We start from the raw sequence: 57326 nt of genomic DNA, 5'->3' as shown, positions 1-57326 counted from the left end.
TATTCCATTTCTTCTTTCACCTCAAAGTTGATTATACCACATCGGTATAAAAAGACGAAATCAAAGCCTCTTTCATAACAATACTGCTATCAATCTAATTGCTAATTCCCCCTCACCCTGTTCACATACCTTTTTTACTCGTTTAAACCTTGTTCAACCACGAGAGTCCAAATTTGTCGATCATTAAATAAGTTATGCCAGACTGACTGATAACTTCGGATATTTTTGTTGCCAGTTTTTCTGAAGTATTCGCTGTTTAAATACAGCAAGATGTTTAGCATCTTGCTTCAAATATGGTGCCGGTCGACATTTGAATAGGACTAAGTCACTGAGCCCATGTGGCGCAATCAGTTGTAATTCATTATCAGCGTCTAGGTATGCACCAACACAAGTCGCGGTTTCCACAAAATGGCCAATCGCATCAGCGACGGATTTAAACGGTGACTGATCAGCAAAATTATATTGGGCCATGTAAACTTCATTTTTCACTTGCCATTGGTACTGCGGATATTGTTGCTGTAATTGAGATTGTATCTCTACATCATGTTGAACCGGTTGCTGTGGATCAAAGTAAACCACGTCGATGTCACTTAAAAATGTTACAGGTTGCTGACTAAGTACGGACCAAACCGTATTACGAATACAGCCTGCAGCTATGGTAGCTTGTGGCAGATTCAGCTGTTGAACAATGGTTAAAAGTTGAGCTAAATCTGGATTTGTTAAAATAATTTGACGAACCAAGTCTTCATCAGACATTTAAATGACACCTCTTTCGCAAAAAAACGGTACCCATGGGAAAACCGAATCTAATTCTTCACTAATCATTATAAATAGTTAGTGAAAGAATCGCAATTTCAGGTTGGCCGGCAGATGAATTAATAATTTTTACATAGCCCGCCTTATCAGTTCCCAAAGTGGCCCACAGCTATTCAAGCTAATTAAACCAAAAAGTAATCCAGATAAATGGCAAATGACCATTATCTGGATTACTTGATTTAACAAAATTCATTTTAAAAATACGTGGAATATGGTTAGGTTAATTACATCCAGCTTGGTTTATCACCGTCAGTATTGGGTTTGTTTAGACCAACACTAGCACGTTCCGCTAAGTCTGGATGCTTGATTAATTTAAAAGCGTAATCGGCAACACTAGCCCGTGATACTTCCGTCCCCTTGAACGGTTCATCAACACCGGTTGTTTCGTAATCAACTTCGGGTTGATCCGTCAACCAGGCTGGCCGTAATTCAGTGTAAACAATGTCTGAATCGGCCAATAGTTTAGCTGATTCACGGAACCCAGGTAAGAACGCCGCAATGGCTTGTTCATTCCATTCCCCAAACTTGCCGGGGACTTCATGGTGCGCACCCAATGCACTAATAAAAATCAAACGGGTTTGTTTTGTTTCATGCATCGCAGTCAGGATACTTTGCGTTTGTTGCCCTAAATCAGCACCACCAACGTTTGAATAAACAATATCAACGTCTTTCATGGCTAATCGTAACGCTTCAGTATCTAGGACGTTACCGTCAACCAACGCCACACGTGGATTGCCTTCGTATTTGGATAATCGATCAGCTTTCCGTAAAAATAAAACCAGTTCGTCCGTCGTTTCGTCTAACAACCGGTCAATCAGAATACGTGCAGTTCCACCATTGGCACCAATAATCATAACTTTTTTCATTTTAAAAAAACTTCCTCTCTAATCTGAGAATAGTCTCAAAATGAGCTATTTCGAGACAACTTTGATGACATGGATAAGCTTAACTTCTCAAGTATAAAATGTCTAATACCTATCTAAAATATAAATGTATACGGATTTTGCATAGACTTCTGTTAACACTTCCGGGCCTACCCTTCCGTCTCACTTATTACTGCTTTATTTTACGAATGACTTTCGCTGGTGTGCCAACTGCAACCATATTTGCGGGAACATCTTTGGTTACGATGGCACCAGCACCAATGATGGCATTATCCCCAATCGTGACGCCAGGCAATACGGTTACGTTAGCACCCAACCAAGCACCCTTACCAATATGCACGGCGGCACATTTTAAATTACGACGCGATTCCGGATTTTCCATGTGATTTACCGAAATTAACGTCACGTTTGGTCCAATTAAAGCCTGGTCCCCAATATAAATACCGCCAAGATCAACAAACATCGCATTGCGATTAATAAAGACATCTTTACCTAAATAAATATGTGCGCCAAAGTCCGTATTGAATGGTGGCATGATCGTGTTAGTCGCTGAGACATTTTGACGAGTGATTTGGCTCATCAGTTTAACGACTGTCGTATCAGTATGATATTGCCCATTCAATTCAGCTAAAATTTTTGAGTTTTCATTCGCAATCTTCGGGACAACTTTATATTCTGGCGCTTGAAAGTCAATTAACTCACCAGCCAGTGCCTTTTTTAGAACAGTTTCCACCCTATATTCCCTCCAATTTGTTGTTTTAGAAATGATTCTTTGTCAGCCAAGACTTTACTAACTGTTTTGTGTGACTTAACTGGTCATCGGTAATTGCCAGTCCTGACCGAAAACTTGCTTGTTTAGCATGTTGTTTCAATTCTGGCAGGCTTGATCCTAAGCCACTACTACCGCTAGTCGTAAATGGTAAAATAATTTTACCTTTGAAGCTTGGATAATGACTAAGAAAAGTATTGATGGCCATCGGATTTTTATCTAACCATATTGGATAGCCTAAGAAAATGTAGTGATACCCTTTTAAGTTAGGAAGTTTTCCAGCTAACTGTGGTCGTGCATTCTGCTTCTGTTCAGAACGTGCAACCTTTAGCATTTTTTGATAACTGGTCGGATACTTTTCCTTAGTTTGTAGATGATAAATGTCAGCACCAACTTGTTTTTGAATGGTCTTAGCAACCGCCTCAGTATTCCCGGTGTGGGTCATATAAATAACAATCGACTTGCCATTAGATTGCTTTTTGTTATTTTGGGCGGTTGCCACCGTTTGATTGGTTGTAGTGCCTGAATTTTTATCGGTGTTGATAGGCACAATCAACAAAACGCCGACAATAATAACAGCGCCTAGCCCAACGAGAATCAAACTTAATTTTCGCATCTTAAAATTTCCCCTTCTCACACGTAAATACCGATTGATTTAAAACGTTGAAATTATCATAATGCGAGAACACATTAATGTAAAATACCTATATCGAATGTCTTGCTATAGTAAATACGTATAGTGTTTAAAAACAAGCTGATCGTTAGGCATGTTTACAAGTCACGCAAGATGGTCTATTTCTAAAGACTTCAATTTGAACTCGTGACAATCAGTTAGAAAGCGGATACAATTACAACAGTGCCAGCTGCTGAACTGGTTAAAAATTACGAATAGAGGCTTACTTATGACCCCGATTGAAAGTTACATCCATACCGCACCCGCAGCGGTCCAACTACAATTAACCGATCTTCGTGCGACTATCTTGGCCGTTTTGCCGGATGCCGAAGAACAAATGAAATATCAGATGCCGACCTTTTACTGGCATGAAAATGTGATTCACTTTGCCTGGTATAAACATCATATTGGGTTATACCCGACTCCGAGTGGTGTGACGGCTTTTCAATCCGAATTAACACCCTATAAAACTAGTAAGGGCGCTATTCAATTACCCTTGGACCAACCACTACCGCTAGACCTAGTGCGCCGAATCACTGAATTTCGAAAACAGGAAGTTATTGAAAAATTTCACTTAGAAGAATCGTAAAGCAGTCGCGTGTTACTGGGACAATCCTGGTGACACGTTTTTTTGGTTCTACTGAGACATTTAGTTAATATTAATTTTGGGTTAGGTTTTATGTATGATTTTTTATTCAAGATAAGTATTGGTAATTTTATGGTGAACTATCTATACTAGTTGTGTTAGGTTAATGATCAAATCTTTTAATATAGAAGAGAGTGGCTAATTAATGAAAAGTACGGTATTTATGAAACCTGGTCAAGTTGCACTAGAAGACATTGCGAAGCCAACGATTCAAGCTGCTGACGACGTTATTATTCACGTCGTTCGCACCTGTGTTTGTGGTTCTGATTTATGGTCCTACCGGGGCCTTGAACCTAAGGCTGAACATTCCGAAAATGCTGGGCATGAAGCCATCGGTGTCATTGAATCAGTTGGTTCAGCGATTACGACCGTGGTTCCCGGCGACTTTGTGATTGCGCCCTTTACTCATGGATGCGGTCACTGTGCAGCCTGCTTAGCCGGATTTGACGGTGATTGCCAAAATCATCAAGATAACTTTAGTAATGGCGTCCAAGCAGAATACATTCGTTTCCAACACGGTGAATGGGCACTGGTTAAAGTCCCTGGCAAACCTAGTGATTACAGCGATGCTATGTTGAACTCCCTTCTGAGTTTAGCCGACGTCATGGCGACTGGTTACCACGCTGCTCGTGTAGCAAACGTTAAAACTGGCGATACCGTTGTTGTGGTTGGCGACGGTGCCGTTGGCCTATGTGGTGTGATTGCTGCTAAAATGCGTGGGGCTAAACGGATCATTGCGATGAGTCGCCATGAAGATCGTCAAAAATTAGCCTTAGAATTTGGTGCAACCGACATTGTCGCCGAACGTGGTGATGATGGTATTCACCGTGTTAAAGAACTGACCAATAATGCGGGTGCGGATGCCGTACTGGAATGTGTTGGTACCGAGTTATCAAACGAAACAGCAATGAACGTTACCCGTCCCGGTGCCATTGTGGGTCGTGTTGGTTTACCACATGAGCCTAAAATGGATATGACGGCTTCGTTTTATAACAACACCATTATTGCGGGCGGTCCCGCTTCAGTGACCACTTATGATAAACAAGTGTTGTTAAAAGCCGTATTAGACGGTGAAATCCACCCTGGCAAAGTCTTCACTAAACAATTCCGTTTGTCAGAGATTAATGACGCCTACCAGGCGATGACGAACCGGGAAGCAATCAAATCATTGATTGTTGTCGAATAATTATTTTTAGATAAGTCTTGAGCCCTTAGCGTAAATATTACGTTAAGGGCTCATTTTTTAATGATCAGTTGTTGAATATCAACTGAGCTCAGTGTTAATCTAGTTAAAATGACGTTTACGTCACACGGTAAGATCAAAGGAAGGTGTACACGGATGTCACTTGGGACCACTTTACAACGCAGCCGTAAACAACAACGGTTGACTCAAAAACAAGTCGCAGATGGCATCTGCGCACAGTCCATGTTGTCGGCGATTGAAAATGACCGCTACGTTCCCAATGCTAAGCTGTTATTAGCTTTATGTAATCGGTTAAAGATTTCACTAGCGACAATTAGTTTAGCGCATGATTTTGATATTAATGAAGACGCTGTGATCAATACACGCATGCAACAATTATGTAATCAACATCGGTACCAGGAATTGCAACGTTTACTATTGGCCTCAACGACCCTTGACCACGTTGTCACTCCTAGCCAAACCCAGGCTTATTATTATTACTTGGCGGTGACTCAAATTCAAATTGGGCCTGAGTTTGACGCTGCCCAACAAAGCTTAAAACTCGCACTCAGTATGACTGCGGAGACTGGGGCAACCACGCTGGCCTGCCTAGCCACAACAACGTTAGCGCTTGTTAATGCGAAGTGCGGACGACAGCAAACGGCTGTGAAGCTGATGGACCAGGGATTAAGCGATTTAAAATCATTATCTTATGATGAAAACCATAATGTAATTTGGTATTTGAACGCCCTGATGAGATACTTATTAAACGAACCAGAATTAGCCAGACAGCATTTATTAGCAACTATCACCGCAATTACAGCTCATCAGTCTCACTACATGCTTGCAAATTGTTACCGGCTGCTTGCAGAAATTGCCGTTCAGCAAGTACAAACGGAAGTAGCATCAGACGCACGGCAAAAGCAGCGTTTTTTGACCGATCTATTTCAGGAACCGGTTCCGAAAAAATTTTGAATATCAGTATACTGATTTTCCTAATCACAACTTTTCTATTAAAGTAAGGCCACCAAGTAAAGGGAGGCCTTTTTATGTTTACTCATTTTTTAAAGTTAGTTCAATCCCCCACCCTGTCAGTAGATGCTTCAGCGGGATGTCAGAGGGCGCGGAAATGAAAGCAATCGTCCAGACGACTTATAACGGCATTGATGCGCTCCAACTGGTGACGAGGCCGGACCCAACTTTGCTCCCACTAGCTGTGAAAGTTACGACTCACTATACCCCGGTGATGCCGTATGACCTGTTAACGGAAACTGGTGCGTTAAAAATGCAACGGCCCGTGCACTTACCCATGGTGATTGGCTATGGTTTCGGTGGTGTTGTGACTGAAGTTGGCCAGTTACGCAAAAAAGCCTTATTAGGTCAACGAGTGATTGGCTTCAGTCTTAAAGGAAGTCATCAAACAGCATTAGCTTCGGCGCTCCCTTTATTTTCAGTTCCCCGAAACGTCTCTTTGGCAGCGGCCACGACTTTGATTGGTGGTGCCGACGCCGCAATGATGGCTATTAGAACGAGCCGGGCTACTAAAGACGACGTGGTTTTAGTCACTGGCGCCAGTGGTAGTGTGGGCACCTACTTGTTACAACTTTTACACCATATGGGCGTTAGGGTGATTGCAATGAGCCATTCTAGTGAACAGCCGTTATTAACAAGGTTAGGTGCTGATTGGACGTTGGCTTATGACAAACCGTTACAACAACAATTAACCGAGCTCCCCCCTGCCACTAAAATCATTGATTTGGCTGGCTCAAGCCAACTATTGGACCAAATTTCACGGGAATTAGGCCCTGTTGAAATTTGGTCACTAGCTAATCCAGATTACGTGCCACAATCTGGGCAATCGTTTACCTTTGCCAGTGGCCGCATTCGATTACAAGACTACCGCTGGCTTTTAGATCAACTTGCTCAGAGAACGTTACAAGCGGTTATTCAGAGAACTTACCCATTTACTGCAGTCAAATCAGCACAGCACGAACTACAGGATAAACATTCACACGGTCGGATTTTACTAACTTATCGCTAGAAAGTGGGGATAATATTGGAAAGTATAAACGTAACACAACTATTGCAAACTTGGCTTGCTCTGTGGTTGACGCTTGGAATCGTACGAATCGTTCTGATTGCCATTCTTATTGGGATTGGCTACTGGTTAGTCAGGCGGCATCGATTCATTAAATGAGCAACCTTATAGTTAGTATTTTGACAATCTTAAGGGAAACTAGTATAACAAAAGTCAGGCTGTTTATTCTTAAACGGTTCAATATCATTCATCGATGAGATGAGAAAGTGTGACGAAATGGCACAAGCCTTGATTATCATTGATATGCAACGTGCTCTTGCTGATCTTGATCAGCGTGAACACGTGATTACGACAATCAATCAACGGATCGACCAGTATCGTGAAGTAAACCACCCCATCATTTTCATTCAACATACTGAACCGGGGATGGCGGTCGCAAGTTCAAATTGGCAACTATTCCCTGAATTGCACGTTCAAGATACGGATACTTTCTATAATAAAACTCGTCCCGATGCATTTTATCAAACGGGATTGGAATCTTTTCTTAAAATGAACCATCTGAATTCAATCGAAATTTGTGGCGCACAAGTTGAATTTTGTGTTGATACTACGATCCGGGTCGCTTATCACTTAGGCTTTAAAATAACTTTGCTCATTGAAGGAATTACGACTATCAACAGTGACTTTCTGACGGCGACCCAGATAAAACGGCACCATCAGCAAATTTGGAAACACCGGTTTGCAGAATTCGTTGACGTAAACACACCGCTGATAACTGAGGACTCCAATGACAACTGATCAAGCCCAGCGTTTTCAACACTACCTAGCTTTGATTGAACAACCTTACAGTGAAGCCGTCGCCCAACTGAACGCCCGCCACGGTCTCGTCAAAGATGACTATTTCGTACGAGCCTCCTACGAACAATTTTTAGTGGGAAAGGTTTTACGTTTACAGCGCGGAAATTACAGCCGAACCAGGGATGGTTTATGTACCCACCACGTCGCTGAAAATCAGTTTAGTAACATGTCCGATGCAGTGACTATCAAGCAAAACCAGTATCCGTTTACTTATCAGCGTAGCAAGTACCTTGTTTACGCGGACGAAGTTGAACATCTGATTTTACACGCACTAATTACGGCGGAGACCGGCGGCCAGTTTGGGTATCACGGCTACCGTGAGTATTTATCAAAAGACGTCTGGGCGTGGTACGTTGACCGCAAGATTCCCCAGAAAAACTGGCGGCATCGTTGTTATGGCGCTTCATTGCTTTCGAAATCAGAGGCGTTGACGATATTTGAACACTTGAATGCTGGTCCATTAGCAATGATTAATGAGCGTCATAAAAAAGGCTGTGATTAAAAAAATCACAACCTTTTTTATGACGGACAAATATACAATTTAGGGGCAACATTAAAGCGGCGCTATAGGCAAAGATTCAGACTAGGATCTTACAGAAACATCTGAATCAAAATTAATTGGTGTATAGCAATCCTTAGCAGCCGGGATCATCTCATTCGGAAATAATAAACTAATTGGATCATCGTCCTTAATTTTAGTGAAAAAAAGAAGGGCTAATGACCAGCCCTCCAAGCTAAATCTCTCATTTAATGGTAGAGAATCACCTATCTTAAGCCTCTCACTTACGGTAGAGAATCACCAAGTTAATGTTAGTTTTATGAGGAAGTATTTCTCTTCCTACAGTCAATATACTCGAATTCTTGTGAATTGTAAACAGATTAGACTAAATGTATGACACATATATTTTAGCTAGAATTAAACGTCTCATTTAGATGGTATTAACACCTGATTCTATCATCGTAATTGAAAACGCATGAATTAAGTCTAGCAAGTCAGAACACCTTATGCGACCTGTTTAGCATGCCACGATTTATAAATGAGTTGTAGGCTCACAGCAATCCCGCAGATGATGATGAAGATGATTGGCAAGTAAATAATCACGTGGTAGCGTCCTTGAACCTCCAGAAAAAGCGAGCTGATCGTGAAACCATCTAATAGCAGTGCACTGTAAAAATAATAGTTATTTAAATAATTCGATTTAAATAGCAACCATAATCCAAGCAGGACACTCACAACTGCAACTACGAGCATTGTCTGAAGATAACTGTACGACGTGACGGTCATAAATGCGCGTCCCTGATACCACGCTTTATTTTTTTGCCGGTTAACCTTTGCGGAACTTAAATCGTAAAGCACCCAATTATAGCCGTAGTCCTCACTCATTAAACCTTGCATCTTTTGATTAATGAATGGCAACGCACGGCCCTGCAATTCGGTTAAATTATCCTGAATATCGGTCGCCATGGTTTTAGCAATCCGCGGATAGGACGTTTCCAGATTTGGATCAACCTTGAGTTCTTTAGCCACCTGTTTAGCGATGTGCGGGTTATACGTGCCCTTAGTCTTGGCGCTGGTCCCAGTTGCGAGACTATACCCCACCGCAACGTTATTGGGCGCCACTTGAAAGCCGTATAACCAGCTGTAGATTCCCGTTGAACTAATCAAGAAGATCAGCGTGGCAGCAAAATAAATTAATAACTGTTTACTTTGTCGCCTAAGGGGATCAACGGACTGAAGCATGAGGCCGACCGAGAAAATCCCGAGTGCAATCAGCCAAACAGCCATGATGGGACGCACCATGTTGGCGGCAACGGTTGCCACCCAGGCAAATATCAGGTTAATCCACTGGTCGTTGGGCGTCGCCGTTGGAAGTGGCGCAAACGCCTTGGTTAAGGCAAGCATCGTAATCAAAACGCAGGTCACAAAGAACGGTTCGGCGCCGTTTAATAAGGTACTGTAAATCCAATAAGCCGGGATACAATAGAAAATCAAACTGGCAACGATTCCGAGTCGCCGGGAAAGCCAGCGTGACACTAGCCAGTAAATGAGCAACATATCAATAAAAGTACAACTGATATTAATGAGCTGACTAACAAAAAAGTTATTGCCCGCTAAGGCCACACTGAAACTAAAAAAGTTAGCGATGTTTAGGGCGTGCGGAAAAATAACGTAGTTGCCGAGGTCTCCGCGTTCCAACATGTGGTGCCAAGTTAACCCCTGCGCATTAAATGAAGCTAGTGCGTGATAGTTCCAGAAATCTGAAGTTGGTTTAATTGGTAACCACGCCACTAACGGAAACTTCAACAGGGTCAATCCAACAAAGCTGCCGATGAGCCAACTCGTATTCTTTTTAGTCAGCCAGAAGCTTCCGCCAATAACGAGTGCGAGTAATGCTATCACCATGAGTGAGCTGCCGATGATTACGCCGGTAGTTAGTTTGAGTGATGAGTCCCATTCCACAAACCAACTTGCCGCTAACATCCACACTAGGAGGAAGCCCGCAACCACCAAGGTAAATGCCTGTGTTGCTTTGACGATCCCCTTTTTTAGCATTTGAATCCCCCCACTAGTATGAATCATCCAACTTCGCATAAACCGGACGTGCTTTTGCGAGTCCGTGTTTCGTTTTTGTCCAATTGGTATTACCCCGAATTTGACGGTAAATTGCGAAATACGGCGTTAAACTGACAATCAATAAATAACCTTGAAAACTGAGACTCTGTAAAAGTGCGGGTCCCACCTTAATTTTTTGATGGATACTCGCGTAATTACGCAGATAAATATTGGCTGATAAAACGCATACAATTAGCGTTATTGCAATAATTGCGATGATGGCTAAGTGGTGCCAGCCAAATTGTAAATCAGCTAAAGTCCGGTTTATTAGGACAATTAATGCAACAATGCCGGCTATGGGTGTGATACAACCGGTAAAGGGCATCATGATCCACACCGCTGTGTCCACCTTCTGAAACCGATTGACGTGGTGTGACCGCCAAAGTGCCGGCAAGTAGTGCATACATTGAAGCGATCCCTGACACCAGCGAACCCGTTGCTTGAAGAACGGCAAGACTTTTTCCACGCCTTCCTGTTGAACCACTAAGGTGTGGTCAAACCCGGTTTTACCCCCAATGAGCCAAGTCCGAATCGTAAACTCCAAATCTTCCAGTAGACTATTGCCCCACGGATTCTTGCGGGCAAGGTCAAGCCGGACAAACTGACCATTACCAGAAGCAATTCCTTGTCCCAGACGATTTCGAAGTTGCTGAGTCGCGTTATTGACACCCATAAACTCAAAATTTTGCATTTGGGTTAGCCAGGTTCCCCGGTTATAAATGCCAACGCCCGTCTGCAGCATTGTTAAGTCCGAATCATGTTCGAAGCGCGCAATGGCGTGTGCCAAATCTGGTTGAGTCATAAAAGCATCGGCGTCAAAGACACCAATAATCGTTTTCGTTGGGTCAAAATTCACGGCCAACGTATGGTAAATGTAGTCTACGGCGGTGTTTAACACGGCCCCCTTACCTAATTCATCGTTGCCAGCCCGGTGCAAGACTTGTAAATACGGTGACTTCGAGCTAGTCAATGCGAGTAAGCTGTGATCACCAGAATTATCATCAACCGCAACAATTTGTGCCTGAATGGATTTTGGTAACTGCGACAACTCGGCCGATAATCGGTCGATGGTGCGCGTAATGACGTGCTCCTCATTTAAAACTGGGATCACCAAGAATAGCTTGTAAGGTTGTTGCCCCTTAGTATACTTTTCCGTCGGTTCCCGATAGTGATTGACCAAAATAATATTCATTAAAAAATACAGATAAAAGACCCCAGAAATTCCAACTGCTACTTTCACGAAAATGTTCATGGACAAGCCCCCAAGTAAAGTACCATCAGTTTCGCTTCTGATACTGAACAATTATACAGTGTGCACAATTTAATTCCTATTATCCTAGCGGTGAAAGCATAGTGAACTTATCAAGATACTAGTCTTAACTAATGTTTACGCCAATTTTACACAAACATGATGGTTTAATTTGTTCACCAACGGTTAAAATAAGGATAAATTGATGTGGAAAGAAGATGGGGAAGATTAAAAAAGTCACCCTGCTATTATTAGGACTTCTAGTTTTGCAACCATTAATCGTATTTCTTTTGCAAGGGGTATTAGTGACCACGGTACCCGTCCACTTTGGGTGGACCCCTGACATGTGGAATGTTCATTCAAACAGTAATCTCAAAATTGCCATGGTTGAAAGTGCCGTTACGCCCGCGCTCATTTTGGCATTTCGTGCCCTACCTGGTGATTTATTTATTCCCGCAACGCGTCAATGGATTTTTTCACCGAAAACAACTTGGCTATGGTGGTTATTTGGTATGAACTGGTTCGTTTTGTTGTCACTATTCAGTTTTGCGCCTTGGATCAGTTGGAGTTGGCAGATCTGGACACTCTTCTGTGGCCTTCAATTATTAGCGTACATCGTTGATCAAGTTCGTCTAAACCATCGCACCACGAAACCGAGACGCCACTAAAAAAGACGCAATTCAATAAAATTGATTGGAATTTTATCGAATTGCGTCTTTTTTTTAAAAATTAGCTAGTCGTCTAGCGACTTGATCATCAGTAAATCTGTCTGGGGATCATCACCCATGACAAAGGTGTGTGAACTGAACTGTTGAAAACCCCACTTGGCGTAAAATGCCTTAGCGGGTTCGTTATGTTCCCAAACGCCCAACCAAATTTTAGTCTTATGGGCTTGCTTCGCTAAGTCAATCGCCTGCTTAATAAAGGCACTTCCCAAACCTTGGTGCTTGAAAGCCGGTCGAATATAGATTCGTTCAACTTCTAAGGCATCAGGCCCCATCTTTTCTGACTGAGCATCTTCCACGTTAAGTTTGAGGTACCCCATGGGTTGATGATCGTGTTCGACGAAGTAAAATCGTGAATTCGGATTAGCGAGTTCTCTTGTTAATTTCGGTAGATTATAAGCTGATTCGAGAAAAGCACGCATGTTAGCGGCTGTATTTTGAGCTTCAAAAGTATCCGTATAAGTTTCAATGCTGATTTGCTGTAATGTTTGTACATCATCAGTAGTTAATTGACGTGTCGTTGTTTCCATTCTCAAGCCCCTTAAGTTAATTCTGTGTTTGTCAAAAATCGTTCTTTCTAGTTAGAACATAACTTTTATTATAAATAATTAGTGGTTAAAATGCACGTTTTCTCCGTAAGGAGCTTTGCTTTATGAGGACGGGTGAGATAAGCTGGTGGCTAGGTTTTGATATTGAGAGGGATTAGTTAAAGTAAGAGTTTACAACTATAACTTCTTAAACTCATCCAATAAACTTTCGCCTATTTTCCATTTTTTAAGCTTACCACTTTCTGCACGCGATACCAGCTGACTTTTACTAATTGCGACCCCCACGGCATCCCTCATCCCATAAACATTAGCAATTGCTTGCCCAATGATGCTACAATAAATTATCTTAATTTAACCGGAGGATTCTATCATCGACTATCAACAAGTAGTGACGACCGACTGGGATAATGCTGCTTACATCAAAGCAACCGGCGACACTGATTTTGAGCACGTCCCTTCCCGCGTCATGGCAAACTGGTACAAAGTCCGTTCATTTGGTGCCGAAGCTTTCGTTTGGCAAAAGAAGCAACGCAACTTATTGCTACTCCCCACTGATGAGCGTGAAGCTTTAATTCAACAGCTAAAACAGGATTACTTCCAACCCATTTATACGGACTTTATGACTAACGGCTGGTCCGACGATTCAACGACATCCCATTAACCTAATCATTAACAGCTCACACACTGATCCAATTAAGACGTGTGAGCTGTTTTTTTAGCTTCCATGTACCCGATTACGAAACGGTAAAAGCTCACTTTGTCAGCATTTACCCCTACAAATTGCTATACTGGTAATGTGTAAATTTGTGGAATGGTGTGTGAGATTATTGAGTAGATTACGGAACTTTGGTTTGGATTTTTCGGTCGCGACCCTCAACTTTTTAGCGAATATTGGGATCGTCTTACCGTACGTGTTAATTTTATTTAAATACCAGCAGACTCACAGCGTTAACTATTTAGTTGCGATTATTGTCTTTTACGTTGCGCGCGCTGCTAGCGTGTTTGGCACCAAGCATTTAGGCTTAAAGGCGAGCAACTACCTGCTGATTTGTTTATGGCTTGGCATATTCGGCAGCTTGCTCTTCAGTATTACCAGTAACCTGATTGCCGTTATTATCGGCGCCCTGTGTCTAGGCTACACTTCTGCCAATATCTGGCCCTACTATTTAACGATTAAGCTCCATTTGAGTCAGAGTACCGATTTCAAGCTTAAGCAGATGTACTGGCTAATTTTCCTTGGCTTGGGTCTTTTATTTGGCCTCGACTTCTGGCTCGATTTACAGTACCGCTTAGCGTTCGTGCTCCTTGCCTTACTCTTCGTGATTGCCATCCCCGCTGGTCATCTATTAAACCAGTTCTCCTTGGCGTTTTACGACGAACACGCTGCGGGTCAGGCCCATCCAGTTAAAATTTGGCGGGTGGTCGTTTTTATCGCTTTCTTTGCAGTTATCGCTTTATTAACATTACTACGAAAGATTAGCCTAACCATTGCTCTACCGTACGTTTTAGGCATCATCGTGATTGCCATTATCTTACTAAACATCGAACTGGCAGCGGACTGGAAATTCATGCCAGCAAACAAGGTCCGGATTCTTAACCGGGGCTTCTTACTCAGTTTTGTCCTATTATTTAATAGTTTCTTCGGTTACTTTATGTTTGGCGCTAAGGGCATGTACTTAGTCTTTGCCCTATACCTGCTTGGTTTTGAAGGTGGACGCCCACTGTACCTGGCCATTGCGCCCAATAAGCAACGTGCGACACAACTTGCCAACGGCGGGTTAATCCTAGGCCACTTACTAGCTTTGACGACGATTCCCGCCATATACGCCATGGGCTTACTACTAATTGCCATGGCCATTGGTTTTGAAAACCCGGCGATTAATGACAGCGTGTACGCCGCCGAAAAAAATGATCCCGACTTAGCCATCATTCATAAGTACCGTTTCTCAACTTACGGCGGCCTGCTTTGCCAGCTCTGCTTCTTTGGGCTATTAGTCACAGTTAGTGCCGTTAACCACCTTAAACTGATGGCCTTCTTTAACCCTAGTAACCCCGGGCTCAAATCAAGCTATCAGATGGGAATGACTTGGCCACTAGTCGGAATCTCACTGATCATTACCCTCATCAACTTGTATGGTCAACACCAACAAGCGTCTAAGGACATCGCCGCTTAACGGGCCTTTCGAAAGGAGTGCATCGTTCATGATTATCGTTGCTGCTGCAGCCATTTTATTACCGTTGATTTTACTCGGCGGATTTAACCTACCCGCGACTAAGGGCATGAGTATCAGTGCCATTGTTGTCATTATTACTGGTTACTTCTTTTGGCACATGTCGCCAGCCGTACTGAGCGCGTCAGTGCTACAAGCTTTGCACAAGTCCCTACCAATCTTATGGATTCTATTTGGGGCTTTATTGATGCTCAATTGCCTACGTGCAACGGGCGCTATCGACCGCATCAATCAAGGCTTTCAGGCCCTATCCGCCGACATGCGGCTCCAGACTATTTTAGTGGCTTTCCTTTTCGGCGGCTTAATCGAAGGGGTCTCTGGATTCGGTACCCCCGCCATGGTCACCGCACCATTGCTGATTGCTTTGGGCTTTTCACCATTAGCGGCCGTTATCTTAGCCCTCGTTGCGGATTCGACTCCCGCGGCGTTTGGTGCCGTTGGGACGCCACTGACCGTTGGACTCAGTAACGTAACTGAAAAAACCAGTACGTTGAATCTGATTGGCTTACGGGTGACGCAACTCGATCTGTTTGTCGGTGCCCTCATGCCCGCCATCTTAATTCTAATTTTGATCTTGTGGTTTGGTCCCAAAAAGAACCGTTTCAAACAGTGGGTGGAAGTCCTACCCTGGGCGATTGTGATTGGTCTGATTTACAGTAGTATTGCGCTACTTAGTGCCTGGTTAATCGGCTACGAATTTGTTTCCATCATCGCACCGTTAGGAACGCTAGTAATTGCCATCATTAGTATTCGACAACGGTGGTTACTTCCAAAACGAGTTCAAACCCAGCCGTGGCACGTTGCTAACTATCAGCCGGCAGCGACCGGTACCCCTAAAAAGATGTCGCTGCTCAAAGCTTGGTTTCCTTACTTACTGGTCGTGGTACTGCTACTCGCAAGTCGCGTCTTCAGCGGCCTCCAAAAGTTAATGACGGATTACGCCAACTTCTCATGGCGCCACATTCTTGGCTTTGCCAGTATCAACTCAGATTGGGAATTTCTCTATTCTCCCGGAACGGTCCTCGTCTTAGCAGCAATTATCGGGCTACTCGTTCAGGCTAAATCATTCAAACCACTGCTCCCAACGGCTAAAACGGTCGTTGGGTCAATGGGCGGAACCGCACTAGCCCTGGCCGTCACCCTAGTCATGGTCCAAGTCTTTACCAACTCTGGCTTGAACCAGGCCGACCTACCAAGCATGCCGATGTACATTGCAAAGTTCGTCGCCACTTACCTCGCGGGGATTTGGATCGTCATGGCACCGTTCTTGGGCCAGTTAGGGGCGTTTGTCACTGGTAGTACGACCGTTTCAACTTTAACTTTCGCTCAGATTCAGGGAGATATCGCAACGAATGCCCACCTGAATCCTAACTTAGTCCTAGCCGCACAACTCATCGGGGCGGCGGCTGGTAACATGATTTGTGTCCACAACATCGTGGCCGTCAGTTCCGTCGTCGGCCTAAGCGGTGAGGAAGGGACGATTCTGCGTAAGACGATCTTACCTGGACTCGCCTACGCAGCACTAATCGGGGTTGCGGGATTAGTCTTAAGTCAATTATTGTAACTAAAGTAACCATTCGGAAACGTTAACTGTTTCTGAATGGTTATTTTTCATTATGGTCAAAATGTGTGCCAATTTTTCCTGCAAAATTACGCCGAGTGACTTAAAATAGGATTAAGTAATTCAACGTAAAGGAGGCGTTTTGCCGTGCAAGTTCGTTTAGTCCCTAGCCTTCAGTTAGGTGACCGCATCGTGGGTCCAACAAGTGACCCCGTCGCTAACCAGGCGCTTTATCATCGCTATGCTAAACGGCTTCAAGCTCGCCTTGGTATTGGGTTTCAAGTTTACGTCGATGACAGCGTCGGTTATGACTTACTCACAGCGCCCGAATACGACACACAAACCTGTTGGGTCGTCGCGACGCTCGTCTATCAGGCCCTCACGAACGACCTACTGACCCACCACCGAATCATGGCACTCAGTGATGAGGCGGTCCTAATGAAAAATACTCAGGCCATAGAAAAGCAGCTTAAGCCAACGCCACAAACGAAATAATTCATCATAATGACAAAAGATAACCAGCAAGTCACATCAGACCTGCTGGTTATCTTTTGTATTGATTGACATTGATTAACTGACCTTAATTTGCCCCATCATCCCATTTTCCTCATGTTCCAAGTTATGACAGTGATACATGTAGATTCCCCGGTCTTTAAAGTTAAACGCAATCTTAACCGTACTATCCGGATCCAAGGCGACGGTATCCTTTAACCCCCGTAAATTAGCTGGCGGAGCCTGCCCGTTAATGCTCAAAATTCTAAATTGGACCCCGTGCAAATGGAACGGGTGGATCATCCCACCCATCATCGTGCCGGTATTTTTGATGGTCCAAATTTGCGGACGATCCTGCTGCGCCGTTAAATCAATTCGATCTTTTGAATACTGCTGATGATTGATGCTAACCATGGTTCCCATCCCGTTAAAGGCTAATGTTTGCCGTTGCACATTGGTCGTATTGACAGTTGGGACTGAGACTAGGTTGGCAGGTAACTTTCCGTCACTGACTTCCTTTTTAGCCGTTCGTAGCGCTAAGACGGATTGCTGCCCATTTTTGACCGTCACCGTTTGACCATCTTTAAACTTCGCCGTATCAATAATGACTTCCCCACGTTCACCGGGTGATAATTTAAGCATCTTGACCGCAACCGGTTTGCTTAACAGACCACCATCCGTGGCGATTTGTTGCATGGCCTGGCCATTAGTCAACTTTAATTGATAGTTACGGGCATTCGAACCATTGACAAACCGCAAGCGAACCAATTTAGTCGTGACCTTGATGTACGGGTTCAGGGTGCCGTTGATCAGCAACGTATTGCCCTTGGTCCCGTCACTGTTGTAATCCGCATCGTAATCAAACTGATTAGTCTTAGTAAAGCTCCGATCCTGAATCACGACCGGAAAGTCGTTGACACCGTATTTATCCGGCAAGTGCAGCTGATCACTTTGCTTATCGCGGACGTAGATCAAACCAGCCAGCCCTTGGTAAACTTGTTTAGCCGTACTGCCCATTGCGTGTGGATGATACCATAACGTTGCCGCTGGCTGTTGGATCTTAAAAGCGATGGTCTTACTTTGACCCGGATCAACAATTTGGTGCGGACCACCATCTTCTTTACCAGGAACGATCGCGCCGTGCCAGTGAAACGTCGTCGGACGCGTTAACTGGTTGCGGGTTTTAATCTGGAGCGTTTGGCCCCGGCGAACTTGCAACACGGGACCTAAATAGTTGCCGTTGTACCCCAGCGTTTTGGTTTCCGTTCCCGGTTTAAAAGCCATTTTCCCCGTCTGCGCCGTCAAGGTGTAACTAACTTTAGTTTTAGTTGCCTGCGTTGGCTTAAGCCGTTCTGGTAAAGCTAACGGGTGCACCGCGGTCGTCGTTTTTGACGTCGCAACGTCGGAAGTCGTCCTAGACATCATCATGCCATTACCACCGTGACGACCGCCCATCATCCCACCCATTGGTAACCACGAACGCTGGCCATAAACGTAGCCTAACCCTAACAATCCAACGCCTAACAGTCCCAGCCAACCCCACGTTTTTGCTTGCATTGATCCGGTCCCCCGCTATCTCATCATTTTGATTACAATTGTAAACGATAGACTTATAAATTACAAGCAGAATCTATTTTCATCAAAAAGATGATACTGGTGAAATCACCTATCGGGCCACAAAAAAACGCCCATGACAAAAGCCACAGCCGTTCTCTTTATTTTAATTATTTTTAACGCCTTGTTGGTGACGGCGCATCCCGGACTCAATAACGAGTAACACGACGAACCATAATACGGAACCAATCACGGCCCACCGGTTAACGGCGTCAAAACATAAGACCACCGTTACGGCTAAGAAAAAGACCAGCGTTGCCACGTTAGATAACGGAAACAACGGTAATTTGAATGGATTTTGGCTACTGTCCTGAGTTTTCTTATAGACGTAGTGACAAACTAGTAACGAACACCAGACAATGATGAAGTTAGTTGTCGCAACGTTTGAGATCAGCGTAAAGACCGTACTAGGAATCACGTAGTTTAAGACGACGATGACTAACAAGATCAACGATGAAAAGCCAAGTGCACGGGCAGGCACGTTGTAGCGGTTGACCTTTCCCATCCACTTCGGTGCGTTACGTCCGTGCGCTAACGTAAATAGCGTCCGACTCGTACTAAAAATTGCGCTGTTACATGCGGATAAAGCCGCCGTCAAGACGACAAAGTTAATGATGCTGGCCGCTGCTTTGATGCCAATGTCGCTAAAGACTTGTACGAACGGTGATTGGCTCGTCGTAATTTGGTCCCACGGATAGATCGACATGATGACGAACAAAGCCCCTACGTAGAAAAATGAAATCCGAATGGGCAAACTATTGATGGCACGTGGTAATTCTTTTTCCGGGTTCTCAGCTTCCCCAGCGGTAATCCCAACCATTTCAATTCCGGTAAAGGCAAAAATCACTAGTGAAAACGACGTGAGAAAGCCACTGAACCCCTTCGGAAAGAACCCGCCGTGTGAAACCAAGTTCGTAATCGACACGGTTTGGCCCCCGACGTGTGCGGATGACCCAATTAGAATCGCACCGGTAACAATCAACGCAATGATTGCCACAACTTTAATCATGGAGAACCAGTATTCTAATTCCCCAAAGGCACTCACGGATAGCAGGTTAAAGACCAGTAGAATCAAGATGATGACTAACGGTGTCACCCACTGTGGAATCCAAGGGAACCAGTATCGAATATAGATTCCACTAGCCGTTAAATCGGCCATGGCCAAGCTAATCCAACATAACCAGTAAGTCCAACCGATGGCAAATTCAAACTTCTTACCTAAATAGAGATTAATAAATTCCAAGAAAGAATGCAGTTTTGTATTGGAGAGAAGTAATTCTCCCAAGGCACGCATCATCAGGTAACAAAAGAACCCACCGATCGCGTACGCCAATAAAATTGATGGCCCGGCCTGTCTAATGGCCGCACCTGAACCGAGAAATAAGCCCGTACCAATTGCACCACCTAAAGCAATCATCTGCACGTGGCGTCGTTTTAACTTGCGAGCGAGCTGTTGATTTTCCATATAGCCTCAACTTTCCTTAGTTATGAACTTACACCTAATCATGTTCATAAATTTTCATGTTTTTTCATATTAGTACATTTTAGGCTAAATCAGTTTTATGAGCAAGCATCAACCCGTACAAGAAAACGCAATCAAGAGTTTTGATTGCGTTTTCTTAGTGGATTTGGTATCGTAAGATACTTTAATAAAACTTGTTTTTCCAATTAAAAAGGAGCTTTAAATGATGCAACGTCAATCAAACGATACTTTCTGGCGCCGCTTTTTCAAGGGCGTCATCATTGCCCTCGGATTTATTTTACCAGGCGTCTCTGGTGGCGTCCTTGCCGCTATCTTAGGGATTTACGAACGGTTACTCGGATTCATGGCCCATTTCCGCCAAAATTTCAAACGGGACTTCTGGTACTTTGTCCCGGTCGGCCTAGGCGGGATCGTTGGGATTGCGTTGCTATCAGCACCGCTCGAGTACCTGCTTGCACACGCCCAAGTTATCGTATTATGGGGCTTTGCTGGCGCCATTGTTGGGACCTTACCCGCACTAATGAAGACGGCGGGTAGCCACGGCCCCCGGGACACTGTCGACTACTTATGGTTTGGTGGGACCTTTATCATCAGTAGTGGACTCCTCTACTTCATGAGCGAACTCTTTGGGACCCTTCCAGCCAACTTCGGTGGATTCATCGTTGCCGGCGCGTTGATTGCATTAGGCGTCCTCGTTCCCGGACTAAGTCCCTCAAACTTACTGTTAATTTTGGGTCTATTTACGCCAATGCTCACCGGTTTTAAAAAGCTGGATATTTTAGGCGTCTACTTACCGATTGCACTCGGTGGCGTTCTCGCGATGGCGCTTTTCTCTAAGCTGATGGATCACCTGTTGATTCGGTTCCATTCCCGGGTCTACCACTTCATCTTAGGTATCGTGACCGCTAGTACCCTACTGATTTTAATTCCAAATCCCTACGCGGCGGAAAGTATCTCCTATGCCAACGCGACCCTCAGCACTTACCTGTTCAGTGCCCTCGCCCTTATTTTGGGAACGGCATTAGGCTACTGGATGAGTACGTTAGAAACAAAATACAAATAGCCTACATTTGATTACGCCGTCGTTTAGGCTGCAAACGCCGTAATTCATTAACTTGTGATTGAATTTCGCCCAGCATCTGGGTTTGCATCTTCTGAATTTCCAGCATGTTTGGTTCATCTTGTTGGATTAAATGGTCGACCTTCGAGTGTAAGACCCGGATCTCTTCTTCAGACTTCGCGTTGACCCGAAAATCATTGCGCGCTTCCAGGCGGTCGTATTCAGCTGCCCGGTTTTGGCTCATCATGATTAGTGGAGCTTGAATCGCCGCGACCATACTCAAAAAGAGGTTCAATAAGATAAAGGGGTACGGGTCAAAATGATGCCCAAAAATGGGCACAACGTTGATTAGCATCCAAACAATCATCACCGCGATAAATGATCCGATGAAAGCCCAGCTCCCACCAAAACGGGCGACCCCGTCCGCCACTCGTTGGCCAAGCGTCAGTGAATTTTCTAACTCATCGTGCACGTCGACGACTTGGTAACTGTTCTTAGCTAAAATTTTGGATAAGTGCTGATTGACCTTATCATTTTCCAGGTAGTCGTTCGTGATCATCTTATCCATTTTAGCTAAGCGGTAATGGACCAAGTGCTCACTGCAAATAAAACTGTGCGCGTGGGCACGCGGATAATCAGTAGTAATCGCTGCTTGCAATTGTGGTTCTAATTCGGATAGCTGCATTCCATCGACGAGGTCATAACGCTGCTGGTCAACGATGCAGATGGCTGTTTTCGACATGGCTTTCACGCTCCTTTGCCGTAAGTATACAACGAGTCGGCAATTACGGGCCGTAGAAAGCCATCGCATTGCTAAGCAAATCATCTGAGATAAAACACAAAGAGCCGTTCAGAAAATTTCTGAACGGCTCTTTTCAATCATACGGACAATTCATCCATTAACATCATCGTTTGGTACTGACCATCGTCTAACACGGCAATGGTCTCCGGAAAGCTCCGGTGGTAGGTCTCTGGTAAATCAAATTCAAAAATCGAATCGTGGCGATCATCAAAGACGGCCGTGACGTGTCCAGAACGACTGACCAACGCAAACTGTAATACTTGCGGTAAGTCAACCACTCCTTGCAGATCAGCGTCAATAATGTGCCAAATTTCATCGATGACGGTCCCGGGGAGCTTGGAAGCTAACCCCAAGGTCGCATAACGTTCTGCTGCGGCGTCAAACATCGCAATCACCTCATTGTTAAATCACTTAGTTATCGCGGACCACGACGGCAACTTCTTTTTCAATGCGAATAAACAAGCCCTGTGAATCTTTTCGAAAATCCGCTTCAAACGTGTCTAAAATTGGTTTGATTTGACCAACAACGTCGCCCGTGGTGCCGTAAATATCGACATTTTGATGATTTGCATCCCATTTGACCGTCCAATAACTGCCTTCAAGGGCCTCATCAACAAAATACTGAGTTCCAGCAAGTACCGCGTCGTTAATGACGCTGCTCTCATCCGCCGTCATCCCGGTATCTAATTCCCACTTTAGCTTTTGATTAACTTCTAACATATCGCCTGGAATTAAATTCTGCACGCTACATTCCTCCACTCATTCGGTTTAATTATTAAGTATAACTATCTCTCACTTAATATGATAACATAATGCCCGTTTAAATCAGCTTTGACTACTTCAAATCCGGCCGTTCCGTCATGAATTTTTGACGAACTTCCGCCGCAATCTCACGCATCCGTTCAGGTGTATCTGCCTGTGACAAGCGGTAGCCAATGTAGTAAGGTGAAACGTTAAATAGTGGGATCACCTTGCAGACGACCCGGTCACCTACCGGGTAAAAGAATAAATTGTAGCTGTCGCAACGCCCCTTGAAGTAATCATCTAAACAGTAACGAACCACCGTTTGCACAGCGTCGGCCATCCGTGCTGAATCTTCCCACGTCGTTGCCACGTTAAATTCGACAAAGCCCATGACGGGTTGGTCTGAAACCGTGACCCGTAAGTCCCCGTTACTGACCACTGGGTAACCAGACAAGTTAGCTGGGACGATATTGCCATAACCATCAACGTCGTCCAGCCCAACGATTTGCATGTGCGGGTGCCGCAAGCTCCCACCCGAATGGGGGCCAAAGTTTTTATACAGCAAGACGGATTCATACCGGCCACTAGTCAGGGCTTCCTGACAGTGCTGTAAGGCAAATGCAAAAATCTTTCGGTTTTGATCCGTGGGATACGTCGCAATGTCCCCGTTATGGTCCGCCGTTTCAATTACGATCGTCTGCCACGTCGCCTGAAGCGTTGGAAACTTATTGCCTAACCAAATTCGGTCGTCTTCTTGTGCAAAAATATCGGTCAACGTGCTTGGATCACAAAACGGACAAGCATTACTCGTATGGCGAATATTTTCCGGTTTATCTTTAGCAATGTTAGTATCAAAAATTAGGGGATGTGCTTGCATATCTAATCAGTTCCTTTCAATTTGAACATAAAAATAGAGTTTGGGGAAACACCCCAAACTCTGCGTAAAACGGGCTAATTCATTGGTTCCGGTGTATCTTCACCCGGACCAAATTGAACATTGGCCATCGTAATCCAAACGACGAATTCCGTCGAGGCTAGCCGCCAATATTGTGGATTAGACGCTGCCGGTCGTGATTGTTCAAAAAGAGCAATGGCTAACGCATTAGCAGCATTATCCGCGGCAACTTGGACACTGGCGCCAAAAGTTTGGGCCGCCGGAACGTCCGGAAAACGAACATCCCAATACGTCCCCTCATCTCGAAAGATTGCGGGATATTTAACTTCCACATTGCGATCCACTTCCATCACTCCGATTCACTGGTTTAACATCATTATACCGAAAATCAGTACTAACGGTCTAAAAATTTTCAGCAGTTAGTCACCCATCGTCGTCGTGTACGACCCGTTTTTATCAGTCGTTACTTTATAGTTCCCTTTGTTGGATTGACCATAGTTCTGGGCATCCTTCAAATTGCTAAACTTCTGGGCACTGCTGTTATTGGCCGCACTCGAAGAACTAGCCGCACTAGAACTGTGACTGGTTGCGCTAGAAGAACTGGCACTGGACTCAGTGTGATGACTGCTGCTAGCAGCGGCGTGAGATGTCGTCGTTGAATGACTCGTAGCTGGCGTACTAGCGGCCGGATGAGTCGTCGAACTTTGAGTCGTTTCCGTCGAGCTAGATGCCGGAGTACTATTATCCGTACTAGGTGTGTCCGTCGTATCACCATCACTGTCCGTCGTTGTTTCACTAGATGAATGTTTGGCCTTTTTCTTCTTTGATGAACTTAAAGACTTAGCTGATGAACTTTTACGCGCTTTGCTGTTGCTAGATGACGACGTCGTTTCTACGAGGTCTTGGCTGGTTGACGCCTTGACGAAGTAAATGATCGACCCACCTAGAGCAACCACGATTAAAGCCAATAACCATAACGAAACGTGACGTTTCTTTTTCGGCGACTTAGGCATTTGCGGTTTCTTCGGGTCTTTTGGACCAGATCCCCGTCCCCGCTTATTGTTAGTCGCGTCCTGCCGCGCTTTTAAACGTGACATCCGCGTCGGTTCTTGTTCAGGCATTAACTATCGCACTTCCTTTCTTGCTTTCGCCAGTTTACCATATTTTACCACGCTTGTCCCGGTCCATCCGGGAGAATAAGCCAATAATTTACGATAAAAGGCCCGCTGGGCAAATGCCGGCGGGTCCGGAGTCTATTAGGCGTTTTGGACCAAATTATCGTAATAATTAGCAAGCGTCCCGTACATGTAAGGCATGAGCCACAATTGACCGATCCCCATGGTAATTGCACTCAGGATTCCCCAACCAAGAAAACTCAGCTGGATAACGAATAACTGCCACTTATGGCCGACCATCAATTGACGACTCCGCGTAATGGCATCTAGAAGCCGGGGCTTAGGCTGACCATCCGGTGTCGCTGCGAGCATATCCTTGTACACGTAGTAGGTCTGCGAATACGAATAAATCTTAATTATTCCGGGCACAATTAATAATAATGACCACAGTAAGATAAAAACACCCTGGAGAATGGATAGCCCAATAATTGGCCAGGCATACTTCTTAGTAAAGCCGCTAGTCGAGTCACTCACGGGGTGAATCTCACGTTCGGGATTGCGAACCCAATCGAGCATCGTGTAACTGGTCCCAACTTTAAAAATATTAACAATCAGTGAAAAAATTGCTTGAACCAAAACAATGACGAGTAATACCGTGGTTAACATGACAATATCAAAAGCTGTCAAATGCAACGCTTGGTTGATTGCGCCGTCGGTCATCGTATTCTTACCTTGCCACTTTTGTGCTTGGTCTGAATAATTCGTTAATATCGTAAAAATCGACAATAAACTGACCACGATGCAGAGTAAAATCGCATCTTTCCACCGGCCCTTGAATAATTGTTTGACCTCATGCTTTAATTCAGCTCTCGTTTTCATTAAAAGCGCCTCAATTTCTATTATTTAAAGCTCACTGCTTATTTTCCCTGAATCAGCCACGTTAGTCAAATCCTTAATCGCAAAATAAAGCGGTCGTTTTCCCAGTTGACACACCGGAAAAACAACCGCTTTTAATTATAATAATGGCTTATTCATAACCACGACCGTCGCACCGTCTTCTTCAAACGGTCCCGCCGTGACGTGGTAACCGCAACGTTCATAAAAGGACTGAGCACTTAATTCGCCATCAATTTTTCCTTGAGTAGCGCCGTGTTCGACTGCCCACCGTTCAGCAGCCGTCAGTAACACTTTTCCTAAGCCCTGCCCCCGGTAAGCTTTACGGGTACAGACCCGGCCAAATCGCATCACGTGTTTCGCTTCTGGTTCTAATCGCAACGTGACTACTGGTAAGTCCGGCTGTAAATATAAAACGGCGTAGAGCCGTTCATCGGTATCCTTGTCGTCAAATTCAACGTCAGCGGGAATCCCGCGTTCCTCAACAAAAACGGCTTGACGCAGTGCGTAGGCCGCTGCCCGGTTAGGTGATTCGTTAGAAAAAATAATTTTCATTATTTATACGCCTTGTCAATGTCTTTCAGCCAAGCTAAGGCTAACGACTTATCCCCTAGATGGGCACCAATGACCGGGCCAAAGTAGGTCAAGTCAATTGGCATGTCGGGATATTGTTTCTGCAACTTGGCTTTCCAAGCTTGCGCTGCTTCAAGGTTATTCCCTTGCACAATGATTGCACGCAGCGGGTAATCCACCTTAGCCTGAGCTTCCGCAAACAGGTGCTCCACGCGCGCTAAGGCCTTTTTAGTTGAACGCACTTTTTCAAAGGCCACGATTTCGTGCTTTTCATCAAAAGTTAGTAACGGTTTGATTCGTAAGACGCTCCCGATAAATGCGGAGGCGTTGGACAACCGACCACCCCGGACCAAGTTTTGTAGATCATCCACGATAAAGTATTCGCCCATGGACGCCCGCAAATCATCCAGCCGTGCCAAAATTTCCTCGACACTATTGCCAGCCTTTGCCATTCGGGCAGCCTCTAAGGCTAAGTATCCCATTAAACGCACCGTAATTTGTGAATCATAGGGTACTAATTTAATGCGGTCGACCATATCCCGCATATTCATCAAACTATTATAAAAACCGGAAATGGTGCTAGCCAGATGAATACTGATCACAGCATCGTAACCTTCGTCTCCGAGCCGGTTATAAAATTCTATCATTTCCCCAACGGGTGGCTGGGACGTACTTGGAAATGACTTAAATGATTTCATATTGGCATAAAAATCCGCCGTCGTAATATCGACGCCTTCTTGATACACTTTCCCATCTATAATCACCGGGATCGGCACAACGTGAATATCGTTATCGGCGACCTCTTGCGGTGTCAAATAGCTGGTGCTGTCAGTAACAACAGCAATCTTCATGACATACACCTACTTCTCATCTTTAAAGTAATATTCATCATCATAGCATAAAATTAATTGAGACACTACCTTCCAAACTTTTTGGCCATTGGTTTAGGCTTCTAAGGTGCGGTCAACGGATTTATTTAATCGATTCAATAAGATTCGTAATAAGTTTTGTTCATCTTGGGGCCACTTATCAAAGACGGCGGCTTCATAGGCTTCATAGGCGGCGTTAATGGCTTCGACCGCAGTGGTTCCCGCTGGCGTGACCGAATAGATCAATTGCCGCCGGTCGCGACCAACAGCTTCCTTACTCAACCGTTCCTTTTTAACTAAGCTCGCGAGTTGGCGACTTAACGTCGACGTGTCTAATTGCATCACGGTCGCTAACTTTTCCTGCGTATTATAACCAACTTGCAGTTGTAATAAGAGTTGCCACTCTGCGACCGTCACGCCCTGTGCTTTCGTGATTTGTTTTAACATCGCGGTTTGCTGCTTCGCAGTTGCAGCTAGCGCGGCTAAACTTGATTTCATAATGAATGCCCTCCTAAAAAAACTAATTCCTATGTATTATACAATATCTATTAAACCAGTGCGACTGGTTTTCCGTAAAAATATTGTTAAACTAGTTTTTGCATATAGCATGGATTTTAAGTTGACCTTGCTAATTTCCGCCAGATAACGGGCAGGGAACTTGTTTTAACCCCGCCGAAAACGGTATACTATTAGGCGGTTGACTGCGATTAACGCAGTTATGAACGAAACTTTAGATGAAAGCGAGTGATCACATGTCTTTTGATGGATTATTTACCCACGCCATGGTCACCGAATTACGCCAAAACTTATTAAACGGTCGGATTGCTAAAATTAACCAGCCGTATCAAAACGAGTTGATTTTAACCGTTCGGGCTAACCGGAAAAACTGGCCACTGCTCCTATCCGCGGATCCAACGTACCCCCGGATTCAAGTGACTGAAATTCCGTACATTAACCCAGCGGTTCCAACGAACTTTGCCATGATGATGCGGAAGTATTTGCAGGGCGCCATCATCACCGATATTCAACAACCGGCTAATGACCGGGTCGTCCAACTGACGATTACAACTCGGAATGAATTAGGGGATGCCGAACAACTCTCCTTAATTATTGAAATTATGGCGCGTCACAGTAACGTCATTTTAATTGACCAAAAAACGAGTCGGATTCTCGACGTGGTTAAACATGTCGGCGCCGACCAAAACCGTTACCGGCTACTATTGCCGGGTGCGACGTATATCGAACCACCGAAACAGGATAAGCTCGATCCGTTTAAACCGAATACGGACTACTTAGACCTCGTCAAACAGTATCCGAACGAAGACGTTCTGGCTAAACAGTTACAACAGCACTACCAAGGCTTAGGCCGTGACAGTGCGCAACAATTGGCCGCTGACCTACACCAACCGGGTGATTTGGGCCAACACTACCAAGCCTTCTTGGACCAGTTTGATCATCCCCAAGCGACCTTGCTAACTTTACCAAATCGCAAAACGATGTTTGCCGCTGGGCGGTTTGACCACTTTGGCGACCAACACCGTGAATTTGATTCGTTGAGTCACCTACTCGACTTCTATTACGCTGACGCCGCGCAACGTGAACGGGTCCAACAACAAGCCGGCAACTTGATTCGGGTCGTTCGTAACGACTTGAAGAAGAACCGTAATAAGATGAAGAAGTTGCAACAAACTTTGGCCAACACCAAACAAGCTGACGAGTTGCGGCTCAAAGGTGAAATCTTGACGACTTATTTACACGAAGTCAAACGCGGGATGACTGAGATTTCCTTACCTGATTATTATCACGATAACCAGCCCTTAAAGATTCAGTTGTCCAATCAGCTTTCACCTTCGCGTAACGCGCAAAAATATTTCTCACGTTATCAGAAGCAAAAAAACGCGGTCATTTACGTGGGTGAACAGATTAAGTTGACCCAGGCGGAAATCGACTACTTGGATAACATCCAAACGCAGATCGAATTGGCTACCCCCGCAGACATTGCTGAAATCCGCGAAGAGTTGACCCAGCAAGGTTACCTCAAACAGCGCAAGACTAAGAAAAAACAACGCAGTTCCCGTAAACCAAGTCAGCCACAAGAATTTGTTGCTAGCGACGGCACTGAAATTTCAGTCGGTAAGAATAACCGTCAAAATGATCAGTTAACGTTAAAGACGGCGCACAAGACGGATTACTGGTTGCATACGCAGAAGATTCCAGGGTCACACGTCATCATCCACTCTGATGATCCTAGTGAACAAACCTTGAATGAGGCTGCTAACCTAGCCGCGTACTTCTCCAAGGCGCGCGATTCAGCGACCGTGCCCGTAGATTACGTGCAGGTTCGTCGGATTCGCAAACCCAACGGCGCTAAACCGGGCTTCGTGATCTACGAGGGCCAAAAGACCCTGTACGTCTCACCTAGTGCGGACTTAGTTGAACAATTAACCCCGAAAAAATAAAACGTGACTTTCAAAAGCGCCGGTTCAGCGACCACCATCCCTAATGAGGGTGTGATTGTTGAACCGGCTCTTTTTTATAACTAGCTGCTAAAAAAGACAAGCTCGTCAAAATGAGCTTGTCTTTTTTGATATTCAAACCTAAATGTCAATTAAATGACATTTCAACTTACTTTACGAATACTTGACGGTACTCCCCAGTTTCATTGGAATAAAACCGTAGTGCGTATACCGGTCAATAACCTGGGCATCCACCTTTTTTAGGCGTGGTGCAACATAGTTAAACAGCTCCTGATAGGCCACCGGCAACCCGGTAATCCGGTTTTTAATCGTCAACGACAAATCAGCCTGCAATAGTTCCTGGCGTAACCCAACCATGATCTTAACAGCATCGGCCCCATTAGTCAGCTCCTGGGAAGCCTGTGCTAATTTGATTCTAACATCATGATACTTAGGCGCCGTCACTTGTTCGTAAGCCCCAATAATCAAGTTGTTCAGTTCTGATTCTGCCATTTTATCACCCCGTTACACGACTCAACGTCACATTATAACGTTAGCCGTGTTAATTAAGTTTATTCTAACTATCTTAATTGTACACCCGAACTGAAATGACAGTTGAATCATTTTGACATATCCTCGCAGTCTAACGTTCCTTACTAAAAAAAGCCTTCCCAAGCAACTAGGTCCGTTGTCTGAGAAGGCTCAGTTCAATTATTCAATACAAAGGCTATCTTAGCTGGCCCATCAGTTCCCATAACCGTCGACTCCACTTCGGACGATAAATCCAAACAGTTAAGACGACTAAGCCTAAAATCCATCCCAATACCAGACTAGGCCAACTGGTATTGCTCAGAATAAAGCCCCGAAAAATCCGACTTAAGATAACCCCTAGAGGAACACTCATAATCAGTAGCAAGATTAACCGCAAACTGCGATGAACGACTAACTGGGACCGCTGCTCCGCGGAATAACCTGAAACTAGCCACTGCGCAAGCCCCCAAGTGATTCCGATGATCAGGACTGCTAGAACACAGCCCAACCCCCAGTGCCGTGACAAATAATTAGCGGCAATCGCTGTCGTTGCGTTTTGCCAAACACTCTGTGGCATCCACCAATATAAATATAGGGAAAGCGTCAACGCCCCTGCCACAATCACATTATTAATGACCACGGTTGCCAAACTAGCAATTGCAAAGACACAAAGTGCAACCACGGCATCCCCCGTTAAATCTTGCAACCAAGCTTGCCACTTAAAATAAGTAAAGTAGGCGGCGGGAATCTGTGACCTCAAAATAGCGAGATTGACTAAACTCCCCATAACAACACCACCAACCACCGTAAGCCCATATTGTAACCACTGTTGACGATAAATTTCAGAGCGACGATACCCCAACGTTTGTAAAAACTCATTCAAGTAGCGGCGCCGTGCATACCAAATCATCACGGTTCCGGCCAAAATTCCAATCACAAAGTAATATTGATTAATCTGCGTGCCAAAGTTGCCACGAATCGTTTTGGTCTTTTTAGTGGGTTGCTGCCGATAAACTTGCAGTTGTCGTTCCTGATAATCTTTTAAAAAGGCCTGTTTTGACGAATAGCGCTTACCGACTGAGTCAACATAATCATGATGTTTACGACGATACTGCACCTGACTATCAATCAACCGGGGATCACTTTGCGTGTGCCAAGCTTGACTACCGTACAAGCTCTGAACCGCAGCACTACCCACTAGCCCAATCAAAATCAGTAACAATATTGACCAGTGCTGACGCCAAACTAACCGGCGTAACGGTTTATGCGCCATGTTGCACCCCCTTTGATCGCTGCTTCTGAATAGTTAAGCCCAATAATAGGACCACCAGTAAAATTGCCATCCCTAAAATCTCAAACCATGGCAATACCCCCGGTATAAACGGCTGTAAAAAGATATCGCCTAATATGGCCCCACCAGCAATCGTGACAACACCAATCAAGCCAACCTTTCTAAACAATGTTTCACCACCAAACGGTGTCAGTTCAGCACTCCAAGTCCGTTGTAACTGCCAAATTGCACCACAAGCTAGTATCGAGAGCCCTAACACCAAACTGCTTGCCACGTAATAATGCGCATAAAACCAAAAACCTACCGGAAGCACATTGTCACCGAAAAGCAGCATGGCGTAACCGGATTCACTGCCGACGCCCTCTAAAAACCGCCATGATAGCCCACTTAAAATGGTCGCTAACCAAAACCGATTATTCAACAAGCCAACGAACCAACCGAGCACTAGCATTCCAAAGCTAATCGCCACAATGGCAGCGTTGCTCCCAAAGAGGCCGGCCAGATTACGATAAGCTTGATACTTTTCTGGTATCACGGCAATAACCCATCCCCAGTAGATTAACTGTGCCACTGCAACCGTGAGGGTCAACGCCAAGGCCTGACCTAGCTGAACGAGAAACAATTGATTGCGCGTCGCGCCTAGCCCCAACATGAACTCAGCGTAGTGTGTCCGACGTCCCCAAAAGGCGAACACTAGCCCCGCAATCATCATAAATAGGTAATACCAATTATTTCCAGTTACACCGATTCGAGTTTCATAACCATGAACTTTAAACTGATTCTTACTAAAAAACTGGTACTGTTCAGTATTATATTCGGCTAAGCTGACCTGATGACCGTGAAGTTGATAGTTTTCGGGATGTTTACGGTAGTCGGAAGCTTGATAGGCTTTCATCTGGGACGTTTGTTGCAGGCCCTGTTGATGGCCCTGGGTCGTTTTAACTGCGGCACCCATGCCAATCACGATAAGCACCGCCATTAACCCGATGACCCACCGCCAACTTTGTGACCACCACAAGCGATGTACTTGTCTACAAGTCATTTACTCACCACCTAAAAGGTTCCGGGCATCCCCCAGCTTCACCCGGAAAACATCGGTAATTGTCAACGGACAGTCCGTCATCATAACTGGATCAGCAGCCTTTAATTCAGCATCCAGCTCATCCGTATAGTCATCAAAGTAAACTTCCAATACCCGACCGTAAACGTTGATCAGTTGACCATGATCTTTGATCACCGCTGGAACCGTTTTGGTTTTAAAAACCAGTTGCAGTTTTCGAGCGCGCTGTCTTAAAGCCTCTAAATCGTAATTAGCAACCAAGTGTTGATCCTTTAAGAACAAGGCTTGTTCACATAACCCGTCCAGTTCGTCCAAATTGTGTGATGAAATCAAAAAACTAATCTGTCGGTCAGCGGCGGCGCTTACGATTAGGGCGACAATCCGTTCACGCACGAGAATGTCTAAACCATCAAAAGGTTCATCCAAGATGACGTAGGGTGCATCACTCGCTAATGCTATCAAAATTTGACTTAACATTCGCTGGCCCTTGGATAATTGTCGGTAATGACTTTTCAAGGTTAACCGTTCAGTTTTCAAAAGTTGCTCAAACCGGGATATGTCAAAGTTTGCATAACCAATGGCGTACTGCGTTGCGATTTGACCAAGCGTCTGATTGCCAAAGAAATTATTTTGCGTATCAATATAAAAAAGCTTTTGACGTGCGGCCGGATGTTGACTAACATCTTGACCGTCAATCGTCATTGTCCCCGCATCAGAGCGATAATGATCCGCCATGGTGCGAAACAACGTCGTTTTCCCCGCGCCGTTTCGTCCAACCAGCCCAATAATCCGGGTTGCAGGCCATTCAAAACTAATTTCAGTCAAGATGGGCTGCTGATTAATCATTTTACTTAATCCACTAACTTTAATGCTCATCTGTTTTTCCTCCTTGATAAGCTTTCGCAACCCATTCTTGTACCTGTTGTTCCGTGATACCTAAAAATTGTGCTTCCGTTAAGATAGTCTCAAATTTAGTTTGAACTTCCGCTACCGCAATTGGGTTAAGCGTTGTTTTCGTCGGCGTATTCACAAAGGTCCCCCGTCCTTTAATGGTATAAACTGCGTGTTGACTCTCCAATAATTGATACGTTTTACTGACTGTGTTCGGGTTCAGGTGCATGGTTGTCGCCATCGACCGAATTGACGGTAATTTATCACCTGGTTGCAAAGTCCCCTGAACGATCTGCTGCTTAATCTGCATCAACAATTGTTCATAGTAAGGCGCTCCGGACGTCGCAAAAGCCATTTTGACACCTCATTTCAGTGTGTATTAAGTGTTCTATTTCAACTAGTACACTATCATTAATTTTAAAGAATTGCAACCAAAATTAAAAGATCAACTAGCAACCCAACTTCACTGGGCCACCGTTGATCCTTTTTTCGGTAATTTGAATTTATTGCGTTATAAATCATTTCAATAGACTGGATGTGTCAACACGTCCCAAGTTGCGTAAGTGGTATCGGTCGAATCGAATTGTTCACCATTCAATAAATACTGTTTTGCTTTTAAAACTAAGGGCGACACATTTGCCAAGGTAAGCTGTGCTAAGGGTAGCTGAACAGCCCCGTGTGAATCCTGACCGTCAAAGTCCGGAACAGTTGGCGCCAACGTCCCCGTTGTTTGGCTCACTCGATAAAAAATCGCAATATGTTGATTAAAATGCCACTGTTCAAAATCCCATGGGTAACGAAAACTCGTCGCGCCCAATTGACTCACTTGAACTGATTGTAGCCCGGTCTCTTCCCGAATTTCTCTGCCAATCGCTACCGTTAGCGGCTCACCGTCTTCTAAACTACCGCCTGGCAAATCGTAGCGATTCGTATAGGGACCACCAAATCTTTTCGTAACGACCAATCCTTGCTGCAAACTGCCGATGATCCCGTACACACCAAACGCACGATGATAGGACACTTCTACCATTTTTAACACCTCCACGAATTTGATTTAACCTTCAGATTTTGAAAATCAGCCTTCAAAATCATGTAACTTTAAAAGTTTCAAAAGCACATTTAGTCTTATTCCCGTATTCTAAGTTAGAGTACCGGCACATATTATAAGACCAAGATTTCTTTAATTAAACCGTATTGATTAATGATGCACAGCCTTTCTAATCGCTAAGCATATGTTTACACAATCTATAAACACTAGCATCGCCCATGCGTTTATCGAAATAGTAAACATCATTTAAATAATTCTGTTTACAAATATGATAAACAGAATTATACTATTATCTACTGGAGGTCATCTAATGGAACTCAACAACTTAACCTTAACCGACCTAAAACAGGGCTGGCACCCTACTCTGGACGGCTTACAATGCAATTACTGTCAGGCTCACTGGCCAACCGGAACACCGGAAAAAGAACTTGTTGATCATTTAACACTTGTTCACGGTGGCAACTTAGCCCAACTGATCCACGCAGATAGTCGTTACAACACACTCACTACTAAACAGCAGGACTTACTGACTGCATTTTCAACCGGTATTAAGGATCAAGATTTAGCTAAACAATTACAAGTCGCCGCCGCGACGATTCGCCACCAGAAATTTACCTTCCGTGAAAAGGCTAAACAGGCTCGACTCTACTTGGCCATTTACGACGCCGTTTTTGACCAAGCTGCTAGTCAGGAAAGTCCCCTAATTGACGTTCCCTCACAAACGGGGCCCGTTGACGACCGCTTTATGATTACCGAAGACGAAGCCGCGACGACCCTGCAACACTACTTTGACTTTGAACACCAACCCTTGAAACTTAAACGTTGGCCTAAAAAGCAGAAAGTCATCTTAACGGTTCTGACCCGGATCATTGATGAAATCCCAGCTAATCAACATTTTTCGGAACCTGCAATCAACCAATTACTTAAACCAATTTACTTTGACTTTGTCACCGTCCGCCGCTACCTTGTCGATTACGGTTTTTTAACACGAACCGCAGACGGGCATGAATACTGGCGTACAACTGGAAAGGACTAATCATGGAAACAGAACGCAAAAAACAATTACAAGAAGCCTATAAAATGGCACCGACCTTTTACGGGGTGATTCAGATTGAAAACAACCTTACACACAAACGTTTTATCGACGTTGTCCCTAACCTGCATAACCGTTGGCAGTTTTACCAACTAAACCTGAACAAAAATTTTTACCGCAACACGCCACTACAGGCCGACTGGAACGAACAGGGCGCTGATAATTTTACTTACAGCATCCTTTGGAAAGCCGACACTGCCGACGTTACCAATATGCGTGCTACGTTAAAGGACCTTAAAGACAAGTGGCTACACAAATTACACCCCTTTGACGACGATGGCTATAACCAGCGTCCCAAGGATTGGAAGGAAAACTGAACATGAATAACCATTACACGGTGATTGACCAACAAAATTGGCCCCGCCAACAATACTTTTATTATTTTACCAAGATGAATCCGACCGGCTTTTCACTGACCGTCGATTTGGATGTCACCGCTACTTTAGCCTGGACCCGCACTAATCACGTCAAATTCAACGCGGTTTACCTATACTTGGTCAGCCGGCTACTGACTAAACATCCTGAAATGCGTATCGGTTATATCGACGAACAACTCGTGACATATGATGTTTTACACCCATCGTATACGGTCATCCACGCTGACCACTCAATTTCTAATTTGTGGACCGCTTATGATGAAGACTTTACGGTCTTTTATCAGCACTATCTAGCCGACCTTAATAAATACGGCCAACAACCGGGGCCCATGCCCAAAGCACCCCAATCAGCTAATCTGGTTAACATTGGAAGCTTACCGTGGGTTAACTTTTCAAGTTATACGCCATTGCCATTTAAGCCCTTAACCACCTTTTTCCCCATTTTTCAGGCGGGACAATTCAAAAGTGAACATGAACACACCACCATGCCACTGAGCTTGACGATCAATCACGCTACCGCGGATGGCTACCACGTCAGTACCTTTTTTAACGAACTGCAAACGCTACTGAACACCCCACAAACTTATTTAAACTAAAAAATGCGTTGAATCTTTTTTGATTCAACGCATTTTTTAGTTTAGCTAAGCTGATCATCCGGTGCCTTAATCTGAATTAGAATTGCTTTACGGATGGTATTAACCGCTTCCGCCACACCATCTAAGCTACTTTCTCCGTGATCAATAACCCATTCAATCAGGGTCATTTGAACGTTGCTTCCCATGCTGGCAATCAGTTCCATGGGTACCGGCTGTGCCACGGGTTGACTCTTGATAAAGGTCTCCCATTGCCGATAAAGTAACTGGTAAAAGTTCGCCTTGAGATCTGCATCTGGCTCGTGCACGGTAAACAGAATTTGAAGTGTCTGTCGATTTTCCGCCATATCCGCTAGTAAGCTGTGCAGCAAGTCATCAATTTGACCCGCAATGATTTGCTGAAAACGCACACTGACGCGCTGCGCAAACATTGCAGTGTAGTGTGCGACCATCTGCTCCAACAAATCATACTTATCTAGGTAATGTGCGTAAAAAGTCGAACGACTCGTCAACGACGCCTGACAAATATCCGCGACGGTTAGCTGCCGAAACCCCTTCGTTGTTAACAGTGATAAAAACGCATTTTGCAGATCGCGTTCAGTTTTGATTTTGCGAACATCCTTTGCCATCCCACTAGACTCCCTCGTTAATATAATTCCATCTTACCACGCAATTTTCAAAAAAACGTTGGTTTTCGAACACTCAACTACTCAAATGTCCGAAAACGTACACCCACCAACATTTTGACGGTGTTCAATTAGTTCTAAAAGCCTTATTCTATAACCGTTGAAAGGAAAACATTAACCTTTCAAAATATAAGTTGATTAGAGGTAATCAAAAAATATTCTGGTACTAATCGATTATTAAATGTGTCTAAATCGCTGGTAAATCAGCATTTTAAAATTTTGAATACCTTTATGTTCCACTCCGTACTTTATAACTGTGGGACATTTTGTGGGAACTTTTAAAAAATTAAGCGGGTAACGTTATTCAAATTTCATAATCTTTCCGCATCGGTCCCATGCCAGGTTCACTTGCTGGTTTGGGACTTTTGTAACCAAAAAAAATCCCCACACCGGTCGCAATGACTAGTACGGGGATTAACCTTATTTCACATATTCGAGTGTATTTCCTACTGGACCAGTAGCCATGTAGCCATACCCGGTTGATCGTGGTTGTCGAACCCACCGATAGCCACCTTTAATGATAGCTCGGTCCGTTTTAACGGTTTGACCAGCAGACAGTACGCCAATCACGCCGGCCGATGTAGATGCGCCTGTACGTAGCTTAACCGCCGTTTTGAGTGTATACGTTTTATGTTCCTTGACCCAACTAGGCGCGGTAATTTTCGGCTTTACTTTAGGCTTAATCACTGCTGCCGACTTGGGTGCCTTAACATACTTATCCCAATCCGCCTTACTGCCGTAAAACACATCAAAGTCAAGATTTCCGGACCAACCACCTAAACGGCCTGAGCTAGTGTACTGAAAAATAGTGGCAGATTTCCAGTGTCTCAGGGATCCGTACAGATTGCGTGGCTTATAGTCATTGACCGCGTTGTAATTATTATACTGAGCCACCCACAGGCCATAGCCGGATTTGACAACTGATTTCCAATCTAGCCGGTTCTCATCAGCAAGCCCCATGTAAATCACAGGACGAACGCCAGTCTTAGCGTAAACATAATCTAACCACGTTTCGGCCCAACCAACACCTTGAGCAATGGCAGGGCCTTCAAAATCAAGCACAAGCATGGCCTTACCAACGTAGCTGCTAACTTTCTTCAAGAAATAGTCAGCCTGCTTCTTAGCATCGCCGACACTGGCAAAATGGTAAATGCCTAGCTTCTTGCCCGCTGCTAACGTTTGCTTAACATGACCACTAAAAACAGGATTCATGTAATTCGTACCCTCAGTCGCTTTGACGATAACGAAGTCACCCGTAACATCCCCCGCGTTCATTCCGGCCTGGTAACTCGCGATATCGATACCATTCAAACTCATTACTTCACACCTCCATTCATACTAAACGTGTTCAGAATTGACTTAACGAGTTCATTACCGCCAACACTAACCGCACCCGCAACTAAGCCGTCAACCATTCCAACGACCCATGAAGTATCAGCCATCGCTAAGGCAATAAAAATACCAATTACCGCACCGATTAATTCGGCCGCAATTGGCAAGTACTGATTATTAAATTTGGTTCCCTTTAGTGCCCAGATAATTAGAAATACCACAACACCAATGGCCGCAATTGTACCGCCATTTACTAATTGAATAAAGCTTGTCATTTTATTCCATCCCGCTTCCTATAGTAATCAATAATTTCTTGCTTCTCTGCATTCTCTTTTTTAAGTGCCCTGTTCTCCTTTTTCAACTCAGAAATCGAACCGCCGTTAGTGGCCGCGCTATCCTCTTTGCGTGCTGGAAAGATTTGTGGAATCAACGCAACAACGATCGCCGTAGCAGAACTGATCAGGGCCACGATAACGACATCGCTCACGGCTTTCAACCCCCAACAATCTGTTCATGTACCATTGTAACTAGAATGGCTAACGCGTACATACTCTCAAAACTAACGTATCGGGCAGTCGCAAAATCATGCGCCGCAAAGGCTATCATGAAGAACGCCCAGACAAATGTTAGTGTCCCAGCCATCAAGGCTTTGTAGTATGGTAGTTGAATGTCCCATAGCGAGTAAACAAGCCCCAACGTTCCTACACACGCCAAAATAAAAATTGCGGGTGGATCATCCAGCACATCCAATAACGTCGGTTTAGGGGGTTCAAAAATGAACGTATTCTGCTTGATGATAAAGTAGAACCCTAACGCGTACGTCTCCATCGATTTCCAAAACCAGAAACGATTCTTTGTAAAATTCTCATACATGGTTGCACCTCCACATTACTCTGTTTTGGTAGCATCACTCACCGTTTCACTATCTAATTGGTCTTCAACGTCATAGACCTTCGTCGTAAAGTCGGCCAAATCTTGCCGAACTTCTTTTTTATTAGAATCATACAAATCCTGATTGATGACGCTACTATTAATATTGCTTGAGCCACTAGTGCTATTAACGCTAGCACTGAAGTTTGAGACTTGGGTACCATTAATAAAAGATTGACCTGATAATGTGATTGATTTACTCGTTTTTAACATAATTACTTCCCTGCCTTTTCATCAAACTTGACTTCGAGTGCATCGCATAACGCTGCATAGATTGTGGCTTCATCTCCTGACAATTCAAGCTTACAATCCTTTAAAATATCTTGAACATCACGCTTGTGATCCGTATAAGTAGACTTATTGACTTCGGCTTGTTCCCCCATTAGTTTTCGGTATGCGTCGTTATATTCTGAAATGTTATCTGGTTTAAGCTTGTAATTGCCATTTTCAACAACGAATTCACCGTCATCGTCTTTGATGGCATATTCGTTCAATAAATCCTTTTGAGCATCAATCAGACCTTTAACTGCATCCTTTAGTGCCCGGATAAAACGTGTCCGCGCCATTGATTGGTAACCTGCTAGCGGCATACGCTGCATCAATGATACGGCACCGTTTAAGTATTGATTTTCTAAAGTGAATTTCATTATGAAGCCTCCAGTTTTTGTTTTAATTTATCGATTTCTTCTTGCTGCTGTTTGATAAGCGGTAGTAAAGCTACTGCGATACGATCGTACTGAATCCCTTCCAGTCCGCCCTGCTGGTTTCTAACAACTAAATGTTCCAATCCGGCCGCTGCTAAATCCTCGGCAATCATCCCATAATTAAGTTTTGGAACTGGTTGGCTAGGGTCATCGTTGTAACGAGCAATACTTGCTTTATCCATCCATGTAGCTGTTGGAACTTCCAGCAACTTTTCACCATAGTCAGTTGAGTAATTACGACTGATATTAACCTTGTATTTCGATGCTGAGGTTGAGCGAACAAGCGCTCCATCATCAGCCACGACCAAGTTTGGAGATGAACTAGTTGTTCGAACACTGGCTGATTTTATGTGGACGTAATCTGCATTCATATAAATCCGACTGCCAAATCCATGGATACCATCGTTACTACCAATAAAGATATAAGAAGAGTCATTCACACCATATTTATCCCACGTAGTGACTTGACCACCAGAGATAAAAACGCCTCTCTCTGCCCCACCAATTTTAGTAGGTTGCCATCCGCCTAGTCCTTGCCCGGTCGATATTCCGCTGAATTTTTCCATCCCTAATGGTGAAGAAAAAATACTGCCATCGTTAGCTGAATTCGCTAAAACTGCATAATCACGACCAACAAATGATGCACCAGCAAACGACGCACCAGAAACACTATTGCTTATTCTTAAATATGGACTTGATTCAGTATCAAATAATTTAGGCTCAACGAATTGCATCTCTCCGTTTTTCATCATTATTCTGGTATCTCCGTTGGCTACTGACATATAGCCAGCGTCCACATTAATATCGATATTGTTACTAAGCGAATGAATCCGACCTTTTTGGAAACTAACTTCACCGGTATTCAAGTTAATTTGCAAGTTACTCCCCGTCAGCGTACCTGTCGTAATGTGCGAGGCATTCAAATTAGTAACATTTACGTTTTGACCGTTCAGCGTACCAGTCGTAATCTTGTCGGCACTAAGCGAAGTAATGGCGGCGGCCGGGATAAACGCCTGTCCGCTAAAGACAACTGATGACGCATCCATAAAGATTTTATTTGACTGAATAAGTGTATGACCAGCGTCCACATTTATCTGACTCATTAAGCTACCCTTTGTGACACGCAAATTAATGGCATCCTGCATTTGAGTAATTTGTGATGAGCTAACATTATCTTGTTGGTACAGCCCAACTGTAGCCGATTGAACTAGCATCGGTTGCACCCATGCACTATGAGAAGTTCCTTGCGACCCAAACTGCATACAAACTGTTTTTGCGCTGGAAGGTGGTATAACACCTTCGATTTTGTAGAGCTGTAACTTCCCACCACCGAGAACGGCGTTTTGCTCTTTATATCCTACGCGGGTGCCGTTAGCGTCGAAAAATGAAATGTTGAAAAATCCTTTTACAGCATGATTGATATTCATACTAATTGAGGCGGAATAGGGAATTGATAAATCATCGCCAACAGGAACCCGTTTGGAACTCATAATTTTATATAGCGAGTTAGAACTATCTGTAAAATTAATTGCGACCCCGAAAGAACCGTTAATCGAAGCCCAAGCCTGATTGGTGTTATAAAAGGTGTCGTGTGACCATCCTTCCATACTGTTCTCAAATTCGCTGTTGTAAATAAGATTTTTTTGCCCCAATCCACCAATTAGGCTTGTATATTGATTTGCCAATAAAGATTGCTTTGCTACCACTCCATTAACTGGGTCTGAAACAGTAACCTCCACACCTTTCACGGTCTGTTCAATACTTGATAATGCTGTAGTTGTGGCATTATCTGATGGATTAATGCAGAAATCCGTTGCTACACTACCCACTTCTAATTTAGGGCAGGCATAAACAATCCCTCCCGGTCCGCCAATTCCAAATTGAATGGCAATCTTGTGATTTAAAGCATACTTTTCAGCATCGACTTTCAAAATTAATCGAGTCCAGCCACTTGTTTTATCTATCACCTGTGACACCCAATTAACGGAAATACCGTCATTGCCATCCCATATACGTAGAAGTGCAGTTACCGAATTTTCACCAGCAGGTTTAGCATAAACACTGAACACATATTCTCTATTGACGTAATCAAAATACTGTTTGAAGTCCCGATTGCCATTACTATTATTTAAAATCTGGAACCCATAATCGGCCAGCATTCCTTCAATGGGCACAAATGATCCAACACCATCCCCACCAGACGTTATAGCCCAGTTCGTTGCATTAGGTTGATAGATGGGGTTCATCATGTTCTTGTTATTCGGATTTGTGTTGTGTAAAAGATTCGTCCCCACTGCGCTACTATTCACTTGTGATTGTACGCTTGATACTGTTGAAGTAATCGAGCTAGCAGTGGTGCTAATTTGTCCTTGCGTCCATGATTGCGTGGCATAACCGTTTAATTGTGATGTTAGCTCTGAATGACTGACAGTTTGAGCTACTTGGTCATTCATAACTTTCAATGAACCCTCTGCAGTAGTTACCCGACCAGCGACTGCGTCAACGTCGGTTTGATTCGCTTTAAGTAACAGTGACTTAGCCGTTTTATCGATATCTGCCGTGTTCGTCGTTACCTTATCTACTAGACCATTTGCATCATTCAAAGCTTGTAGGGCGTTTGTCATCGCTGTTCCGGCATCCGCATGGGCTTTTAAAGCAGTGTCCTTAGCAAAACCGGCAGTATCGGCAATTGTATTGGCAGTCGCTACAGCATTATTAGCAGCTACTACTGCTTCCGCTGATTCCTGAGAAGCAGCATCGACCTTGGCTCGCACCTCTTCGCCGGTTGAATCGGACACGGTTAACATCCACTTTCCAGTGCCGTCACTTTGCCGCTCGTATGTCCACAGCTCAACTTTATTACCATTTTGCTTGTACCAGATATCGTTAAACTTGGCCGTATACGGCGGTTCAGTAGTATCCGTGCCATAAATATAATTACCTGAAGCGCCTTGACGCCCGCCCAAGTCCGCAATCGTCTGTGATAACTGACCTCGCCAGGCATAATTGCTACTAGAGGTTGAAGTCTGGTCTGCTTTAGAAACTGCCGACAAGCTACCATCAAACGTCAGCGTATAGCCATTGTTGGGTACATTAAACTTGTTGCCTTTCGTATCCTGTAGCGTCAACCAGTCACCAGCTTCAATGGCTGGATTGCCAAACCAGTTCAAACTAAACGGATAAAAATTTACACTTTTAATTTGTGACCAAATCACTTGTAAGCGGTCCGCTGTCATTAAATTATTAGTCAGTTTAATTTGTGAGCCGGATGTTGATCCCGCCTGCAGCGTACTAGTAATCTCGCTACTTTGTCCCGTTGAGTCGTTTGTACTCGTCGTAACCTCACATTGAATCCCGCCAATCGTGTAAGGTGCTTCATTTTTGGTTAATCCGCCTTGTTCGTACTGGCTCGGGTCTAGCGTGTAGTCCGGCTCCGCAATCGTTCGAATTGTCAGCTTGCCTTCCCGGTCAAACGTCACAAAGCCAGCATAGAATTGCGCAATCATCCCGATTGCATTTCGATAAGTCTGGCCGGTAATCGCACTCGGTAAATCAGCCTGGACCGGTAATCGGCTAATATCCTCCGTGTTCAACGGCACCCCTGATAAATTAGCGATTTCTGCAATCACATTTACCATTTTGGCTGGATAAGCTAGCTTAGATACATAGTTGCCTTCCAATAAGCACATTTGGTCATAAGCCTTGATGGTCGTCTCATCATTGTTCCGGTCCATTTGAATATCGTCAGATACAATAAAGACACCCAGTGAGCTATATTCATAACCACTCGATGTCTTAACACCAATCTTTGCTACTGTTGCCATCCCGGGCTTTAATCCTTCAACTAAATGCGAGAACTTAATCGCAATACTGTTTTCATAGTTTGAACCAATTCCAAACGTATCCCCAGTGTATCCACCAGCATCGTATGAAATGGAAACTATATCAGTTGTTTTGTAATCAATTTTATTGATTGTGACAACGGCATCTAAAATACGTTCCGTCGTTTTCCATGCGGCTAGGGCTAAATCAGATTGCTTAATCATTCAATTTACCCCCTTACTGTTCAATAAAATCCATCGAGACGTTTTGCCAAACATAATCCGATGTTGCCGGATTAAGTGTGTAAACTGGCGCAGTCCGATCACCTACATAAAACGTTTTAGTCACCACAGCGCCCTCTTGCGGGTCTAAATACGAGCAAGAAAAAAACTGTCCGGAGACAGCCTTTAAAATTGCACTATTCTCAGCCAGTGTTAGTGGCCCCCATTTAACAGTCAGTTTGCGCTTAATGGCTACTCGATCTCGATGGAGTAATCCATTCGCGTCACGAGACGCTTTAGCATCAATATCTTGAATAATAACTTCAAGGGACTGCGGTGATTTAACCGCTGTCCCACCAATTTTTAGTGAATACGTCAATCGTAATCATCTCCTATAATCTCAACATGTTCTTTCCATTCTTTTGGTTAACGGCGTTGATGCCTTTTACTGCAGCTTCACCAAACTTCTCATTGCCAACTTGTAATGTCAAATGAACGTCAATCGGTTGCGTACCCGTTGATTGCCCACCAACATTAGCCATTTGCAAACCTTGAAGCAACGCATTAACAATAGTCGGGCCAAGCTCATTAATTCCACCACTGCTAACGTTTTGAGTGCTCGTTGTGGATGGCATGCTGCCTAAGCTACTCAAATTAGTTTGTTGGGTCAATGCAGCTGGCATTTGAAGACCATCACCAAATGTTTTACCCATAAAGCTAAGTGCTTGGCGGATTAATTGCATAGAACGTGGCACATCGGTCAACGGCAGTACCATTTCAGGCTTATTGCCTTCAAATAACGGGTACAATCCTTCTTCAGTACCAAGTCCACCCGTTTCATACCCGTGTCCATGTCCAAGAAATCCTAATGCAGATCCGTAACGATTCTTTGCGTAGTGTAATCCAGCTAAAATACTGTCATATCCATTGAAAATATTTTTATGACCACTAAATGCGTTTCCAAGGAATGTCGACCGCTTCGTTTGCATCAAGCCTAATGCTGGTCCGGAACCATCACCGTCAGGGTCAGCACCCGGTTGACGTGCCATCGGATTACCGCCGCTTTCAGTTTGAATTTGACTAAGAACTTTAGCAATCATCGCTGGGCTAGTACTCAATCCGTTGGCAGCTAACCCTTTACGAACATAGTCACGCCAACGGTTTACCGAACTTCCGCCCGGGTTATTCAAGTTACCACCGGCTTCAGTGCTGTATTTTTTGAGAATGCCACTGATGAAGCTCTTAGCATTATCAACACTGAAATCAACCATGCTTTTAGCAATATCTAACGGGTAACCACTTAGTCCCGTGAATTTGACAAACTTTTGCATAGCAGCCTTTAAGATACGATCAGGATGCTTGAAATCATCAAATAATGATTCGATTGCATCGCCTGCACTATCAACAAACCCGCCGACAGCACTCCCAATACCATCAAACAAATTACCGAAATTAAAGTTGCCAAAATTGAAATTACCGAAGTCACCCAAATCACCTAGCCCACTAAAATCAAAACTGATGTCAGGCATATCAAATTTTAGGTTGGACAAACCAGATAGGTCAAAATCGAAATCACCAATACCATCGGCATAATGTGGAACCATCCGCTTAGCCACTTGAGTAGCGTTCATAATCTGCGTGTTCTGTGGCAGACTAACCATCAAGTCACGCACCTTTGGAAAGAGCCCAGTCTTACCATTAGACAGCTTATACGCTTCCTGGTAAATGGATCCCGGCTGGTCATTAACTAGTGCGGGACCGCCCTTATGACGACCACCCTTAGCAAACTTAGGCACACTCCAATGATGCATCGCGTTGGCTTTACCAGAAGCACCAACATGGCTAAGGATCCACTTGATACCATCAATAACGCCGTTCACTGCTTTACCAATAGTTGAAACAATTCCATTAGCAATAGCGGCTGAGCCCGCTTTAACGTCACGCCAACCAGAAGATAGCCCTTTACCAATCTTTCCACCTAAGCCACCAGCCCAGTCAGAAAGCTTTTTGGAAGTACCAGACCGAAAATCAGAAACCCAGTTGCCTAGTTTAGAACCTGCACTTTTTGCTAAGCTTTTCGCACCGTTAATTCCTGAGTTTGCTTTACTACCTAACGAGCTAGCCCATGATGACAATGTTTTACTAGACTTACTTCTAAAATCATTGACCCAGCTACCAATGGAAGTACCGGCCTTTTGCGCCGCGTGTTTTCCATCACTAACCTTGTTTTTGATATTTCCACCAATACCAGAGGCCCACGACTTGATGCCTTTTATAGCACCGTTAGTTTTGTCAGTAAATTCGGAAGTCCACGATCCGATGTTCTTACCAGCTTTTTTGGCTAAGTCCTTACCGTCACTAACTTTCTGATGAATGTTTTTGCCAATTCCAGAGGCCCATTTGTTTATCGTCTTTTTAGTTCCAGAGATAAAGTCAGATGTCCATGTACCAATATTTTCACCGGCCTTTTGGAACGTCTTCTTAGCGTCTGAAATATGTCCACTGACCTTTTTACCTACACCTTTGGCCCAATCAGCGGCTTTGCCAGGTAACTTAGCCGCCCATTTAAGAATATTCCTACCCGTCTTTGTATCCTTTAAGAACCATGCAGCAACTGTTCCGATAGGATTAACAATGAAGTCAATGACCTTAGTCCAATTCTTTTGAATCCAAGTAAGAGAGTCACCAAACCATTTGGTGATACTCTTCCAAACTGCATTACAGAAATCACGAAACTTCTTATTGTGTTTATACAGTGCGACGAATCCCGCAACTAATCCGGCAATTGCTAGTACTACTAGGGCAACGGGATTAGCATCCATTACTGCATTAAAAATAGCTTGACCTGCTGCAGCAAGCTTAGACCAGATGGACCAGTCTTTAATCGCTTTAACACCCTCAATTAATTTCACCCAACTGAGTTTAGCGAGAGCCTTTGCATACCCGATAAAGTCAACGAACTTAGTCCAACTCAATTTGGCTAAATCCTTTAGCACTGATCCAGCCTTCATGAATCCCGACCATCCAAGTTTAGCTAAGCTTTTTGCACCATCAACATAGGTCATAAATCCAGACCAAGTTGCCTTAGCCAAATCTTTTAACAATGCGCCGGTCTTAGTGAAACTAGACCACGTAAGTGATGCTAATCCTTTAGCATCACTTACGAAGTTATGCCAGTTATCCACCACTAAAGTCTTAGATACTTGCCAAATACTTTTAACATTTTTTACACCTTCCTTTAAATCAGAAAGGCCTGTAATTTTGCCAAAAAATTCAGATAGTAGATGTTTATTAGCAGATAGCGCGGTTGCTTTATCAACTAAAGTTCCGATAAATCCAGTTGCCTTATTAAAGACACTAGTTGAAACCTTAATCATAAACATCGTTAATAAGACTTTAGCCATTGCTTCAACAGCTTTATGATGTTTATCGACCCAACTAGATACACCATCTAGCGCACTAGCAAGTTTCTTTAGCGTACCGACAATTATTCCACCAGTCCACTTTGCTAATGGCTTTAGGAAAGAATCCCACAACCATTTGAACGCTGGTGTAGCAGCAGAAACAATACTGTGTACTAATTTAAGTGCCGCCGCAAACGCATCAAAGAATGCGGGAATTAAATTTGTGATCGTATACTTAGCCAACGGTAATAGGATGTTCTGGTAGCCCCAATCAAGGCCATCCCAAACGTCCTTAACAACGGGCCGAATAGCTTTGAGTAATCTATCGATTGACTGTAACAAAGGCGTGAAATCTAGCTTAGAAGCCCATTTGACAGTTGCACCCGCCATATCATTTAAGGCACCAAGCATGTCGTTAACCATACCAAGCAACGTCTTAAAGATAGATGAGCCAACATTCCCATGTTTCCAAGCTTTATCGAATTGACCACCGAGAGCACTAATTGTATTAAAAATATTCGTAAATATCTTATACAAATCCGAAGCAATCTTTTCACCAGCACCACTATTCCAAGCATTACGAAACGCCACTGCAATATTATCAAGTACCTTGATAACAGCATTTAGTGCATTCAGAATCGACTGGATCAGTTTAGTGCCAGTATTACCATGCTTCCAAGCAATATCAAATGCTTTAGCAATATCGCCGATGATTCGTACAATATTCGTGGCTAAGGTAATCAGATTAGCAAAAATCCGTTCACCTAAGTTACCGCCATTCCAAGCATCTCGAAATGAGGTAGCAATATCATGAATCAGCTTAAGGACGTCATTTAACGAGTTAAAGATAGCTTGAATTAAGCGGGTACCACGACCGCCGCCACCTTCCCACGCTTGTGAGAATGCTTTAGCAATATCACCAACGATATTCAACATATCAGCCAATAGTTGCAGAATTGCTTCTACGGTCTTTTGACCAGTACCATTGTCCCAGACATGCATGAACGACCGACCCACGTCACCAAGCGCACGTTCAACCTCTTTCCACGCATACTTAGCAGCATCAGTTACGGTCTTGCCATTAGTGTCCCATGCGGCTTTCATCGGATCGAATAGCTCGCCTAAGATTTTTTGTAACTTTTTAGCAGCAGCGGCTGCACTGTTAAACGATTGCCCTAACGGTGCTCCAAAATCTAGTCCACCCGCATCAGTCCCAGCACCGTCAGATGTTTGTAGCGGTGTCGATTCTGGTGTTGTCTGAGTTGGTGTTGATTCCGGTGAATCCTGTTTGGCTTGTGGTGTAAAGGTCTGTTTGGCCTTCTTATCATAAGTAGAATCATCATCATTACTTTTATCCAGAACATTTAACTCATCAAATCCCATTAGGGACTGCATTAGCTCTTTGTTTTTTTTCTTGGTTGCCTCCATCGCAGCTTGTGACTTTTTATTAGCGGCTGTAATAGCAGCGTTAGCAGACCGAACCTTGGCAGCTCCTTCTCGGTTTGACTCCGCAATTTGCCGGTTAGCTTCACGAACGGACACCGCTTGTGCCTGGTTCTGCTTTCTAATTTCGGCATTAGCTTCACGGACAGAACGAGCCTGTGCCTGATTCTGCTTCGTGATTTCGGCATTGGCCTTCTTGACGGAGGCGGAAGCCTTGCTAGAAGCTGCTGCAGTATCATTGAGTGCCTTAGACTGTTCGTACAATCCCTGAGCACCCTGACGTGCTTTGGAGTAGCTCATACCCGTTAGTGCCGAACTGAATTGTGCCAACCACGATGTAGCCTTTGAGAGTGCCGACATCAACGAGTTGACCGCTGGCAATACAAAATTATATATCGGGTAAAATGCCGTCATTAGATTAACTTTGATTTGGTTTAAGCTGCTAGCAAATTGAGCATTCGTTTTAAAAGCAGTCATCATCCCAGTGGCCAGTTGTGTCAGTCCCTGGTATAGCAAACCGAACACAATTAATTGGGAAGGTAAGTACTTCAATTGTTGAACAATCCCGCCCATTGAAGAACTGGCTCGCTTAGCACTAGATGACGCCTTATTCATGGAAGAACTGCTACTACTACCAAAGTTTCGAATCCGGCTAGTGGCATTTGAAATACCACTAGCCATCCGTTTAAACCAGTTAGTTGGCCCTTTGCCGCTACCTGACGCTTTGTTCGTAGCGCCATTTGCAGCATTACCGAACCGATTCATCTGATTAGCTGAGCGACTGGCAGCAGTACTAGATTCACCCAATTCAGTATCAAGTTTACCGATAACGGATTTAAGTGCATCCCCACGATCAGAAACATATGCATAAGACTTATTTAACTGGTCGTTGGAGTTGATCAGTTTATTCATCTTGTCGCGAGTACTCATAATACTTTTATCTAGGGAGTTGCTCTGTTTGGTCAGCTTGTCACTAGCACCCATCGTTTTAATTGAATCTTGGACGTCTCGTTGTGCTGACGCTAAATTTTTCAACTGACGCCGATAGGTTTCAATCTTGGATTCGTTCTGGTCCATGGCTTTAGCAATCTGGCTCAATGATTCTGGTACTTCCTTAAACTCACTCCGCATTGATTGTGCTAAGTTTTTAGCTTGATTTTGATAACGTGTCATCTTCGCTTGAGCCGAAGCAATTTGATTATCGAACTTAACACCTTCTGAACCAGACTGCTGTGCAGTACTTAATGAGCTCTTACGATTCATCAAGTCGCGCATTTTAGCTTGTGCTGCCCGTGCTTGATTCATCTTAGAATTGATTTCCGCTACAATCGCTTCAAGGTCCTGTTTAATCTTGCCTTGACTACCATCAAACATTTTACTGGTAGCCTGTCCGACCTTACTTGAACCAGTAGAAGCAACGGACTTCATTTTGTTAAATGAACCACTCATTTTCTCAGTGATTTGACTTAGCTGCTCTTGAATCTTAGCTAATCCTTTAGACAAGTCCATCGATTCAGCAGTCTTATTAGCGCCTGACTTAGCAGCGTCGGCCGTTCGTCCCATGAACTTATCGACCATTGGTTGAATCTTCTCAAATTGTTTTTCCATTTGGTCAGTATTGACCTTGAATAACATCTCAAGTTCTTCTAGTTCCACGTTATCGCCTCCTTCCTATGTATTTTTTAGTTGCCGTAACGTTTTAATTTTCTGGGCTTGCTTCATCAATTCCATTTGGTCCTGTTGCCACTCAGTAGTTGGTTTGGCCTGCTTAGGTGCCGTGTCTTGGATAAACGGATAGGCTTCTTCAAGCTTTGGCATCTTAGCCGGGTCATTCAGTGCGAAGGCCATCATCTCGGATTGTTTGTGATCCATGACGGCACGCTCCCGCAGTGACTGAATTCGATTATGATTGTTGGCAATAATCTGAACCATTAGTTCCTCGAAGTCCAATTCCCAATAGGTTTCGGAATCAATGCCAGACTGAACTGCTAACGGGTAAATAGCACGGAGCAAGTCCGAAATAGTCTCATAATGCTCAGTATCGTCTACAGAGCTGAGTCCTGATCCGCTGGTTCGCTGTCCAGCGTCGTTTCCGATTCCGTATTCGTCTTTGAACCCGAAGCCGTCTTGCCGAAAAAACCTGATTCTTGGAATAAATCAGTTAACACGGCAAAGAGGTCCATTGGTGCATGTCCTTGTTCAAAGTACTTTTCAAATGCCTTAATGATGTCCTGTTCAGTTACACCATGAGTTTGATTGGCACCTTGTAAAACAATCAGCATTTCATTAATAGGTGGTAACTTCATTGAGCCATCACCACTCATAAATAGTGACATCATCGACTTACCTAAACGTTTTTCAATATTAATAATGTTTCGGCCCGTTAGTTTTAGTTCAAGTTGGGTACCGCCTAAATCGATTTTCTTAGTTGCTTGTTTTGCTGTCATAATCTGATTCCTCCATTATTTTTAAATCGTCTCATATCAGCTTTACAGCCTACTCGTCTCTTGCTCAATTGCTTAGTTAGTTGGATAAAATGTGACTGTCTTAAGCTCCGGTACTGGCACTACTGGGTGCAGGCGTAAAGTCTGGCCCTTCAGACGTGATAATTGAAATCGTGAAGTCCATAGCACCATTGACTGCAACGTTACCGACTTTGACTGTATAAGAACCGGTAAAAGTAGCAGTCATCCCGTCTGGGTACGTGACTTTGAACTTGTACTGTTTATTGTCACCATCGTGCGCAAGCGCAGTAGCAAAGTTAGCACCCTTATAAACAACACCGAACGCTAACGTTGACGTATTTTGAATACCAGGGACACTCTTCTTCTTAGTGTCTGATAAATCAGTCACATCAATATTTTCTGGATCGGCACCCATATCAGGAATTGTTTTGACACCGGCAATATCAGCGAATTCTGTACCATCCGTTGACATCGCCAGTGTGGTACCAGTTGCGGCAAGCCCCGCACTCGCGTCCGCCGTTGCACCGGCAAAACGTTGTAAATCAAATGCTAATAATGATTCCTTTGTTTTCAATCTAAAAACTTCCTTTCATTTTTGAAAAACTCTATGATTTTCGTTATCGACAAGCCCGGTAAGTGTAATCACTGCACGATTAACACCCGCTAAGTTTTGTTCACTCACAGTATTAGAAAAGCCCGCAGCGCTAAATAGCGTTGTGAGCTCATCGATAATACTTGTTAAACTACCTTGGTCCGTGAATAGATCAATTACAATCTTCCAATCCGTTCGCAATTCCTGCATATTAGCATCACGAAAATTAGCACTGTGGGTCGTCGAATAGACTGCGATTGGATACACCGTGAATTTATCTGGGTAGGTGGTTGCTACACATTTAATAGCCTTCACTGACGATAATGTTTTGAACGCAAACGCCTTAACGTTATACAATTCCATCTAAGCGCCCCCCAGCTTATCTTTCAACTCATCGTTGACCCGCTGCTTAACAATGGCATTGGCTTCGCCACTGACCTGTTTTAAGGCCGGTGTCATAAATTGGCGTGCTGGTTGCCCATTCGTCCGATAGAAAAACTTCCCATTAATTTCGATTTTTGGCATCCCATAGATGGCATTTAAATCAATGTCCACATCATCAGCTGGAATAAACCAAGGCGTTTGCCTGTATGACGGCTCAAAACCATCGGAAAGGTCTTTCGGCGACGCTTGTCCAACACGGCCAGTCCCAAGTTCACGAAACAAAGCAACTGGGTCATCGGACCATATCCGGCCAACTAGCTTACCTTCTTTATCAACAACCTCATATTTAATACTCCGGGACAATTCGCCATTGCCGTGCTTTACACTCGACTGCAATTCTTGAATAGCGTATCCCGCAGCCTTCTCGGCAACGTCAAAACTACTATCCCACAATGCGTCGTGTGTAATCTGAGGAAGCTTAGCTAACTTAGCTTTGAGACTGTCATAGCCCTTCCACTCAATATCAGCCATTAACTTCACTTCCCTTATTACGGCGCTCAATTGTAATATTCTTATGTGTGCTAAACGTTTGGATTGAATTAATTAGATAATCAGGATCAGCATCTTTGCTAACACTCACGCAAAGGCCCCAGCTTTCCTGTTTACCCTCATTAATCAAATCACCCTGGTATTTACACGATTTAATATACTTGAGATCCTTGCCCCATATTTGAGCATTCACGGCGCCACCAGCGCTCTGAACATTCATTCTAAGCTCAACTGGATCATCCCAATCACCAGTGATAAAGTTGCCTTCATCATCTTGGCCAGACTTGGGTGCCCGTAAATAAACTGTTTGCAAGTCAGTCAATCGCAGTCTCATGAGAATCGCCTCGTTTTGGCCACACGGTAGCGTGCGAGTGATGCTTGAATATTGGCAGGAATACCAGCTTCAAACGTTTGTGATACGCCGCCTTCCGTGCGAGAGCTTTCACCCTCATCGCCTTGCTGATTGTACATCACAATAGCTAGACGCTTGGCCTGAATTAAGATGGCATTAGTCAGCTTGGATTGAGTGTAGTCAAGACACATTTGTATAGCATCATTGAATAAATCAGCAACAATTTGGCCATCACTCGAGCTTGAATCAACGCTGAGTCGTGTCATTAATTTTTTTAACTGCCCCTCTTTATCGGGTGGGCTTGGAATTGACATCACCATCACTCCTATTCGTCGTCTTCGACCTCTTCTTCATCTTCGGCCGTTTTATCGTCTTTCTTTACCTTATCAAGGCAGACAAAAAGCTCACCGTTAAACACTTCTTGCGCAATGGTGAGCTCCTCGCCCTTTAAATATCGTTTATCGTTATAGCGAATCGGAAAATCTTTAACACGTACACGCATTTAAATCACCCCTAGGCTAATACTTGAGCTTGGAAAACTTCATCAGCAGCAGCGAATGCTGGTAGTGCAATAGCAGACGCCTTTTCAAACGTACCAATTGGATCATGCGATTCGGTATAAATCATGTCATAGACGTTACCGACGGAACTAACTTGAGCTGCTGATCCATTAAATTGAGCTAATTCTTCTGGAGTTGGCCCAAACACTTTGTTGCCCAATGGATCATCGTTCATAAGCACAATTCGGTTTTCTGGGAAGTAACGGCTAGACTTACCCTTGGGGTCTTTATACTTTTGATCGTAAGTCCGAATGATTGGTAAGCCTTGGGCCTGCATAAATGCATCAAAGTCAGCTTGCCCCAAGGCCCGTGTAGATGTACCAAACACGGCTTGTAGTACCTTAGCATTAGTCGTAATTTGACGGTAAGCTTTGCGACTAGTTAGTGCCCGGGTTGGCGTGATATCCATTGCATCGCACCAACGCGTAATATCGCCAAGAATGTCGGCATCGGTACCATCCCAAGTTTTCGTACCAGTTAAAGCTTCTTGGTGAGCTTCTGGAACGCCGTAATCCAGTTCGATATTAAGCTTACCTTGTTCATCAGCTAACATCGTTTTACCGGTGGCAAGCACTTCCATCGCCATCTTTTCAACTCGTGATAATACACCTTGATTTAAGACGTCAAAGTCATTAAATACATGCTTCTTTAAGTAAGCAGCTTCGGCTGGTGTTCGTGGATTGAGTAAGGCATACAAATCTTGTTCCTTAATCTGCATCTTTCGCTTGATTAAAGCTAATTCAATTGCTTGTCCAGCTGCTGAACGATTACCAATTTCTGCTTCGGCATCAAACGCTGCGACAGAGGCAATCACTGGAATCCGTGTTTCACGATTTAGAACATCGAAAGTCAGCGAATTGACTTTAGTAGATGGAAATAATTCGTCACCTAAAAAGGCCGGGTATTGCCGGTCTAACGAAAAATCAATTAAATCAGGTTGTGAGAATAATTCTGCAATAGTAGTCATTTACTTGTTCCTCCTTCTTAAGCTTCCGCGGTAGCTGCAGCAGCATCAACAAAAGTAATCTTTGCTAATGCTGTTGCTGCAGTCGCATCTGGCTTAACTGGTAATTTATCACCATATAAATATCCTTCAACAATCACACCAACCGGTTGCGCCCCGTTAGTGACATCAACTTCATCAATCGTAACTCCTTCGGCCTTAGCGTCATTTGTTGGATAGACAGTCCCAGCCGGGATAACTTTGTGCCCCCGTGGATCTGTCTTCACCGCATAACTGGTACTATCAACTTGGCGTGGAAATGATACAAATTTACTTGATGCCAAGAAATTAATTTGATTAACTGTTTCTTTTGCTTGTACATAAGCCATAATCTAATTCCTCCTATTTTGTGTCCCAAATACTGGACTTACCTGCTTGCTGATTCTTGTTTAATTGGTCGGCCACTGAGGCGCCTTCTGACTTCTTACTGCTACCAGTACCCGCTAGCGGTGTCGTACTTGAGTCAGCAATGCGTTTGTCAATCGCCTTTTGCAATGAATCGGTGAACACTTTGCTAACATTTTTGTATGCTTCATCCAGACCGTCATCATCCGCTAGTACGCTCTCACCGAATACGGAAACGAGTCCAACCGGCAAATTATCGGCGCCTAATTTTTCTGTAATCTTAGAACGATTTTCAACAATATTGCCATGACGTTTGGCGTCAGCAAGCTGCTTTGTAAGCTCATCTTTTTCATAATTAGCTTTCTCTAAGTCAGACATTTTACTGATATCTTTTTCCTTCTGTGCATCAGTCGCTTTTTTCTCATCATGCGTTTTTAATGCAGTAGCAATCAGCTTATCAGTGTAAGATTGAAGTTCCTTTTCGCTTGTGAACGATTTAAATGGCTTATTTTCATCACTATCAGATTGGTTTCCATCTTGATTGGTATCGCCATTTTGTGCCGTAGCAGCCGAATCATCGCCGGATTGGTCACCACCAGCTTGACCGCCGTCTCCATCGCCATCAGCAAACAGCTGTAAGTTCAGTTTTAGTAACTTTTTCATGTTATGAATCCTCCTGCCCACGCATTTCTGATAAATCAGGCCGCAAAAAAGCACCCCATGCATTGCCATACAACCCCACACATTGTGCTAATCATTCCCGCGGCATCTTTAAAAGACCCACGCATGCTATTAAGTTTGAGTAGTTTAGTGACATGCTGAGGTCAATTACTATCCAAATAAAATTGCAATCGTCCAACACACTGTGGCAGCAATACAAACTGCCGCAAATTGCTGATACTTTTGACGGTCACCCAATAAATCTCCATTAAAAAGACCCAACAGTGATAAAACTACCGTTAGGCCCATTACTATTTGAAATCCAAGCATCTAGGCAACCTCCGATTTCAATTATTATTTTAATGAATGTACAACTTTTTCAATATCCTTTAACTCAATATATATCGTATCCCAGTCACTGGGGTCACTTCCAATATCGGCCTCAAACTGATTTTCATCAAACACTTCCACAATAACAGCAGGTCGCCCATCTTTTAAAATCACTTCATCATATGGTTTAATCTTCATGTTTAACCTCCGTTATAAACGCCGTTGTCATTCGCATGGTATCATCATTCGATAATATCCACGCTGTTCGCATATTTAGCGGCTTATTATCATGATTGTATATAACAATATCTTGTTGATACCTTAATCCATAGCCGGCATCACCTTTATTAACCGCTGGATATTTAGCACTAGCTTTAATGATAATGGTTTGCAATTTTTGATAATTATGAATATCGATTCCAAGTTCCTTGGTAATCAATTGCCCCTTTGCCCATCCTTTAGCATTGGGATTGAATAAATACTTCGTAAACTTTTCATCTGGCAAAATTAAGTTGCCCTGATTTGGCAAAGCTAACTCCGGATGATTTTTGAGTCGATTTTGACGTAGATAATCAACATGTAAATTTCGCCAATCTCTTGTTTTATTATACTTCATCTCTTGAAACTTATCGAAGTCTGGCATGTGTTTTTTATCAATAAATTCAGCCATCGTGTCATATAGTTCTTTGTCCGGATGAAAGTGAGCAACATTGTAATTTAATGCTGTAATGTTGTCTTCACCGTATTTATCAACGAGAGCCTGCTCCCAGTCATGATAGGTAGCGTTCGGATCAAGCTTGATAGTTCCGCCACTGATTGGATCATTAGCAGTGCGCTTCAACTTGTACGGACTGTTCGGCAAATAGAT

At 44.0% G+C, this 57326-nt stretch carries 66 protein-coding genes (2 of these 66 cut by a window edge); 16 read left to right on the top strand and 50 right to left on the bottom strand.

The genetic code is table 11. From position 1 onward, the window contains the following. The 5 genes from AAA939_RS05945 to AAA939_RS05925 all read right to left on the bottom strand — a co-directional run. On the bottom strand, positions 1-8 hold the beginning of the coding sequence (locus tag AAA939_RS05945; RefSeq protein WP_338208460.1) for a type II toxin-antitoxin system RelE/ParE family toxin. The gene continues 316 nt to the left of window position 1, outside the view; the window shows 8 of its 324 coding nt (coding positions 1-8); it begins with the start codon at positions 6-8; the stop codon falls past the left edge of the window. Between the two features lie 184 nt (positions 9-192). Then, the gene (locus AAA939_RS05940; RefSeq protein ID WP_338208444.1) at positions 193-756 is read right to left on the bottom strand and encodes a nucleotidyltransferase family protein; all 564 of its coding nucleotides are present in this window, start codon (positions 754-756) and stop codon (positions 193-195) included. A gap of 284 nt (positions 757-1040) precedes the next feature. Next, on the bottom strand, positions 1041-1682 hold the full coding sequence (locus tag AAA939_RS05935; RefSeq protein WP_338208442.1) for an NAD(P)H-binding protein: 642 nt from the start codon (positions 1680-1682) through the stop codon (positions 1041-1043). A 187-nt stretch (positions 1683-1869) separates the two neighbouring features. Continuing rightward, positions 1870-2433, bottom strand: coding sequence for a sugar O-acetyltransferase (locus AAA939_RS05930; RefSeq protein ID WP_338208441.1), 564 nt, complete (start codon positions 2431-2433; stop codon positions 1870-1872). 25 nt (positions 2434-2458) lie between these two features. Further along, positions 2459-3085: a flavodoxin gene (locus tag AAA939_RS05925; RefSeq protein ID WP_338208439.1), complete on the bottom strand. Its 627-nt coding sequence runs from the start codon at positions 3083-3085 to the stop codon at positions 2459-2461. Positions 3086-3371: 286 nt separating this feature from the next. Here AAA939_RS05925 and AAA939_RS05920 point away from each other — a divergent pair, with 286 nt between their 5' ends. From AAA939_RS05920 to AAA939_RS05895, 6 genes are all read left to right on the top strand, one after another. Next, positions 3372-3731: an iron chaperone gene (locus AAA939_RS05920; protein WP_338230570.1), complete on the top strand. Its 360-nt coding sequence runs from the start codon at positions 3372-3374 to the stop codon at positions 3729-3731. 202 nt (positions 3732-3933) lie between these two features. Further along, complete coding sequence (locus AAA939_RS05915) at positions 3934-4974, top strand: zinc-binding dehydrogenase (RefSeq protein WP_338208436.1); 1041 nt, start codon at positions 3934-3936, stop codon at positions 4972-4974. 153 nt (positions 4975-5127) lie between these two features. Next, positions 5128-5946 carry a helix-turn-helix domain-containing protein gene (locus tag AAA939_RS05910; RefSeq protein ID WP_338208434.1) on the top strand — a complete coding sequence of 273 codons (819 nt, stop codon included), beginning with the start codon at positions 5128-5130 and terminating at the stop codon, positions 5944-5946. Between the two features lie 154 nt (positions 5947-6100). Then, positions 6101-7012 (top strand): NAD-dependent epimerase/dehydratase family protein, encoded by a 912-nt coding sequence (locus AAA939_RS05905; protein WP_338208431.1) that lies wholly within the window; start codon positions 6101-6103, stop codon positions 7010-7012. A gap of 273 nt (positions 7013-7285) precedes the next feature. Further along, positions 7286-7807 carry an isochorismatase family protein gene (locus AAA939_RS05900; protein WP_338230568.1) on the top strand — a complete coding sequence of 174 codons (522 nt, stop codon included), beginning with the start codon at positions 7286-7288 and terminating at the stop codon, positions 7805-7807. Next, complete coding sequence (locus tag AAA939_RS05895; protein WP_338208427.1) at positions 7797-8369, top strand: SAV1803-related protein; 573 nt, start codon at positions 7797-7799, stop codon at positions 8367-8369. Before AAA939_RS05900 ends, AAA939_RS05895 begins: the two co-directional genes overlap by 11 nt. 501 nt (positions 8370-8870) lie before the next feature. Here AAA939_RS05895 and AAA939_RS05890 read toward each other — a convergent pair. Further along, on the bottom strand, positions 8871-10421 hold the full coding sequence (locus tag AAA939_RS05890; protein WP_338230566.1) for a glycosyltransferase family 39 protein: 1551 nt from the start codon (positions 10419-10421) through the stop codon (positions 8871-8873). 13 nt (positions 10422-10434) lie between these two features. Continuing rightward, positions 10435-11733, bottom strand: coding sequence for a glycosyltransferase family 2 protein (locus tag AAA939_RS05885; protein ID WP_338208424.1), 1299 nt, complete (start codon positions 11731-11733; stop codon positions 10435-10437). Between the two features lie 215 nt (positions 11734-11948). Here AAA939_RS05885 and AAA939_RS05880 point away from each other — a divergent pair, with 215 nt between their 5' ends. Beyond that, entirely contained in the window at positions 11949-12398 is a 450-nt protein-coding gene (locus tag AAA939_RS05880) for a hypothetical protein (protein WP_338208423.1), read from the top strand. A 65-nt stretch (positions 12399-12463) separates the two neighbouring features. On the opposite strand, the gene AAA939_RS05875 is transcribed toward AAA939_RS05880, so the two are convergent. Continuing rightward, positions 12464-12985, bottom strand: coding sequence for a GNAT family N-acetyltransferase (locus AAA939_RS05875; RefSeq protein WP_338208421.1), 522 nt, complete (start codon positions 12983-12985; stop codon positions 12464-12466). 406 nt (positions 12986-13391) lie between these two features. Here AAA939_RS05875 and AAA939_RS05870 point away from each other — a divergent pair, with 406 nt between their 5' ends. The 4 genes from AAA939_RS05870 to AAA939_RS05855 all read left to right on the top strand — a co-directional run bounded on the left by AAA939_RS05870 (position 13392) and on the right by AAA939_RS05855 (position 17290). Beyond that, positions 13392-13664, top strand: coding sequence for a hypothetical protein (locus AAA939_RS05870; protein WP_338208419.1), 273 nt, complete (start codon positions 13392-13394; stop codon positions 13662-13664). Positions 13665-13830: 166 nt separating this feature from the next. Next, positions 13831-15177 carry a hypothetical protein gene (locus AAA939_RS05865; protein WP_338208417.1) on the top strand — a complete coding sequence of 449 codons (1347 nt, stop codon included), beginning with the start codon at positions 13831-13833 and terminating at the stop codon, positions 15175-15177. A gap of 28 nt (positions 15178-15205) precedes the next feature. After that, positions 15206-16798: an L-lactate permease gene (locus AAA939_RS05860; protein ID WP_338208415.1), complete on the top strand. Its 1593-nt coding sequence runs from the start codon at positions 15206-15208 to the stop codon at positions 16796-16798. A gap of 144 nt (positions 16799-16942) precedes the next feature. Continuing rightward, positions 16943-17290: a hypothetical protein gene (locus AAA939_RS05855; RefSeq protein WP_338208413.1), complete on the top strand. Its 348-nt coding sequence runs from the start codon at positions 16943-16945 to the stop codon at positions 17288-17290. A 75-nt stretch (positions 17291-17365) separates the two neighbouring features. Here AAA939_RS05855 and AAA939_RS05850 read toward each other — a convergent pair whose 3' ends face one another. Both AAA939_RS05850 and AAA939_RS05845 read right to left on the bottom strand, forming a co-directional pair. Next, positions 17366-18844, bottom strand: coding sequence for a multicopper oxidase family protein (locus AAA939_RS05850; protein ID WP_338208411.1), 1479 nt, complete (start codon positions 18842-18844; stop codon positions 17366-17368). A gap of 163 nt (positions 18845-19007) precedes the next feature. After that, a complete protein-coding gene (locus tag AAA939_RS05845) occupies positions 19008-20366 on the bottom strand; it encodes an amino acid permease (RefSeq protein WP_338208409.1) in 1359 nt (452 codons plus the stop codon). Positions 20367-20589: 223 nt separating this feature from the next. Here AAA939_RS05845 and AAA939_RS05840 point away from each other — a divergent pair, with 223 nt between their 5' ends. Then, positions 20590-21447, top strand: a complete 858-nt coding sequence (locus tag AAA939_RS05840; protein ID WP_338208458.1) for a DUF368 domain-containing protein — start codon at positions 20590-20592, stop codon at positions 21445-21447. Between the two features lies 1 nt (position 21448). Here the strand turns inward: AAA939_RS05840 and AAA939_RS05835 are convergent, their stop codons facing one another. From AAA939_RS05835 to AAA939_RS05790, 10 genes are all read right to left on the bottom strand, one after another. Then, a complete protein-coding gene (locus AAA939_RS05835; RefSeq protein ID WP_338208408.1) occupies positions 21449-22186 on the bottom strand; it encodes a DUF1003 domain-containing protein in 738 nt (245 codons plus the stop codon). Positions 22187-22323: 137 nt separating this feature from the next. Continuing rightward, entirely contained in the window at positions 22324-22632 is a 309-nt protein-coding gene (locus tag AAA939_RS05830) for a DUF960 family protein (RefSeq protein WP_338208407.1), read from the bottom strand. A 25-nt stretch (positions 22633-22657) separates the two neighbouring features. After that, a complete protein-coding gene (locus AAA939_RS05825) occupies positions 22658-22990 on the bottom strand; it encodes a hypothetical protein (protein ID WP_338208405.1) in 333 nt (110 codons plus the stop codon). A 91-nt stretch (positions 22991-23081) separates the two neighbouring features. After that, complete coding sequence (locus AAA939_RS05820; protein ID WP_338230564.1) at positions 23082-23867, bottom strand: DUF4931 domain-containing protein; 786 nt, start codon at positions 23865-23867, stop codon at positions 23082-23084. 74 nt (positions 23868-23941) lie between these two features. Next, on the bottom strand, positions 23942-24229 hold the full coding sequence (locus AAA939_RS05815) for an RNA-binding protein (protein WP_057707137.1): 288 nt from the start codon (positions 24227-24229) through the stop codon (positions 23942-23944). 75 nt (positions 24230-24304) lie between these two features. After that, positions 24305-25006 (bottom strand): hypothetical protein, encoded by a 702-nt coding sequence (locus AAA939_RS05810; RefSeq protein WP_338208400.1) that lies wholly within the window; start codon positions 25004-25006, stop codon positions 24305-24307. Between the two features lie 135 nt (positions 25007-25141). Next, positions 25142-25879 carry a DUF975 family protein gene (locus tag AAA939_RS05805; RefSeq protein ID WP_338230562.1) on the bottom strand — a complete coding sequence of 246 codons (738 nt, stop codon included), beginning with the start codon at positions 25877-25879 and terminating at the stop codon, positions 25142-25144. Between the two features lie 135 nt (positions 25880-26014). Continuing rightward, positions 26015-26449 carry a GNAT family N-acetyltransferase gene (locus AAA939_RS05800; protein ID WP_338230560.1) on the bottom strand — a complete coding sequence of 145 codons (435 nt, stop codon included), beginning with the start codon at positions 26447-26449 and terminating at the stop codon, positions 26015-26017. Beyond that, on the bottom strand, positions 26449-27318 hold the full coding sequence (locus AAA939_RS05795; RefSeq protein ID WP_338208394.1) for a DegV family protein: 870 nt from the start codon (positions 27316-27318) through the stop codon (positions 26449-26451). The genes AAA939_RS05800 and AAA939_RS05795 overlap by 1 nt, the downstream gene beginning before the upstream one ends. Positions 27319-27411: 93 nt before the next feature. Then, the gene (locus tag AAA939_RS05790; RefSeq protein ID WP_338208392.1) at positions 27412-27834 is read right to left on the bottom strand and encodes a MarR family winged helix-turn-helix transcriptional regulator; all 423 of its coding nucleotides are present in this window, start codon (positions 27832-27834) and stop codon (positions 27412-27414) included. Positions 27835-28088: 254 nt separating this feature from the next. Here AAA939_RS05790 and AAA939_RS05785 point away from each other — a divergent pair, with 254 nt between their 5' ends. Beyond that, a complete protein-coding gene (locus tag AAA939_RS05785) occupies positions 28089-29795 on the top strand; it encodes an NFACT RNA binding domain-containing protein (protein WP_338208456.1) in 1707 nt (568 codons plus the stop codon). A gap of 171 nt (positions 29796-29966) precedes the next feature. Here the strand turns inward: AAA939_RS05785 and AAA939_RS05780 are convergent, their stop codons facing one another. From AAA939_RS05780 to AAA939_RS05755, 6 genes are all read right to left on the bottom strand, one after another. Next, the gene (locus AAA939_RS05780) at positions 29967-30305 is read right to left on the bottom strand and encodes a hypothetical protein (protein WP_338208390.1); all 339 of its coding nucleotides are present in this window, start codon (positions 30303-30305) and stop codon (positions 29967-29969) included. 214 nt (positions 30306-30519) lie between these two features. Next, complete coding sequence (locus AAA939_RS05775) at positions 30520-31596, bottom strand: hypothetical protein (RefSeq protein ID WP_338208388.1); 1077 nt, start codon at positions 31594-31596, stop codon at positions 30520-30522. Next, positions 31586-32656, bottom strand: coding sequence for a hypothetical protein (locus AAA939_RS05770; RefSeq protein WP_338208386.1), 1071 nt, complete (start codon positions 32654-32656; stop codon positions 31586-31588). The genes AAA939_RS05775 and AAA939_RS05770 overlap by 11 nt, the downstream gene beginning before the upstream one ends. Beyond that, positions 32657-33550 (bottom strand): ATP-binding cassette domain-containing protein, encoded by an 894-nt coding sequence (locus AAA939_RS05765; protein WP_338208384.1) that lies wholly within the window; start codon positions 33548-33550, stop codon positions 32657-32659. It abuts the gene before it with no gap. Next, positions 33540-33920, bottom strand: a complete 381-nt coding sequence (locus AAA939_RS05760) for a GntR family transcriptional regulator (RefSeq protein ID WP_338208381.1) — start codon at positions 33918-33920, stop codon at positions 33540-33542. The genes AAA939_RS05765 and AAA939_RS05760 overlap by 11 nt, the downstream gene beginning before the upstream one ends. Before the next feature lie 168 nt (positions 33921-34088). Then, entirely contained in the window at positions 34089-34595 is a 507-nt protein-coding gene (locus AAA939_RS05755) for an NUDIX hydrolase (protein WP_338208379.1), read from the bottom strand. A gap of 328 nt (positions 34596-34923) precedes the next feature. Here AAA939_RS05755 and AAA939_RS05750 point away from each other — a divergent pair, with 328 nt between their 5' ends. Genes AAA939_RS05750 through AAA939_RS05740 form a run of 3 tightly spaced genes read left to right on the top strand, consistent with a single transcriptional unit; the run spans position 34924 to position 36679 of the window. Next, positions 34924-35649, top strand: a complete 726-nt coding sequence (locus tag AAA939_RS05750; RefSeq protein WP_338208377.1) for a DUF2087 domain-containing protein — start codon at positions 34924-34926, stop codon at positions 35647-35649. Positions 35650-35651: 2 nt separating this feature from the next. After that, positions 35652-36023, top strand: a complete 372-nt coding sequence (locus AAA939_RS05745) for a GIY-YIG nuclease family protein (protein WP_338208375.1) — start codon at positions 35652-35654, stop codon at positions 36021-36023. Between the two features lie 2 nt (positions 36024-36025). Then, positions 36026-36679: a chloramphenicol acetyltransferase gene (locus AAA939_RS05740; RefSeq protein WP_338208373.1), complete on the top strand. Its 654-nt coding sequence runs from the start codon at positions 36026-36028 to the stop codon at positions 36677-36679. A gap of 41 nt (positions 36680-36720) precedes the next feature. Here the strand turns inward: AAA939_RS05740 and AAA939_RS05735 are convergent, their stop codons facing one another. The 24 genes from AAA939_RS05735 to AAA939_RS05620 all read right to left on the bottom strand — a co-directional run. Further along, on the bottom strand, positions 36721-37305 hold the full coding sequence (locus AAA939_RS05735; RefSeq protein ID WP_338208371.1) for a TetR/AcrR family transcriptional regulator: 585 nt from the start codon (positions 37303-37305) through the stop codon (positions 36721-36723). A 477-nt stretch (positions 37306-37782) separates the two neighbouring features. Next, positions 37783-38679, bottom strand: a complete 897-nt coding sequence (locus tag AAA939_RS05730) for a GH25 family lysozyme (RefSeq protein ID WP_338230558.1) — start codon at positions 38677-38679, stop codon at positions 37783-37785. After that, entirely contained in the window at positions 38679-38969 is a 291-nt protein-coding gene (locus AAA939_RS05725; RefSeq protein WP_338208366.1) for a lysis protein, read from the bottom strand. Before AAA939_RS05725 ends, AAA939_RS05730 begins: the two co-directional genes overlap by 1 nt. After that, the gene (locus tag AAA939_RS05720; protein ID WP_338208364.1) at positions 38966-39181 is read right to left on the bottom strand and encodes a hypothetical protein; all 216 of its coding nucleotides are present in this window, start codon (positions 39179-39181) and stop codon (positions 38966-38968) included. The genes AAA939_RS05725 and AAA939_RS05720 overlap by 4 nt, the downstream gene beginning before the upstream one ends. 5 nt (positions 39182-39186) lie before the next feature. Beyond that, on the bottom strand, positions 39187-39567 hold the full coding sequence (locus tag AAA939_RS05715) for a hypothetical protein (RefSeq protein ID WP_338208362.1): 381 nt from the start codon (positions 39565-39567) through the stop codon (positions 39187-39189). Positions 39568-39582: 15 nt separating this feature from the next. Continuing rightward, entirely contained in the window at positions 39583-39837 is a 255-nt protein-coding gene (locus tag AAA939_RS05710) for a hypothetical protein (RefSeq protein WP_338208360.1), read from the bottom strand. 2 nt (positions 39838-39839) lie between these two features. After that, positions 39840-40271, bottom strand: a complete 432-nt coding sequence (locus AAA939_RS05705; protein ID WP_338230556.1) for a DUF1617 family protein — start codon at positions 40269-40271, stop codon at positions 39840-39842. Further along, positions 40271-44374: a hypothetical protein gene (locus AAA939_RS05700; RefSeq protein WP_338230553.1), complete on the bottom strand. Its 4104-nt coding sequence runs from the start codon at positions 44372-44374 to the stop codon at positions 40271-40273. Before AAA939_RS05700 ends, AAA939_RS05705 begins: the two co-directional genes overlap by 1 nt. Before the next feature lie 13 nt (positions 44375-44387). After that, positions 44388-44750 (bottom strand): DUF6711 family protein, encoded by a 363-nt coding sequence (locus AAA939_RS05695; RefSeq protein WP_338208356.1) that lies wholly within the window; start codon positions 44748-44750, stop codon positions 44388-44390. 13 nt (positions 44751-44763) lie between these two features. After that, the gene (locus tag AAA939_RS05690; RefSeq protein WP_338208354.1) at positions 44764-50874 is read right to left on the bottom strand and encodes a phage tail protein; all 6111 of its coding nucleotides are present in this window, start codon (positions 50872-50874) and stop codon (positions 44764-44766) included. A 15-nt stretch (positions 50875-50889) separates the two neighbouring features. After that, positions 50890-51168 (bottom strand): hypothetical protein, encoded by a 279-nt coding sequence (locus tag AAA939_RS05685; protein ID WP_338230573.1) that lies wholly within the window; start codon positions 51166-51168, stop codon positions 50890-50892. Positions 51169-51263: 95 nt separating this feature from the next. Continuing rightward, the gene (locus AAA939_RS05680) at positions 51264-51665 is read right to left on the bottom strand and encodes a DUF6096 family protein (RefSeq protein WP_338208350.1); all 402 of its coding nucleotides are present in this window, start codon (positions 51663-51665) and stop codon (positions 51264-51266) included. 100 nt (positions 51666-51765) lie between these two features. Next, positions 51766-52257 (bottom strand): phage tail tube protein, encoded by a 492-nt coding sequence (locus AAA939_RS05675; protein ID WP_338208348.1) that lies wholly within the window; start codon positions 52255-52257, stop codon positions 51766-51768. Positions 52258-52272: 15 nt separating this feature from the next. Continuing rightward, positions 52273-52638, bottom strand: a complete 366-nt coding sequence (locus AAA939_RS05670; protein ID WP_338208346.1) for a hypothetical protein — start codon at positions 52636-52638, stop codon at positions 52273-52275. Then, entirely contained in the window at positions 52639-53190 is a 552-nt protein-coding gene (locus tag AAA939_RS05665) for an HK97 gp10 family phage protein (protein WP_338208344.1), read from the bottom strand. Further along, positions 53183-53542 carry a hypothetical protein gene (locus AAA939_RS05660; protein WP_338208342.1) on the bottom strand — a complete coding sequence of 120 codons (360 nt, stop codon included), beginning with the start codon at positions 53540-53542 and terminating at the stop codon, positions 53183-53185. The genes AAA939_RS05665 and AAA939_RS05660 overlap by 8 nt, the downstream gene beginning before the upstream one ends. After that, on the bottom strand, positions 53539-53874 hold the full coding sequence (locus AAA939_RS05655) for a phage head-tail connector protein (RefSeq protein ID WP_338208340.1): 336 nt from the start codon (positions 53872-53874) through the stop codon (positions 53539-53541). Before AAA939_RS05655 ends, AAA939_RS05660 begins: the two co-directional genes overlap by 4 nt. 11 nt (positions 53875-53885) lie before the next feature. Continuing rightward, a complete protein-coding gene (locus AAA939_RS05650; RefSeq protein ID WP_338208338.1) occupies positions 53886-54062 on the bottom strand; it encodes a conjugal transfer protein in 177 nt (58 codons plus the stop codon). 11 nt (positions 54063-54073) lie between these two features. Next, the gene (locus AAA939_RS05645) at positions 54074-55087 is read right to left on the bottom strand and encodes a major capsid protein (protein WP_338208336.1); all 1014 of its coding nucleotides are present in this window, start codon (positions 55085-55087) and stop codon (positions 54074-54076) included. A 17-nt stretch (positions 55088-55104) separates the two neighbouring features. Next, positions 55105-55452: a hypothetical protein gene (locus AAA939_RS05640; protein WP_338208335.1), complete on the bottom strand. Its 348-nt coding sequence runs from the start codon at positions 55450-55452 to the stop codon at positions 55105-55107. A gap of 13 nt (positions 55453-55465) precedes the next feature. Then, positions 55466-56131 carry a capsid assembly scaffolding protein Gp46 family protein gene (locus AAA939_RS05635; protein WP_338208333.1) on the bottom strand — a complete coding sequence of 222 codons (666 nt, stop codon included), beginning with the start codon at positions 56129-56131 and terminating at the stop codon, positions 55466-55468. A gap of 168 nt (positions 56132-56299) precedes the next feature. Further along, a complete protein-coding gene (locus AAA939_RS05630) occupies positions 56300-56458 on the bottom strand; it encodes a hypothetical protein (RefSeq protein ID WP_338208331.1) in 159 nt (52 codons plus the stop codon). A 24-nt stretch (positions 56459-56482) separates the two neighbouring features. Then, positions 56483-56656: a hypothetical protein gene (locus tag AAA939_RS05625; protein WP_338208330.1), complete on the bottom strand. Its 174-nt coding sequence runs from the start codon at positions 56654-56656 to the stop codon at positions 56483-56485. Continuing rightward, positions 56646-57326 carry the 3' portion of a minor capsid protein gene (locus AAA939_RS05620; RefSeq protein WP_338230551.1) on the bottom strand. 1038 nt of this gene lie beyond the right edge of the window, so 681 of the gene's 1719 nt are visible here — the last part of the coding sequence; the start codon falls outside the window, past its right edge; it ends in the stop codon at positions 56646-56648. The genes AAA939_RS05625 and AAA939_RS05620 overlap by 11 nt, the downstream gene beginning before the upstream one ends.

Source organism: Lactiplantibacillus paraxiangfangensis (assembly GCF_036246185.1).
Classification (GTDB): domain Bacteria; phylum Bacillota; class Bacilli; order Lactobacillales; family Lactobacillaceae; genus Lactiplantibacillus; species Lactiplantibacillus paraxiangfangensis.
Note: the sequence above shows the minus strand (reverse complement) of the source record. Positions and strands in the feature narration are given on the sequence as shown.

Bases quoted from the DNA above. Each gene is read 5' to 3' on its own strand.
- AAA939_RS05940 (WP_338208444.1), bottom strand. From the start codon at position 756: ATGTCTGATGAAGACTTGGTTCGTCAAATTATTTTAACAAATCCAGAT.
- AAA939_RS05935 (WP_338208442.1), bottom strand. From the start codon at position 1,682: ATGAAAAAAGTTATGATTATTGGTGCCAATGGTGGAACTGCACGTATT.
- AAA939_RS05925 (WP_338208439.1), bottom strand. From the start codon at position 3,085: ATGCGAAAATTAAGTTTGATTCTCGTTGGGCTAGGCGCTGTTATTATT.
- AAA939_RS05920 (WP_338230570.1), top strand. From the start codon at position 3,372: ATGACCCCGATTGAAAGTTACATCCATACCGCACCCGCAGCGGTCCAA.
- AAA939_RS05915 (WP_338208436.1), top strand. From the start codon at position 3,934: ATGAAAAGTACGGTATTTATGAAACCTGGTCAAGTTGCACTAGAAGAC.
- AAA939_RS05910 (WP_338208434.1), top strand. From the start codon at position 5,128: ATGTCACTTGGGACCACTTTACAACGCAGCCGTAAACAACAACGGTTG.
- AAA939_RS05905 (WP_338208431.1), top strand. From the start codon at position 6,101: ATGAAAGCAATCGTCCAGACGACTTATAACGGCATTGATGCGCTCCAA.
- AAA939_RS05900 (WP_338230568.1), top strand. From the start codon at position 7,286: ATGGCACAAGCCTTGATTATCATTGATATGCAACGTGCTCTTGCTGAT.
- AAA939_RS05895 (WP_338208427.1), top strand. From the start codon at position 7,797: ATGACAACTGATCAAGCCCAGCGTTTTCAACACTACCTAGCTTTGATT.
- AAA939_RS05890 (WP_338230566.1), bottom strand. From the start codon at position 10,421: ATGCTAAAAAAGGGGATCGTCAAAGCAACACAGGCATTTACCTTGGTG.
- AAA939_RS05885 (WP_338208424.1), bottom strand. From the start codon at position 11,733: ATGAACATTTTCGTGAAAGTAGCAGTTGGAATTTCTGGGGTCTTTTAT.
- AAA939_RS05880 (WP_338208423.1), top strand. From the start codon at position 11,949: ATGGGGAAGATTAAAAAAGTCACCCTGCTATTATTAGGACTTCTAGTT.
- AAA939_RS05875 (WP_338208421.1), bottom strand. From the start codon at position 12,985: ATGGAAACAACGACACGTCAATTAACTACTGATGATGTACAAACATTA.
- AAA939_RS05860 (WP_338208415.1), top strand. From the start codon at position 15,206: ATGATTATCGTTGCTGCTGCAGCCATTTTATTACCGTTGATTTTACTC.
- AAA939_RS05850 (WP_338208411.1), bottom strand. From the start codon at position 18,844: ATGCAAGCAAAAACGTGGGGTTGGCTGGGACTGTTAGGCGTTGGATTG.
- AAA939_RS05845 (WP_338208409.1), bottom strand. From the start codon at position 20,366: ATGGAAAATCAACAGCTCGCTCGCAAGTTAAAACGACGCCACGTGCAG.
- AAA939_RS05840 (WP_338208458.1), top strand. From the start codon at position 20,590: ATGCAACGTCAATCAAACGATACTTTCTGGCGCCGCTTTTTCAAGGGC.
- AAA939_RS05835 (WP_338208408.1), bottom strand. From the start codon at position 22,186: ATGTCGAAAACAGCCATCTGCATCGTTGACCAGCAGCGTTATGACCTC.
- AAA939_RS05830 (WP_338208407.1), bottom strand. From the start codon at position 22,632: ATGTTTGACGCCGCAGCAGAACGTTATGCGACCTTGGGGTTAGCTTCC.
- AAA939_RS05820 (WP_338230564.1), bottom strand. From the start codon at position 23,867: ATGCAAGCACATCCCCTAATTTTTGATACTAACATTGCTAAAGATAAA.
- AAA939_RS05810 (WP_338208400.1), bottom strand. From the start codon at position 25,006: ATGCCTGAACAAGAACCGACGCGGATGTCACGTTTAAAAGCGCGGCAG.
- AAA939_RS05805 (WP_338230562.1), bottom strand. From the start codon at position 25,879: ATGAAAACGAGAGCTGAATTAAAGCATGAGGTCAAACAATTATTCAAG.
- AAA939_RS05800 (WP_338230560.1), bottom strand. From the start codon at position 26,449: ATGAAAATTATTTTTTCTAACGAATCACCTAACCGGGCAGCGGCCTAC.
- AAA939_RS05795 (WP_338208394.1), bottom strand. From the start codon at position 27,318: ATGAAGATTGCTGTTGTTACTGACAGCACCAGCTATTTGACACCGCAA.
- AAA939_RS05790 (WP_338208392.1), bottom strand. From the start codon at position 27,834: ATGAAATCAAGTTTAGCCGCGCTAGCTGCAACTGCGAAGCAGCAAACC.
- AAA939_RS05785 (WP_338208456.1), top strand. From the start codon at position 28,089: ATGTCTTTTGATGGATTATTTACCCACGCCATGGTCACCGAATTACGC.
- AAA939_RS05780 (WP_338208390.1), bottom strand. From the start codon at position 30,305: ATGGCAGAATCAGAACTGAACAACTTGATTATTGGGGCTTACGAACAA.
- AAA939_RS05775 (WP_338208388.1), bottom strand. From the start codon at position 31,596: ATGGCGCATAAACCGTTACGCCGGTTAGTTTGGCGTCAGCACTGGTCA.
- AAA939_RS05770 (WP_338208386.1), bottom strand. From the start codon at position 32,656: ATGACTTGTAGACAAGTACATCGCTTGTGGTGGTCACAAAGTTGGCGG.
- AAA939_RS05765 (WP_338208384.1), bottom strand. From the start codon at position 33,550: ATGAGCATTAAAGTTAGTGGATTAAGTAAAATGATTAATCAGCAGCCC.
- AAA939_RS05760 (WP_338208381.1), bottom strand. From the start codon at position 33,920: ATGGCTTTTGCGACGTCCGGAGCGCCTTACTATGAACAATTGTTGATG.
- AAA939_RS05755 (WP_338208379.1), bottom strand. From the start codon at position 34,595: ATGGTAGAAGTGTCCTATCATCGTGCGTTTGGTGTGTACGGGATCATC.
- AAA939_RS05750 (WP_338208377.1), top strand. From the start codon at position 34,924: ATGGAACTCAACAACTTAACCTTAACCGACCTAAAACAGGGCTGGCAC.
- AAA939_RS05745 (WP_338208375.1), top strand. From the start codon at position 35,652: ATGGAAACAGAACGCAAAAAACAATTACAAGAAGCCTATAAAATGGCA.
- AAA939_RS05740 (WP_338208373.1), top strand. From the start codon at position 36,026: ATGAATAACCATTACACGGTGATTGACCAACAAAATTGGCCCCGCCAA.
- AAA939_RS05735 (WP_338208371.1), bottom strand. From the start codon at position 37,305: ATGGCAAAGGATGTTCGCAAAATCAAAACTGAACGCGATCTGCAAAAT.
- AAA939_RS05730 (WP_338230558.1), bottom strand. From the start codon at position 38,679: ATGAGTTTGAATGGTATCGATATCGCGAGTTACCAGGCCGGAATGAAC.
- AAA939_RS05725 (WP_338208366.1), bottom strand. From the start codon at position 38,969: ATGACAAGCTTTATTCAATTAGTAAATGGCGGTACAATTGCGGCCATT.
- AAA939_RS05715 (WP_338208362.1), bottom strand. From the start codon at position 39,567: ATGTATGAGAATTTTACAAAGAATCGTTTCTGGTTTTGGAAATCGATG.
- AAA939_RS05710 (WP_338208360.1), bottom strand. From the start codon at position 39,837: ATGTTAAAAACGAGTAAATCAATCACATTATCAGGTCAATCTTTTATT.
- AAA939_RS05705 (WP_338230556.1), bottom strand. From the start codon at position 40,271: ATGAAATTCACTTTAGAAAATCAATACTTAAACGGTGCCGTATCATTG.
- AAA939_RS05700 (WP_338230553.1), bottom strand. From the start codon at position 44,374: ATGATTAAGCAATCTGATTTAGCCCTAGCCGCATGGAAAACGACGGAA.
- AAA939_RS05680 (WP_338208350.1), bottom strand. From the start codon at position 51,665: ATGACAGCAAAACAAGCAACTAAGAAAATCGATTTAGGCGGTACCCAA.
- AAA939_RS05670 (WP_338208346.1), bottom strand. From the start codon at position 52,638: ATGGAATTGTATAACGTTAAGGCGTTTGCGTTCAAAACATTATCGTCA.
- AAA939_RS05665 (WP_338208344.1), bottom strand. From the start codon at position 53,190: ATGGCTGATATTGAGTGGAAGGGCTATGACAGTCTCAAAGCTAAGTTA.
- AAA939_RS05660 (WP_338208342.1), bottom strand. From the start codon at position 53,542: ATGAGACTGCGATTGACTGACTTGCAAACAGTTTATTTACGGGCACCC.
- AAA939_RS05655 (WP_338208340.1), bottom strand. From the start codon at position 53,874: ATGTCAATTCCAAGCCCACCCGATAAAGAGGGGCAGTTAAAAAAATTA.
- AAA939_RS05650 (WP_338208338.1), bottom strand. From the start codon at position 54,062: ATGCGTGTACGTGTTAAAGATTTTCCGATTCGCTATAACGATAAACGA.
- AAA939_RS05645 (WP_338208336.1), bottom strand. From the start codon at position 55,087: ATGACTACTATTGCAGAATTATTCTCACAACCTGATTTAATTGATTTT.
- AAA939_RS05640 (WP_338208335.1), bottom strand. From the start codon at position 55,452: ATGGCTTATGTACAAGCAAAAGAAACAGTTAATCAAATTAATTTCTTG.
- AAA939_RS05635 (WP_338208333.1), bottom strand. From the start codon at position 56,131: ATGAAAAAGTTACTAAAACTGAACTTACAGCTGTTTGCTGATGGCGAT.
- AAA939_RS05630 (WP_338208331.1), bottom strand. From the start codon at position 56,458: ATGCTTGGATTTCAAATAGTAATGGGCCTAACGGTAGTTTTATCACTG.
- AAA939_RS05625 (WP_338208330.1), bottom strand. From the start codon at position 56,656: ATGAAGATTAAACCATATGATGAAGTGATTTTAAAAGATGGGCGACCT.